The sequence below is a fragment of the Kribbella koreensis genome (genome assembly GCF_039525325.1).
GTDB classification, from domain to species: domain Bacteria; phylum Actinomycetota; class Actinomycetes; order Propionibacteriales; family Kribbellaceae; genus Kribbella; species Kribbella koreensis.
Map to the genome: position 1 here is coordinate 1 of NZ_BAAAHK010000025.1, position 43123 is coordinate 43123.

40 protein-coding genes and 1 pseudogene are annotated in these 43123 nt (G+C 67.6%); 16 read left to right on the top strand and 25 right to left on the bottom strand.

Features of this window, described 5'->3' with window-relative positions; all coding sequences use genetic code 11:
• Window positions 1–472: 472 nt before the first annotated feature.
• Both ABD116_RS40655 and ABD116_RS40660 read right to left on the bottom strand, forming a co-directional pair.
• Window positions 473–1789 (bottom strand): serine hydrolase domain-containing protein, encoded by a 1317-nt coding sequence (locus tag ABD116_RS40655; protein WP_343983952.1) that lies wholly within the window; start codon window positions 1787–1789, stop codon window positions 473–475.
• 104 nt (window positions 1790–1893) lie between these two features.
• A complete protein-coding gene (locus ABD116_RS40660) occupies window positions 1894–2121 on the bottom strand; it encodes a hypothetical protein (RefSeq protein WP_343983874.1) in 228 nt (75 codons plus the stop codon).
• Between the two features lie 178 nt (window positions 2122–2299).
• Between ABD116_RS40660 and ABD116_RS40665 the strand changes: the two genes are divergently transcribed.
• Complete coding sequence (locus ABD116_RS40665; protein ID WP_343983877.1) at window positions 2300–2623, top strand: YciI family protein; 324 nt, start codon at window positions 2300–2302, stop codon at window positions 2621–2623.
• A 6-nt stretch (window positions 2624–2629) separates the two neighbouring features.
• Here ABD116_RS40665 and ABD116_RS40670 read toward each other — a convergent pair whose 3' ends face one another.
• On the bottom strand, window positions 2630–2839 hold the full coding sequence (locus ABD116_RS40670) for a KTSC domain-containing protein (RefSeq protein WP_343983880.1): 210 nt from the start codon (window positions 2837–2839) through the stop codon (window positions 2630–2632).
• Window positions 2836–3186 (bottom strand): helix-turn-helix domain-containing protein, encoded by a 351-nt coding sequence (locus tag ABD116_RS40675; RefSeq protein WP_343983884.1) that lies wholly within the window; start codon window positions 3184–3186, stop codon window positions 2836–2838. The genes ABD116_RS40670 and ABD116_RS40675 overlap by 4 nt, the downstream gene beginning before the upstream one ends.
• Window positions 3187–3330: 144 nt before the next feature.
• Here ABD116_RS40675 and ABD116_RS40680 point away from each other — a divergent pair, with 144 nt between their 5' ends.
• On the top strand, window positions 3331–3627 hold the full coding sequence (locus ABD116_RS40680) for a hypothetical protein (RefSeq protein ID WP_343983887.1): 297 nt from the start codon (window positions 3331–3333) through the stop codon (window positions 3625–3627).
• Between the two features lie 65 nt (window positions 3628–3692).
• Here ABD116_RS40680 and ABD116_RS40685 read toward each other — a convergent pair whose 3' ends face one another.
• Together ABD116_RS40685 and ABD116_RS40690 are read right to left on the bottom strand one after the other, a co-directional pair.
• Window positions 3693–4577: a hypothetical protein gene (locus ABD116_RS40685; RefSeq protein ID WP_343983890.1), complete on the bottom strand. Its 885-nt coding sequence runs from the start codon at window positions 4575–4577 to the stop codon at window positions 3693–3695.
• A 190-nt stretch (window positions 4578–4767) separates the two neighbouring features.
• Window positions 4768–5397 carry a hypothetical protein gene (locus ABD116_RS40690; RefSeq protein WP_328326117.1) on the bottom strand — a complete coding sequence of 210 codons (630 nt, stop codon included), beginning with the start codon at window positions 5395–5397 and terminating at the stop codon, window positions 4768–4770.
• A gap of 189 nt (window positions 5398–5586) precedes the next feature.
• On the opposite strand from ABD116_RS40690, the gene ABD116_RS40695 reads away from it, so the two are divergent.
• Window positions 5587–6417 carry an aldo/keto reductase gene (locus ABD116_RS40695; RefSeq protein ID WP_343983894.1) on the top strand — a complete coding sequence of 277 codons (831 nt, stop codon included), beginning with the start codon at window positions 5587–5589 and terminating at the stop codon, window positions 6415–6417.
• Between the two features lie 36 nt (window positions 6418–6453).
• On the opposite strand, the gene ABD116_RS40700 is transcribed toward ABD116_RS40695, so the two are convergent.
• The 4 genes from ABD116_RS40700 to nrdR form a co-directional block, all read right to left on the bottom strand.
• Window positions 6454–6879 carry a hypothetical protein gene (locus ABD116_RS40700; protein ID WP_343983896.1) on the bottom strand — a complete coding sequence of 142 codons (426 nt, stop codon included), beginning with the start codon at window positions 6877–6879 and terminating at the stop codon, window positions 6454–6456.
• A gap of 204 nt (window positions 6880–7083) precedes the next feature.
• The gene (locus ABD116_RS40705; RefSeq protein ID WP_343983898.1) at window positions 7084–7464 is read right to left on the bottom strand and encodes a DUF2188 domain-containing protein; all 381 of its coding nucleotides are present in this window, start codon (window positions 7462–7464) and stop codon (window positions 7084–7086) included.
• A 3-nt stretch (window positions 7465–7467) separates the two neighbouring features.
• Window positions 7468–10374, bottom strand: a complete 2907-nt coding sequence (locus ABD116_RS40710; RefSeq protein ID WP_343983900.1) for a vitamin B12-dependent ribonucleotide reductase — start codon at window positions 10372–10374, stop codon at window positions 7468–7470.
• A gap of 122 nt (window positions 10375–10496) precedes the next feature.
• Window positions 10497–10976 carry a transcriptional regulator NrdR gene (nrdR, locus tag ABD116_RS40715; protein WP_328326125.1) on the bottom strand — a complete coding sequence of 160 codons (480 nt, stop codon included), beginning with the start codon at window positions 10974–10976 and terminating at the stop codon, window positions 10497–10499.
• A gap of 326 nt (window positions 10977–11302) precedes the next feature.
• Between nrdR and ABD116_RS40720 the strand changes: the two genes are divergently transcribed.
• The 3 genes from ABD116_RS40720 (at window position 11303) to ABD116_RS40730 (ending at window position 14937) form a co-directional block, all read left to right on the top strand.
• Window positions 11303–12253 carry a nucleoside hydrolase gene (locus ABD116_RS40720; RefSeq protein WP_343983902.1) on the top strand — a complete coding sequence of 317 codons (951 nt, stop codon included), beginning with the start codon at window positions 11303–11305 and terminating at the stop codon, window positions 12251–12253.
• 91 nt (window positions 12254–12344) lie between these two features.
• A complete protein-coding gene (locus ABD116_RS40725) occupies window positions 12345–13670 on the top strand; it encodes a Gfo/Idh/MocA family protein (protein ID WP_343983904.1) in 1326 nt (441 codons plus the stop codon).
• 109 nt (window positions 13671–13779) lie between these two features.
• On the top strand, window positions 13780–14937 hold the full coding sequence (locus tag ABD116_RS40730; RefSeq protein ID WP_343983906.1) for a serine hydrolase domain-containing protein: 1158 nt from the start codon (window positions 13780–13782) through the stop codon (window positions 14935–14937).
• Between the two features lie 12 nt (window positions 14938–14949).
• On the opposite strand, the gene ABD116_RS40735 is transcribed toward ABD116_RS40730, so the two are convergent.
• On the bottom strand, window positions 14950–15468 hold the full coding sequence (locus ABD116_RS40735; protein WP_343983908.1) for a LysM peptidoglycan-binding domain-containing protein: 519 nt from the start codon (window positions 15466–15468) through the stop codon (window positions 14950–14952).
• Between the two features lie 368 nt (window positions 15469–15836).
• Here ABD116_RS40735 and lexA point away from each other — a divergent pair, with 368 nt between their 5' ends.
• From lexA to ABD116_RS40750, 3 genes are all read left to right on the top strand, one after another.
• Window positions 15837–16610, top strand: a complete 774-nt coding sequence (gene lexA, locus ABD116_RS40740; RefSeq protein WP_343983910.1) for a transcriptional repressor LexA — start codon at window positions 15837–15839, stop codon at window positions 16608–16610.
• A 48-nt stretch (window positions 16611–16658) separates the two neighbouring features.
• Window positions 16659–17171, top strand: coding sequence for a glutathione peroxidase (locus ABD116_RS40745; protein ID WP_343983912.1), 513 nt, complete (start codon window positions 16659–16661; stop codon window positions 17169–17171).
• Between the two features lie 234 nt (window positions 17172–17405).
• On the top strand, window positions 17406–19694 hold the full coding sequence (locus tag ABD116_RS40750; protein WP_343983914.1) for a hypothetical protein: 2289 nt from the start codon (window positions 17406–17408) through the stop codon (window positions 19692–19694).
• Here the strand turns inward: ABD116_RS40750 and ligD are convergent.
• The 3 genes from ligD to secD form a co-directional block, all read right to left on the bottom strand.
• Entirely contained in the window at window positions 19691–20629 is a 939-nt protein-coding gene (ligD, locus tag ABD116_RS40755) for a non-homologous end-joining DNA ligase (RefSeq protein WP_343983954.1), read from the bottom strand. The two genes, ABD116_RS40750 and ligD, sit on opposite strands and share 4 nt — an antisense overlap.
• 36 nt (window positions 20630–20665) lie before the next feature.
• On the bottom strand, window positions 20666–22642 hold the full coding sequence (locus ABD116_RS40760) for an ATP-dependent DNA helicase (protein WP_343983956.1): 1977 nt from the start codon (window positions 22640–22642) through the stop codon (window positions 20666–20668).
• A 77-nt stretch (window positions 22643–22719) separates the two neighbouring features.
• Entirely contained in the window at window positions 22720–25017 is a 2298-nt protein-coding gene (gene secD, locus ABD116_RS40765; RefSeq protein WP_343983916.1) for a protein translocase subunit SecD, read from the bottom strand.
• A gap of 262 nt (window positions 25018–25279) precedes the next feature.
• On the opposite strand from secD, the gene ABD116_RS40770 reads away from it, so the two are divergent.
• On the top strand, window positions 25280–26467 hold the full coding sequence (locus ABD116_RS40770) for a S8 family peptidase (RefSeq protein WP_343983918.1): 1188 nt from the start codon (window positions 25280–25282) through the stop codon (window positions 26465–26467).
• A gap of 49 nt (window positions 26468–26516) precedes the next feature.
• Here the strand turns inward: ABD116_RS40770 and ABD116_RS40775 are convergent, their stop codons facing one another.
• Both ABD116_RS40775 and macS read right to left on the bottom strand, forming a co-directional pair.
• Window positions 26517–27152, bottom strand: coding sequence for a response regulator (locus ABD116_RS40775; protein WP_343983920.1), 636 nt, complete (start codon window positions 27150–27152; stop codon window positions 26517–26519).
• The gene (macS, locus tag ABD116_RS40780) at window positions 27149–28306 is read right to left on the bottom strand and encodes a MacS family sensor histidine kinase (protein WP_343983922.1); all 1158 of its coding nucleotides are present in this window, start codon (window positions 28304–28306) and stop codon (window positions 27149–27151) included. Before macS ends, ABD116_RS40775 begins: the two co-directional genes overlap by 4 nt.
• 237 nt (window positions 28307–28543) lie before the next feature.
• Here macS and ABD116_RS40785 point away from each other — a divergent pair, with 237 nt between their 5' ends.
• Window positions 28544–30937, top strand: coding sequence for an immune inhibitor A domain-containing protein (locus tag ABD116_RS40785; RefSeq protein WP_343983924.1), 2394 nt, complete (start codon window positions 28544–28546; stop codon window positions 30935–30937).
• An 86-nt stretch (window positions 30938–31023) separates the two neighbouring features.
• Here the strand turns inward: ABD116_RS40785 and hflX are convergent, their stop codons facing one another.
• From hflX to ABD116_RS40805, 4 genes are all read right to left on the bottom strand, one after another.
• Window positions 31024–32529 carry a GTPase HflX gene (gene hflX / locus ABD116_RS40790; protein WP_343983926.1) on the bottom strand — a complete coding sequence of 502 codons (1506 nt, stop codon included), beginning with the start codon at window positions 32527–32529 and terminating at the stop codon, window positions 31024–31026.
• An 82-nt stretch (window positions 32530–32611) separates the two neighbouring features.
• Entirely contained in the window at window positions 32612–33454 is an 843-nt protein-coding gene (gene dapF / locus ABD116_RS40795) for a diaminopimelate epimerase (protein ID WP_343983928.1), read from the bottom strand.
• A gap of 19 nt (window positions 33455–33473) precedes the next feature.
• Complete coding sequence (locus ABD116_RS40800) at window positions 33474–34250, bottom strand: hypothetical protein (RefSeq protein WP_343983930.1); 777 nt, start codon at window positions 34248–34250, stop codon at window positions 33474–33476.
• Window positions 34247–34762: a SigE family RNA polymerase sigma factor gene (locus ABD116_RS40805; protein WP_343983932.1), complete on the bottom strand. Its 516-nt coding sequence runs from the start codon at window positions 34760–34762 to the stop codon at window positions 34247–34249. The genes ABD116_RS40800 and ABD116_RS40805 overlap by 4 nt, the downstream gene beginning before the upstream one ends.
• Before the next feature lie 87 nt (window positions 34763–34849).
• Between ABD116_RS40805 and ABD116_RS40810 the strand changes: the two genes are divergently transcribed.
• Window positions 34850–35128, top strand: a complete 279-nt coding sequence (locus ABD116_RS40810; RefSeq protein ID WP_343983934.1) for a hypothetical protein — start codon at window positions 34850–34852, stop codon at window positions 35126–35128.
• Here ABD116_RS40810 and ggt read toward each other — a convergent pair.
• From ggt to miaA, 4 genes are all read right to left on the bottom strand, one after another.
• Window positions 35125–37002, bottom strand: coding sequence for a gamma-glutamyltransferase (gene ggt / locus ABD116_RS40815; protein WP_343983936.1), 1878 nt, complete (start codon window positions 37000–37002; stop codon window positions 35125–35127). The genes ABD116_RS40810 and ggt overlap by 4 nt on opposite strands.
• Window positions 37003–37253: 251 nt before the next feature.
• Window positions 37254–37961: a hypothetical protein gene (locus ABD116_RS40820; RefSeq protein WP_343983938.1), complete on the bottom strand. Its 708-nt coding sequence runs from the start codon at window positions 37959–37961 to the stop codon at window positions 37254–37256.
• Window positions 37949–38485, bottom strand: a complete 537-nt coding sequence (locus ABD116_RS40825) for a SigE family RNA polymerase sigma factor (RefSeq protein ID WP_343983940.1) — start codon at window positions 38483–38485, stop codon at window positions 37949–37951. The genes ABD116_RS40820 and ABD116_RS40825 overlap by 13 nt, the downstream gene beginning before the upstream one ends.
• Window positions 38472–39476, bottom strand: a complete 1005-nt coding sequence (gene miaA / locus ABD116_RS40830; protein ID WP_343983942.1) for a tRNA (adenosine(37)-N6)-dimethylallyltransferase MiaA — start codon at window positions 39474–39476, stop codon at window positions 38472–38474. Before miaA ends, ABD116_RS40825 begins: the two co-directional genes overlap by 14 nt.
• A 189-nt stretch (window positions 39477–39665) precedes the next feature.
• Between miaA and ABD116_RS40835 the strand changes: the two genes are divergently transcribed.
• The 4 genes from ABD116_RS40835 to ABD116_RS40850 all read left to right on the top strand — a co-directional run bounded on the left by ABD116_RS40835 (window position 39666) and on the right by ABD116_RS40850 (window position 42690).
• Entirely contained in the window at window positions 39666–39890 is a 225-nt protein-coding gene (locus tag ABD116_RS40835) for a hypothetical protein (protein WP_343983944.1), read from the top strand.
• A 76-nt stretch (window positions 39891–39966) separates the two neighbouring features.
• Window positions 39967–40215 (top strand): antitoxin, encoded by a 249-nt coding sequence (locus ABD116_RS40840; protein WP_343983946.1) that lies wholly within the window; start codon window positions 39967–39969, stop codon window positions 40213–40215.
• A 74-nt stretch (window positions 40216–40289) separates the two neighbouring features.
• Entirely contained in the window at window positions 40290–40742 is a 453-nt protein-coding gene (locus ABD116_RS40845; protein WP_343983948.1) for an NUDIX hydrolase, read from the top strand.
• A 97-nt stretch (window positions 40743–40839) separates the two neighbouring features.
• Window positions 40840–42690 (top strand): LamG-like jellyroll fold domain-containing protein, encoded by a 1851-nt coding sequence (locus ABD116_RS40850; protein ID WP_343983950.1) that lies wholly within the window; start codon window positions 40840–40842, stop codon window positions 42688–42690.
• A 282-nt stretch (window positions 42691–42972) separates the two neighbouring features.
• On the opposite strand, the pseudogene ABD116_RS40855 reads toward ABD116_RS40850, so the two are convergent.
• Window positions 42973–43123: pseudogene (locus ABD116_RS40855) on the bottom strand (IS256 family transposase); the annotation flags it as partial.

The following is a 43123-nucleotide window of genomic DNA, read 5'->3' on the forward strand; positions in this document are numbered from 1 at the left end:
GCTTCACTCTTCCAAGTTCAGCTCCGGGGCAACCCGCCAAACATTACTGTTTCGTCCGCGGCCGGTCAAATCGGCCTCTTTCGTCCCAGTCTCTCCGTGACTCAGCGACTGAAGACCCGCCAGAGGCGTGCTTCAGCTGCTAGGAAGTTCCGGGGAGTTCGGAGCGACCGGCCGCTTTCGCGTCCCGCACTCGCTCCAACAAGAAGAACATTACTGAGATTCACGGTGAAGATGCAAATCGGGGGCCGGTCCTTGGCCGAACCCTTGCAAACCATGATGCCGCACCCGTTCAAGGCGGTGACAGCGAACGGTTGGGAGCCGGCGTACCGGCTCCCAACCGTCGAGTACTGCATCGTCCAGTAGACGCCTCTCGGCGAGTGGCCGCTCGAAGCGGCGAAGTGTGAGGCCCGGGGGTCTTGCACTGAACGACATCAGGTGTAACCCACTCCCCCACGAACCTATTCCCGGGTCTTCACCCAACCCGCGAGCACTCGATCTCCGCGCCCTCCTGGACGAAGATCAGCCGGCCGTCAGTCAGCCGCAACTCGCTCGCGACCCAGCGTGCGGCGTACCGGCCGTCTCCCCTCGCGGCGAATCTCAGTGCCGGCTGTCGCCCGAACACGGCCTCGAGTCCACCGTCCGCCGCGGTCACCTCCAACGACAGGCCGTCCCCCAAGCGATACGTACCCGCGACTGATTGGAGCTCCTCGTCGCTGACCTCACTCCGGTCACTGACCTCGAGCGGATAGTCCTCCCATCCGTACGACTCCGCGATCCGTGCGATCGCCCGGTCCACCAGGTAGCTCCCGTTGTCCCCATTGGTCATGACGGCAGCGCCTTGACCTGTATCGCGGTACGCGACCAGGTAGCACTTGAAGCCCTTGTTCGATCCCCCGTGCCCGAAGCGCCTGCCGCCATCGCCCAGGAACGCTCCGAGCCCCAGCGCCTCCATCGCGTCCCATGGGTCGGCGATGGTGATCTGCGGGGTGAGCATGTCCCGCGCCCGCTCCTGCGAGATGAGAGCGCCTGGTGCACCCAGATACGCGTCGCGTACCCCGTGCGCGAAGGCGGCGAGATCGTTCGAAGTGGTCCAGAGACCGGCGGCGGCCAGCTCGGGATACGAGTGCCATCGGCCAGGTACCGGACGTCCGAGCTCGTCATGCGCCGTCGCCGCGCGGTGGTGGAGCTCCTCGGGCAGTGGTTGCGCGTAGTCGCTACTCGACATGCCCAGCGGTTCCAGGACGAGTTCGCGCAGGAGCTGGCGGAACGGCGTGCCGGTGACGTCTTCGATGAGCTGCTGCAAGACGACGGTTCCGCCACCGGAGTACCGGAACTGGGTGCCGGGGACGAGGTCCACGTGGACGCCGAAGGTGTTCGACGGGCGTACGCCGTCCAGGATCTGTACCGGCGTCGGCAGCTCGGCGCCTTGGCGGTACCCCGGGAAACCGGGCACCGTCAGGCCGGCGCTGTGACTCGCCAGCTGCCGCAAGGTGACGATCGGCCGCCACTCGCCCGTCGACGGAATCTGCCAGGACGTGAGTCGCTGATTGACGTCCTCGTCGAGGTCGAGCAGACCTTGATCGACCAGCCGCAGCAGCGCGAAGACGGCGACGGGCTTGCTGATCGAGCACGCCTGGAACAACGTGTCGCCGGTGACAGGATCGTCACCGCCGGCCTCGATGACGCCCGCGCTGCCCTGGTCGACGATCTCGCCGTCGTCGATCACCGCCCAGCTGACGCCTGGAACCTTGAACTCCTCCAGGTCCTTCTCGATCTCGGCCCTCAGCACGTCCGCCAACGCCGTCGCCTCCCCAGTCGGTTGCTTCGGAGCCTAGCGGGGAGGCGTACACAGCGCGGCCGCGGATGCCGGAGCATCCGCAGCCGCGGCGTGGGTCAGCGGGACGGCTGTGGTGCGTCGCAATCGATCTTCGGATTGGCACCGATGTAGTTCAGCGGGCCGGCGAGGATCGTGACGACGATCGTGCCGACCTTCGCACAGCTGGCGTTGTCGTTCTTGAAGTAACTTCGCTGGCCGGCCGCGGCCAGACCGATCAACAACCACACGATCACAACGATCGTGATGACGCGAGAACCAGTCGTAGAGGCTCTACGAGTGCGCATGTCCACCTCCTGGCAAGAGCACACCCCCGTGGATCCACCCTCTGGTGCCCTCCGGTGACACAGCGAAAACGTCGGCCGGCGCTGTCGATTCCGGCGCGGGCCGCTCGTCAGTCAGATACACGCTCACCACGGGCGTTCCGCCGGCACGGCAGTACCGGCGGGAGAGAAGGGAAGCACCATGAGCAAGTACCTGTACCTGTACCGCGGCCCGGCCACCCCGATGGAGGACTTCACCGCGGAGCAGGGCGAGGAGCAGATGAAGTTGTGGACCGAGTGGATGGGCAAGGCCGCTGGGGCGATCGTCGACCAGGGCAATCCACTGGCTCCCCGGGCTTCCGTGCGAGACGACGGCTCGGCCGCCGAACCGAGTGACCAGAACGGCTACACGATCGTCGAGGCCGACAGCTTGGAGGCCGCCCGGTCGTTGCTCGACGGGCACCCGTTCCTGACCGAGGGCAAGGGGCGGTTCGCGGTCGAGATCTTCGAGATCCTGCCGATGTAGCCGGGGTCAGACCTCGGCGAACTCGAAGTACGGCTTGATCTGGGTGTTGACGTAGTTGCCGATGCTGGGGGCGGCGAGCAGGCCGGCGTACGTCGGCTGCGGCACTTCGTAGTACTGGTAGATGCTGCCGTTCACATACTCCAGCTCGAGCGTGCCGCTGGACAGGTCGTACCCCACCGACTTCACGCTCGCCGAGGTCACCGCCCGACGCCTCATCCACTCTGCCCTTTCTCCGCTGTCTGCAGCGTCGCGAGGATCCGCGACAGCTCCCCCGCGACGGCGTGCAACTGGTCGACCATCGAGTCGTCCAGCGCAGCTTGCTCAGTCTGCGGTACGCCGACGCTCGCGGCGAATCTCGTCTGGGCCTCCGGTGAGGCGAGGCGCAGCGACGTGTCCAGCGCCTCCTGGAGTTGAGCGCTCGGGACGATGTCCGGACGCCTTCGCCATTTGGCCACTGTGCGTGGCGAGATGCCGAGGTGTTCGGCGAATGCCTCGCTGGTCAATCGCATCGCCGCCTGCAGGGCGCGTGCGTGCCGACCGGTCCACTGGTCGATGACTGTCATCGGCCCGCTCCTCCCAGCTTGTGTTCGATCACTCTGTGCAACCAGATTACGTCGATCGAGTGAGCTCGTGGGTGCACGTTCGGTGGCCTGTGGATACAGGTTCGGTTCATGGTGGGGCGCTGCCCGGAAGCGTTGACTGTCGCCATGGACGAGATCAGCGGCAGACCCGCGACGATGCTCCGGCCACCGCCGCCACGAAGGCACTTGAAGGTCGCGGCGGCGGGTGGGCCGCGACGATTCCACCTCTTCCGGCACCGCGATGTCTCAGGTGTGAGTGGCACCGGCGTCGTCGCCGAGGGCGTGGAGTGGTCCGACGGCACCGTCACCCTGCACTGGGGTGGTCGCTATCCGACCACCACTGTCTGGCAGGACGGAATCGACGCCCTGCTGACCATCCACGGGCACGACGGAGCAACGGAGATCCGATGGATGGACGACTGATGAGCTCGGTAGGGCCGGCGTCTCCCCTGTACTGGCGCCGGTCCTACCGACCAGACGGATCAGCCTCAGCCTTGGCCGGACGGCTGATCGCCTTGATCCTCAGCCTGCTCGGACGCCTTGTCGCTGAGCCCGGGCAGTTCCGGTACTACGAGCGCCAGCGGGCCGTGCTCGCTGTCCCAGCGGCGCTCGAGGGTCTCGATCGGGACGTCGTTGGCTGCCGCGGACAACCGGGTGAGTGTGCCCAGCAGGTCCACGCACTGGGCGACCTCGCCGGGATTGTTCGCCAGCCACCAGACGACGGCCGAGCCCGGCGTAGCCAGCACGTCGTCGCGCAGATAGGCGCGTTTGTCCTGCTCCAGTTGACGTTCCAGGAGCAGGGTCTGCGCTCGGCGCTGAAGGGCGGTGATGTTCTGGAGGTGCTTGAAGTCGGCGTCCGGCAGCTTGAGCCGGATCTCGGTGGCCCAGGTGCGGACCTGGCCTTTCTCGTCGATATCCGGTTCGCCGAGCAGCGATGCGAGACGGTGCTGGTTCAACGTCTCCTCGGACGGTTGCTGGGTTGCCGTCAACGCCTTCGCCCTACTGAGCAAGGCATCGACGGCGACACTGCCGAGATCCGCGTGCCGCAGTCCGGTGATCACCGGCGACCACTGGACGATCGCGGAGAACTGGAACTGGTAGTCAGGCGACGCCGACGGAAGCCGCACTCCGGCGATGGTGCGAGTGGGCGGCGAGGTGAACACAGGTTCGCGATCCACCGGTTTCGGGGCGGGTGGAGCAGGAGCCGCCACCGGCGTCGGCTTCTTCTCTTTCCACACGACCGCCAGGCCGACCAGCACCACCGTAGAAACTGGCGCGTCCACCCAGGCCGGCAGATCCAGAATCATCGCAAGGAGGAAGGAAACAGCAACCACAGCAGCCGCTGTCAGCAGAGCACGCTGAGTAGACGTCATCGAGGATCGCCTTGTTTGAGCGGATTACCTTGACCGAACTGCCGCAGGTGCCCGATTCTCGCCACGGCTACGCGCCTTTCACCCCCGCGCTGATCACCTCACATCACCAGAGCCACAAAGAGTCTGCCACGCATCACACACCGTAGCCACGCAAAGCGTGTCGCCACCAAGGGCGGTATCGGTGGGTGGGTCAGCCGGCCAGGGAGCGGAGGGCTCGGCGGCTGGGGGTCAGGAGGACCGGTTTGTAGGGGCAGCGGGCGTCGGTGAGGGTTTCGTAGGCGCTGATGGCTCGGTTGGCGGCGTCCCAGCCTTGCTCGGCGGGGCTTTTGCCGAGGCCTCGGTTGCGGATCAGGGCGCCGTAGAAGGCGGAGCAGAAGACGGTGGCTTCGTACCAGCCGATGACCGTGCTGGTGCCGATGTAGGTGATGTCGTCCTGGAGGCAGTCGCGGATGGCGCGTTGCCACTTGCCGATACCGGTTTTGCAGCCGTCGGCGATGACGACGCCGCTGGCGATGCCCCAGGAGCGGTCCAGGAACCAGTCGGCCAGCGCGGTCAGGGAGACCTGGGTCTGGCCGTCGGTGGACAGGAACGACGGTTCGTCACTGTGGTCACCGTGTGCCATCACGTGCAGCACCGTCGACGGAGTGGTGAGCGCCGAGAAGGCGGTCTCGTGATCGCGGGTACGGACGAAGTTCACGTCGATCACCGGACTGTTCCAGCCGGCGTTGATGTTGCTGGTGATGCCCTGGACGAACGTCATCGAGGCGTCGAAGGAGCTGTCCAGGCCGAGGTCCACCAGCGTGATCAGTCTGTTCTTCATCGCCCACCCCTCACATGCTTTCCGGTCCCGCCGAACCCCATGATGACCCAGCCCACCGACAATCCGCTGCCCGCGTCTCGGCTCTCAGTCGCGGCCGCCCGAACTGCCCGGATCCGGACCTGGGAAAGGGGTTGCTGATGGCCTTGGATACGGTGTTCACGAGATAGCCGCGGCTTGTCAGGAGGATCGATGATCAGCGTTCCAACCGTCACTCTGAGCAACGGAGCGGTGCTGCCGCGGGTCGGGCTGGGGACCTCCCCGATGAACGACGCCGACGCGGAACGCGCCGTAGTACAGGCGCTCGAGGTCGGGTACCGGCTGATCGACACCGCGGAGAACTACCGCAACGAGGTCGGCGTCGGACGCGCGCTGAAGTCGTCCGGGGTGGCGCGGGAGGAACTCTTCGTCACCTCCAAGTTCAACAAGCGCTGGCACAGCGTGGAGGGTGCCCGGACCGCGTTCGAGGCGAGTGCGGACAAGCTCGGACTCGAGTACCTCGACCTGCTCCTGATCCACTGGCCGAACCCGGACCAGGACCAGTACGTCGACGCCTGGCGCGGCCTGATCGAGCTGCGTGAAGCCGGGCTGGTACGAGCCATCGGTACGTCGAACTTCAAGCCGGCCCACCTGCAGCGACTGATCGACGAGACCGACGTTGCCCCCGAGGTAAACCAGATCCAGCTGAGCCCGATGTGGGCCAAGCAGGCTGAGCGGGAGTTCCACGCGACGCACAACATCGTCACCGAAGCCTGGAGCCCACTCGGCAAGGGCACCGACCTCCTGGACCACCCCGCCGTCACGGCAGCCGCCAAGGCCCACGACAAGACGCCCGGCCAGGTCGTACTCCGGTGGGAAACGCAGCAGAACGTAGTACCGATCCCTAAGTCGGCCAACCGCGAACGCCTCGAGCAAAACCTCGCCGTCTTCGACTTCGAACTCACCGACGCCGAACTGGCCGCCTTGGCAGCCCTGGACGGTACCGGAAGCACCGCGGCCGACAGCGACCGATTCGGCCACTGATCGGCTACGGCCTGCGCTACAGCCGGAAGAGCCGGCTCAGGTGGTGAAGGAGCCGGTGACGACCGGGTACGACTCGACGCCGTTCTTCGAAGACCAGAGCCGGATGCGGACCAGGGTGCCGTCGGGGACGGAGAAGTTGCAGAAGGACCAGCCCTGGTAGTCGGCGACCGAGGTGTCGTCGAAGCATTCGTGCGCGTCGTACCAGAAGCCGACCTGGCTCTGGTACAGCTGAATCGCCGCGCGGGCGCTGTAACCGTCGGCCTGATCGTCGTGCACGCCGAGCCACTCGCCGTCGGTGCAGTAGATCGCGCCGCTGAGCCGCGAGTTCACCAGCTCCTTGGACGGATGGGCGTAGCAGTTGGCCATGGTGTTGGCGTACGCCGGCGCAGCGGTGAGCGCTGCTGCGACCAGCACCCCAGCGGCGGCGAGCGCGGCCGACGTACGTCGAAGAGTTGTGGACATCGAGGCGGCTCCTGAGGACGACGGTCTGGATCGACCGCGATCCTAGGCACCAAACAGCCCCGAACAACCAGAATCCACTGGCCAGAACCGGAACCTGCCCACTACCTGCCACCGGACGCGCTGCGGCCCCCGGGGGAAGTGGGAAGTTCCCGGGGGCCGTGGCGCTCTCAACTGGGGGCAGCCCGCAGCGGCTGCAGCACCAAATCAGCCTTTGCTGCTCCTAGGGTCGTTACCTGGGTCGATCGTGTCTTGACGACGGATCTGACCGTTCCGTCCGCGAACCTGCATTTCGCCACCACCGTCGCCGGACAGAATCTCGCGAGCCCGATCGATCCCCTGCCCTTGAGTACTGGTCACCGCGCTAGCGCGGTCAGCGCCAGGCTTCCTAACCTCCCACTGCCCGTCAGGCCGTGGCTGCACAATCCGCTTGTTTGGCTTCGTCATTACCACTCCTTGTGCCAACCGGTCGCCCGGCACACCAACTCTGTATCCAGCTTCCGAGCCGTCCATCGAATGTTTCAGGCGTTCTTTTCGGTCTTCGATGGACGGCTGGCAAGCCTCAGAGCCGCCGACGAGGCGGCACATTGGTCAGCTGCAACCCGAGGTGGAGCCGCAGCCTTCGCAGACGTAGCAGGAGCCGGAGGGGCGCATCTTGGTGCCGCAGGTGAAGCACAGGGGTGCGTCCACCGAGGTGCCGGTGATCAGTTCGAACATCTCGGCGGTGGTGCGGACCTCGGCCGAGGCCGGCTTGGCTGCCGCGGCGTCGATCGAGGCGTCGTGGAGCTCGACCTTCTCGGTGGCGGCCTCGACCTCCGCGACCGGCTCGACGGACTTCAGCGACTCGGGCTCCGACACCTCGACCGGGGTCGGCTCGTAGGAGCCGGTGTCAAGCTGACGGGAGCGCTCCTCGGCGGAGTAGATGCCGAGGGCCGAGCGCTCGTCGAAGGACAGGTGGTCCAGCGCCAGCCGGCGGAAGATGTAGTCCATGATCGACTGCGCCATCCGGACGTCCGGGTCGTCGGTCAGACCGGCCGGCTCGAACTTCAGGTTGGTGAACTTCTGGACGTACGTCTCCAGCGGCACCCCGTGCTGCAGGGCGATCGAGATCGCGATCGAGAAGGCGTCCATCACACCGGCAAGCGTCGAGCCCTGCTTGCCCATCTTCAGGAACACCTCGCCCAGACCGTCGTCGGGGTACGAGCCGGCCGTCATGTAGCCCTCGGCGCCACCGACGCTGAAGGAGGTGGTGCGGGACGGACGCGACTTCGGCAGACGCTTGCGGATCGGCCGGTACTCGACGATCTTCTCGACGACCGGCTCGGCCGCGGCGGCGTCGGCGGTGGCCTTGGCGGACTTGGAGTCCGACAGCGGCTGGCCGACCTTGCAGTTGTCGCGGTAGACGGCCAGCGCCTTCAGGCCGAGCTTCCAGCCCTGGAAGTAGACGTCGGCGATCTCCTCGACCGTCGCGGTCTCCGGCAGGTTGACCGTCTTCGAGATCGCGCCGGACAGGAACGGCTGGGCCGCCGCCATCATCCGCACGTGCCCCATCGGCTTGATCGCGCGCTCGCCCATCGCGGTGTCGAAGATCGAGTAGTGCTCGGTCTTCAGGCCCGGCGCGTCGACGACGTGACCGTGCTCCGAGATGTACTCGACGATCGCCTCGATCGTCTCCTCGGTGTAGCCGTGCAGCCGCAGCGCCCGCGGCACCGTCTGGTTGACGATCTGCATCGAGCCGCCGCCGACCAGCTTCTTGAACTTGACCAGCGAGAAGTCCGGCTCGATGCCGGTCGTGTCGCAGTCCATCATGAAGCCGATCGTGCCGGTCGGCGCGAGCACCGAGGCCTGCGCGTTGCGCCAGCCGTTGCGGGTGCCGACCTTCAGCACGCCCTCCCAGGCGGCCGTCGCGTGCTTGTGCACGTCGGCGTCGATCTCGTGCACGGTCCGGATCGCGTCGTTGGCCGCGGCGTGCTTGCGCATCACCCGGGTGTGCGCGTCCTTGTTCCGCTCGAAGCCGTCGTACGGGCCGACGATGCCGGCCAGCTCGGCGGAGCGCTTGTACGACGTACCGGTCATCAGCGAGGTGATAGCGCCCGCCAGTGCGCGACCACCGTCGGAGTCGTAGGCGTGCCCGGTCGCCATCAGCAGCGCGCCGAGGTTGGCGTAGCCGATGCCGAGCTGGCGGTAGGCGCGGGTGGTGTCGCCGATCGCCTCGGTCGGGAAGTCGGCGAAGCAGATCGAGATGTCCATCGCGGTGATGATCAGCTCGACGGCCTTGACGAAGTTGGCCGAGTCGAAGGTGTCGTCGTCCTTGAGGAACTTCATCAGGTTCAGCGACGCCAGGTTGCAGGACGAGTTGTCCAGGTGCATGTACTCCGAGCAGGGGTTGGACGCGGTGATCCGGCCCGTCTCGGGAGTGGTGTGCCAGTCGTTGATGGTGTCGTCGTACTGGATGCCCGGGTCGGCGCAGGCCCACGCGGCGTGGCTGATCTTGTCGAACAGCTCACGCGCGTCGACGGTCTCGATGATCGAGTTGTCGATCCGCGCCCGCAGCCCGAACTCGCCCTTCTCCTCGACCGCGCGCATGAACTCGTCCGTCACCCGGACCGAGTTGTTCGCGTTCTGGTACTGCACCGAGGTGATGTCGCGGCCGCCGAGGTCCATGTCGTAGCCGGCGTCGCGGAGGACGCGGATCTTGTCCTCCTCGCGCATCTTGGTCTCGACGAACTCCTCGATGTCGGGGTGGTCGACGTCCAGCACGACCATCTTGGCCGCGCGGCGGGTGGCGCCACCGGACTTGATCGTGCCTGCCGACGCGTCCGCGCCGCGCATGAAGCTGACCGGGCCGGAGGCGGTCCCGCCGGAGGACTGCAGCAGCTCCTTCGACGAGCGGATCCGGGACAGGTTCAGGCCGGCGCCGGAGCCGCCCTTGAAGATCAGGCCCTCTTCCTTGTACCAGTTCAGGATCGAGTCCATCGAGTCGTCGACGGCGAGGATGAAGCAGGCCGACACCTGCTGCGGGGAGGTGGTCCCGACGTTGAACCAGACCGGCGAGTTGAAGCTGAAGTACTGGTGCAGCAGCATCCAGGTGAGCTCGTGCTCGAACACCTCGGCGTCGGCCGGGGTGGCGAAGTAGCCGTGGTCCTCACCGGCCTTGCGGTAGGTCTTCACGACCCGGTCGAGCAGCTGCTTGAGGCTCCACTCCCGGTTGTCGTGGCCGACGGCGCCACGGAAGTACTTGGTGGTGACGATGGTGGAGGCGTTCACGCTCCAGTAGTCGGGGAACTCGACCCCGCGCTGCTCGAAGACGGTCTCGCCGGTCTTCCAGTTCTGCTGTACGACGTCGCGGCGCTCCCACGTCACGTCGTCGTACGGGTGCACACCCTCGGTGGTGAAGATGCGATCGATGGTGAGTCCCGCGGGCGCGTTCTTGGCCCTGCGGAACCCGGCCGTCGACCTCTTGGTCGACCCCGAATGGCCGGTCACCGTCTCTGTCATGTTGGCTCCTCGCCTGTCAATGTCGCGGTCTGTCGGGACCGCCCCGTTGATACCGCTTCGTGCTGCTGTGTACTTCGGTGTCGCTGTACTGCGGGTGCCGCTGGTACTGCTGATTCCCCGATTTATGTCTGTATCGACGGCTCGGTGCCCTCGGGCTCCTTCTCGGCCCTCAGCAACGCGATCTCCGTCTCGAAGTCGTCGGCGGACTCGAACTGCCGGTAGACGCTGGCGAAGCGCAGGTACGCGACCTCGTCCAGCTCTCGCAGCGGCCCGAGGATGGCCAGCCCGACCTCGTTGGCCGGCACCTCCGGCGAGCCACTGCCCTTCAACGTGTCCTCGACCTGCTGGCCCAGCCGGGCCAGGGCGTCCACGGTGACGGGCCGGCCCTTGCAGGCCTTGCCGACTCCTCTGATCACTTTCTCCCGGCTGAACGGTTCGGTGGCGCCGGAGCGCTTCACGACCGTGAGCTGCATCTGCTCGACGGTGGTGAACCGCTTCTCGCAGACCGGGCACTGCCGCCGGCGGCGGATCGCTCCGCCGTCCTCGGCGACCCGGCTGTCGACCACCCGGGAGTCCACGTGCCGGCAGTAGGGACAATGCATGGCGAACCACTCCTCCCGTGAGCGTTCACCCCCTGCCTGGGGATGAAACTGTGGATCAGCTGGGGACAACTTGTGTACGACCTGTGGGTAACCAACCACTACCTGTGGATGACTTACAGGGGTGTAACTACTACATCTAGGGATGCTACGTCCGGCCTCCGACAGTTTGCAAGAACGTCCGGATCTCGCGCGCGTCTCCTTGTTCCAACACCCGCACGGGCCCGTGTACTCCCGCGTGGCGCCGCCGCGAAGACCCTTTCGAGGAGCAAAATGCGCCGCCCGGACCGGCTGCGATCCGGCCGGCGGGATGGGTGAGGATGGAGCGCATGAGACCCGTCATCCTCGATGTCGACACCGGGCTGGACGACGCCTGCGCGCTCCTCCTCGCCGCCCGCCACCCGGAGCTCGACCTCAAGGCGGTGACCTGCGTCGGCGGCAACGTCGGGCTCGACCAGGTCGTCGTCAACACGCTGACGGTGCTCGACGCAGCGGGCCGCCCGGACGTACCGGTCGGTCGTGGCGCCGCGCTCCCCCTGCTGCAACCGGTCCGGACCGCACCGCATGTCCATGGCGCCGACGGGCTCGGCGACCTCGACTGGCCTCGATCGGTCCGTACTCCGGACGCGCGGCACGCTGTGGAGCTTCTTCGCGACGCGCTGCTGGAGGCTGCCCGGACGGGCGAGTTGGTGACTTTGATTCCGCTGGCGCCGATGACGAACATCGCCTTGCTGCTGCGGACCTATCCGGAAGCGGCCGCGGGATTGCGCGAGATCGTGTTCATGGGTGGCGCGGCGGGGATCGGTAATGCGACCGCGTCGGCGGAGTTCAACATCTGGACCGACCCCGAGGCCGCGGCGATCACACTGGCCGCGGCCGGCGAGCTGGGTATTCCGCTGACCATGTACGGGCTGGACGTCTTTTACGACGTGGTGATCGCGTTGGACGAGGCGAAAGCGCTGGGTGGGTCGCAATCAGCCGAGTTGGCGCGGCGGCTGATCGAGAAGCGGAGTGAGTTGTACAAGTCGGACGGCGCGAGCATTGGCGACGGCGGTGCGGTTTGTGCGGTGATCGATCCTGAGGGGCTCACGACTCAGGCATTTCCGGTGCGGGTCGAGCTATCCGGTAGTTGGTCCCGGGGGCGCACGGTCGTCGATACGCGGGATTGGTCGGGTGATTTGACCATCGACCCGTTCGGGGCGGCGCCACCGGTGGTACAGGTTGCCACTGCGGTGGATGGCCGGCGGTATGCCGACCTGTGGCTGGCGACGGTGCGTTAGCCGTCCGGTTTCGGACAGCAGGTTGTACTGACAAAGCGGCCGTGATTGCATGGCAAGCGTTTGCCAGCGCCGATCTCACGAGGAGTCTTTCGTGTCCGCAGCCGCTCAGGAACGTCGCCGGTACGCCGTGGTCGGATTGGGGGCCCGGGCGCAGACCTTCGTGAACGCGCTGGCCGGGCCGTACGCCGACCGCGCTCAATTGGTCGGATTCTGTGACGTGAACCAGACCCGGATGGCGGTGCACAACCGGTGGCTGGCAGAGAAGTTCGGGGCGGCGGCGGTTCCGCAGTACGAGGCCGGTGATTTCGCGCGGATGCTGACCGAGCAGCGGGTCGGCACCGTTGTGGTGACGTCGATGGATCGGACTCACGACGACTACATCGTGACCGCCCTCGAGGCGGGGTTGGATGTGATCACCGAGAAGCCGATGACGATGGATCCGGAGCGTTGCCGGCGGATTCTCGCGGCCGCGGAGATTGCGCCGGGATCCGTCCGGGTGGCGTTCAACTATCGCTACAACCCGGTGCACGAGAAGGTCCGCGAGGTGCTCGCGTCGGGGGCGATCGGCGAGATCGGGTCGGTCCATTTCGAATGGTTGCTGGATGTGCGGCACGGGGCCGACTACTTCCGGCGCTGGCATCGCGACAAGGCGAACGCCGGTGGATTGATGGTGCACAAGGCGACGCATCACTTCGACCTGGTGAACTGGTGGATCGGCGCGGAACCGGTGACGGTGTTCGCGGACGGGAAGCTGTTCTTCTACGGGGACGTGAACGGGAAGAAGCGTGGGCTGGCGCGGGATTACGAGCGGGCCGCTGGGGCGACGGCTGCGGCGGACGATCCGTTTGCGATCAAGCTGGCTGATTCGGCGCAGTTGCGGGAGCTTTATCTGGAGGCCGAGCATGAGGACGGCTATCACCGGGATCAGAACGTTTTCGCGCCTGGGATCACGATCGAGGACGACATGGCGGTGCTGGTCAGGTACTCGACCGGTGCTTCTTTGAGCTATCACCTGACGGCTTATTCGCCGTGGGAGGGTTACCGGATCGGGTTCAACGGGAGCGCCGGGCGGTTGGAGTTGCTGGTCCGGGAGAACACGTTTGCGACTCCGCCGGAGGGGCAGCAGTACGCGACTGCCGTACAGCACGGTGACGCGAAGCCTGGCGAGACCGAGGCGCTGTTGACACTCCATCCTTTGTGGGAGCCGCCGCAGACCTTGCTGCACGGCGAGCTCGGTCAAGGGCACGGCGGTGGCGACGCCCGACTCCTCGAATCCCTCTTCGGCGACCCGGTTGAGGATCCGCTCGGCCGCGGCGCGGACCACCACGACGGCGCCCGGTCGCTGCTCGTCGGCCTGGCCGCCAACCGATCTTTTGAAACCGGCCAGGTAGTACAGGTGTCGTCGCTGCTGGGCTGATTGGTACAGCCTGCTCTACCTGTGAACGTGCAGGCTGCGGGATCGTTCGGGCCGGTCACACTGACCAAGCTGTTGGGGCACGCAACTCGGCCCAACAGAAAGTGACGCTATGTCTTTCTCACGCACTACGCTCGCCGCCACGGTCACGGTCAGCCTGCTGGCGGCCGCCGTCGTCACCGCCTCGCCGCCAGCCGTTGCCGATAGCAACCTTGCCGCGTCGGGGTCCGGTGATGTCGTGCAGCAGGGGCTGAACCGGTTGGTCGAGGACGACAAGTTCCCGGGTGTGCTGGCCGCCGTACGGGATCGCGATGGCCGGAGCCGCAATTACACGGCGGGTGTCGCGGATCTGAAGACCCAGGCGAAGATGCCTGTCGATGGTCAGGTCAGGATTGCCAGCAACACCAAGACCTTCGTCGCCACCGTTGTGCTGCAGCTGGTCGGCGAAGGCGAGGTCGAGCTCGATCAGCCGATCGAGAAGTACCTGCCCGGCCTGGTTCGCGGCAAGGGGATCGATGGTCACAACATCACCGTGCGCCAACTGCTGCAGCACACCAGCGGTCTGCCCGACTACGACCAGGATGTCGCCGCCGACTATCTGCCGGTCCAGCACACGTACTTCGAGCCGCGGCAACTCCTCGATCTGGCGCTGGCCCATGGAGCTGCCTCCGCACCCGGCACCGAGTGGAGTTACAGCAACACCAACTACATCATCTTGGGCCTGATGGTGCAGAAGGTCACCGGACGGCCGCTCGGCGAGGAGATCACCAAGCGGGTGATCGAGCGGATCGGTCTCGAGCACACGTACTGGCCGGCCACCGGCGATCAGACGATCCGCGAACGCCACCCCAAGGGCTACTGGCTGACCGAGCCCGGCAAGCCGCTGGTCGACGTCACCGAACAGGAGCCATCGATGGCGTGGGCCGCCGGCGCGCTGATCTCCACCCCGAGCGACCTGAATCGCTTCTTCGCCGCCCTCATCGGCGGCAAGCTCCTCCCGCCCGCACAACTCGACCAGATGCTCACCACGGTCGAGGCCCCCGACGCCGGCCCCCGCGGCGCTTCCCGCTACGGCCTGGGCATCCAGACCTTCACACTCTCCTGCGGCGGCTTCGCCTGGAGCCACGGCGGCGACGCCCCCGGCTACGAAACCCGCAACGCCATCACCCCCGACGGCCGCCAGGCAACCATCGCAGTAACCACCCTCCCCCCCACCCTGCAAACAGCCACCCACGTAGAAGACGCAGTAGACACCGCCCTCTGCCAGTAGGAAGGCGCAGGGCTAGCGGACCGGGACCTGCAGGGTTTGGCCGGGGGTTACGTCGGCGGCGTTGTGCAGGTTGTTGAGGTCGGCGATCTTTTCGACCATCAGGGCCGGGTCTTCGGCGGGGTTGGTTTCTTGGGCTATGGACCAGAGGGACTGGCCGGCGCCTACCTGGACCTGGATGGTGTGGTCGAAGGTGGGGTGGGGGTCCAGGACGCCGGCTACGCGGAGGCCCAGGACTGCTACTGCGGCGCCGAAGATCAGGACCGAGAGCGTGGTCAGGAGGAGTTTGCCTCGGCGGGTCAGTTGCAGAGCCGAGGGCTCGATGTCTTCTGACCAGGTGGTGCGGCGCGTGGTGCGGGCGGCCGGGCGGGGCTCGCGGAGGAGGTCGGGGCCGGAGCAGGCTCGGACGGGCAGGGGCTCGGTGGTGGTGCCGGGGATCCGGCGGCGCCTGCGGGGTTCGCCGGGCGCCTGGGTCACCTCAGGCGTCGTCACCTCTGTTGTCAGGGCTCCTGACGCCAGTGCCGCAGTGCTCATCGGATCCTCCAGACCCTCGTTCAGACCTCGTGTCCTGCTGTCGATCTCTGTCTACCGGCCACCGCCGACAGTTTTCGCCGGGCGGTCCGCCGGACCGCCCCGTTCGATCAACCCGAACACCTGTTCGATCGAACGCCTGTACGAATGATTAACCGAACCACCCGGGGTTCGCAACTATTTCCAACCAGGACACGCCGGAGAAATTCCCGCCCCGGCAGGCCCTATAACCTGACACGCGAACAAACGTGCGAACCGACACGCCTTCGAACAGATGTTTGAAGAATCTCAGGATTCGGTCTACGGTCTTCTCAATCGACAAAGCCTGGCCGGTGCCCGACCGCCGGCCCGACCCGAGGAGAAGCCTGACCATGGCCAGGACGCCGAGCGGTTCCAGCAAGGACGATCGACCTGTCGCGGGAGCAGCCGCCAAGACGGTCTCCGAGCTGCCCGACGGCCCCGCCGACTCCACCGGCCTGACCCCGCGCCAACGCCGGGTGCTGGACGTGATCCGCGATTCGGTCGACAGCCGTGGTTACCCGCCGTCGATGCGCGAGATCGGCGAGAAGGTCGGCCTGACCAGCTCGTCGTCGGTCTCCCACCAGCTGAAGGTGCTCGAGCAGAAGGGCCTGCTGCGCCGCGATCCGAACCGGCCGCGCGCGATCGAGGTCCGCTACCCCAACGAGGTCGCCGACGTGGCCCGCCGCGGCTCGGTCGGCGCCGTCCGGCAGACGTCGTACGACGAGACCGGGGCCGGCGACGCGCACCCGGACGCGGTCTACGTCCCGGTGGTCGGCCAGATCGCCGCCGGTAACCCGATCCTTGCCGAGCAGGACATCGAGGAGGTCTTCCCGTTGCCCAGGGCAATGGTTGGCGAGGGCACCTTGTTCATGCTTAAGGTCAAGGGTGAGTCGATGATCGACGCGGCCATCTGCGACGGCGACTGGGTCGTCGTCCGGCAGGAGCAGACCGCGGAGAACGGTGACATCGTCGCCGCGATGATCGACGGTGAGGCGACCGTGAAGACGTTCAAGAAGACCGCGACCGAGATCCTGCTGCTGCCGCACAACCCGGCCTTCGAGCCGATCGACGGCAAGGACGCGGTCATCCTCGGAAAGGTCGTAACAGTTCTGCGGCGTGTCTGACATCTCAGACGGCGCGCGGAGTCGCGCGTGTCGTGTCAGGATTGAGTTATGACGACTGTCTATGACTTCAGCGCCACCCGGATCGAAGGCAATGAACAGTCTCTTTCCGACTTCCGCGACCAGGTGCTCCTGGTGGTGAACACGGCCTCGCAATGCAGTCAGACGCCGCAGTACACCGGTCTCCAGAAGCTCTACAAGACCTACCGCAGACAAGGGTTCTCGGTGCTGGGTTTCCCCTGTGACCAGTTCGGTCACCAAGAACCCGGTGACGAGAACGAGATCGCGAACTTCTGTTCGACGATCTACCACGTCACCTTCCCGATGTTCGCCAAGATCGACGTGAACGGTTCCAAGACGCTTGAGCTGTACAACTGGCTGAAGCGTGAGCAGGGCGGCCTGCTCGGGGGCCGGATCAAGTGGAACTTCACCAAGTTCCTGATCGGCCGCGACGGTGGAGTGATCGCGCGCTACGCGCCGACCGCCACGCCGGAGAAGCTGGCCGACAAGATCGAGGCCGCGCTCGCGGTGCCGGCTCCGAGCCGGCGCGAATCAGGCGACTGATTCACCGGCGGTAGCTGGCATCGATTCCGGACCACGTCTGGAATCGATGCCGTTCTTTTGTCTGCGACAGTGAGTCATTCCCCGTCGCACTGCAAACCATAAATGCGGTGAGAGCTCCACGAACTGACCCTACGGGCAGCCTTACGGTCATGTCCGAAATAGGTGTCCGCAGCCTGTAGACGTTCCGGTCAAGACCGCTTTATGGTCGATGGAACCGTCGCAGGGAGAACCGCCATGATTCCGCGCCGCCGCCCGCTTCAGCGCGCCCTCGAACTGTTCGCAACACTGACCATCCTCAGCACCGCCGCCGCCATCCCCCTCACCGCGCGGGCGGCGCCGGCCGATCCCGTCAAGGACCTCGGCGCCCCGCTCAGCTCGCTGACCGTGATGGAGGGCGCGTTCGGCCATGAACCCGACGGCCGCGACGTCGTGTACGCCGTACCGGCCGGTGAGAACGCGGCCCTCAACGTCGTCGACATCCACAGCCGCGAACTGCTCCGGGCCATCTCGCTACCTGGCGCGGCCGGCGCGTGGGCGATCACCGTCGCGACCGACGGCAGCGTGTACGTCGGCAGCTACACCAACGCGCACCTCTACCGGTACCGCCCCGACACGCACACCGTCACCGATCTCGGCCAGCCGATCCGCGGCGAGACGTTCATCTACGGCCTCACCTCGGGTCGCGACGGCGCGGTCTACGCCGGGACGTTCCCGAACGCCCACGCCTTCAAGTACGACCCGGCGACCAACCGGTTCACCGACTACGGCTCGCTCGACCCGGTGCAGCAGTACGTCCGGGCCGCCGTCTACGACCCGGACCACAACGCCCTGTACGCCGGCCTGATGACCCCGGTCGCCAAGCTGATCCGCATCGACCTCACCACCGGCGCCAAGCAGGACGTCACTCCCCCGGACCTGGTGGCGAAGGACTTCCAGGACCTCGACTACGTGGACGGCAAGGTCTTCGGCAACGCCAGCAATCGCTTGATCGTCATCGACGCGGCGACCCAGCAGCGGATCACCTTCACCGACGCCGCGACCGGCAGCCAAGTCACCGACTACCCGCTCAGCGCTCGCGGCGTCTCCAACGTCGGCCCGGGTGGCGTCTACTTCACCAACAACATGGCGCTCATCCGCTACGACACGGCGACCAACACGGTCGGGCCTGTCCCGTCCGGTGTCCGGCTGGCTCGCGGTGCCGCGATCGGCTACGGCTGGTTCACCGACAACGGCAAGCCGATGCTCTACGGCTTGGGCGGCAACTACTCCGGCGGGACCTGGCGGTACGACCCGCAGACCGGAGTACTGGATCAGTGGACGTCGCCGTTCCAGTACGTCGGCGCGCCGCTGATGCACACGATCGCGGACCCGGTCACCGGCAAGATCCTGGTCAACGCGTTCCTCAACGGCTCCACGACCAGCTACGACCCGAAGACCGGGCGGGCGACGCTGACCGCACGGCAGGGACAGGTCGAGGGGTGGAACTGGCATTCGACCAAGAATCTGTACGTCGGTGTCTATCCCTACGGCCAATTGTCGGTCTGGAATCCGAACGCCCCGGAGAGCCCGACCAATCCACGCGTCCTCTTCCAGCTGGTCGACAGTGATCTGCAGAACCGTCCCGTAGCAGTCGTTCCGCAAGGCGATCGCGTCTACCTCGGCACCACTCCCGGGTACGGCGAGTACGGCGGCGCGCTGTCCGTCTACACCATCTCGACCGGCCACCTGTCCGTGTTCCGCAACGTCGTCCACGACGAGACGATCGCTTCGGTACTGCCGCTCGGCTCAACCGTCTGGGCCGGCTCAAGCATCGACAGCGGGCAAGGCACGGACCCGCGAACCACCGAGGCGCACCTGGTCAAGGTCGACCCGACGAGCGGTGCGGTGAGCGTGGACGTCGTACCGGTCGCGGGCGCGGCCAGCATCACCGAGCTGAGCATCGGGCCTGACGGCAACATCTGGGGTCTGGCCGATGGCACGGTCTTCGTCGCAGATCCGACGACAGGTGTGGTCATCCGCCGGATCCCCGTCTTCAACGGCAGCACCGGATCCGCGGATGGCGCGATGTCCTGGCGGGACGGCTACCTGTACGCCGTAACGGGAAGCCGACTCTTCATGATCGACAGCCTGAGCGGCACCGCGACAGTCATCCGCGATCGTGGCCTGTACCGGCTGACCCAGGCGCCGACCGGCATCTACTACATGCTGCTCCGACCGGACGGCTACACGAACCAGACCAACCTGGCGTCCTACACGCCGCCGGCGGATCCCTGTCCCCATTCGGATCTGAGGCCGACCGTGTGGACCGGCAACGTCGACAGCGGAGTCGTCAACCGCAACCTGCGCTACGGCTGCACACTCGTCGACGACCTACCCGATGCCGAGGCCGACTGGCCGACCCACAAGGCGTATGTCACCGCAGTCGGCAGCAAGGCAAGCCAACTGGTGGAAGCAGGCTCAATCACCTACGGCGAGGGCTACGACATACTCACAGCCGCCAACCGCTCGGACGTCGGACGCTAACGAACGACGGAGTCCGGGTCGATGTCGAGGCGGAGGCCTCGCCAGACCGGGTGGCGGAGGCGGCCGTCGGCGGCCCAGCCGGAGTAGGTGACCTCGGCGACCAGGAGCGGGTCGAGCCAGTGCGCGGCCCGCCGGTCGCCGGCCGGGATGGTGGAGGTGTCAAAAGGCGGGGTGTCGATCTCGAGGGCGGCGAGTTCGGCACCCAGCACCTCCAGCATCGCGAAGTCGAGGCCGGAGCCGACCTTGCCGATCAGCACGAGCTCCCCACCCGGCGCGTCGTAGGCGCCGCAGTACAGGGAGCCGATCTTGCCCTCGCGGTTGCCTTCGCCGGGATGCCAACCGCAGAGAATGACGTCGCGGGTGTGCACGGGCTTGATCTTGATCCAGTCGGAGCTGCGTTTGCCGGGCAGGTACCGCGACTTGCGCCGCTTGGCCACGACCCCCTCGAGCCCTTGCGAGGCCGACAGGTCCAGCGCCTGCTCCGGATCGTCGTACGCCGGCGGGATCTCCCAGAACGGGTCGCCGAGGTCGAGCGAGTCGAGCAGCCCGCGCCGCTCGTCATACGTTGCCTCCAGCAACGACTCGCCCGCATAGCGCAGCACGTCGAAGACCCGGACCGACACCGGCACCTGATTGATCAGCTGAGCCAGCTGACGCGGATCGCGCACATGCATCCGCCGCTGCAGCAACCCGAACGACGGCGCCCCCGACTCGTCGAGGGTGACGATCTCACCGTCCAGTACCGCGGGCAGCTCCAACCCCGGCGCCTGCGCCAGCCCGAGCAGTTCCGGGTACCCCGCCGACACGTCGCGGCTGTTGCGCGACCACAACCGGCAGCCGGTCTCGTCGACCTCGGCGATCACCCGGATGCCGTCCCACTTCATCTCGTACGACCAGCCCGCCCCGGACGGCATCGTCCCCAGCGCCGCCATCATCGGCAGCACAGGGGGAACCGTCCCGGCCATACGGCCTCAGTCCTGGAGTCTCTTCAAGGCGCCGAGCACCTTCTCACGATCGGCGGTCGGCCACATCGGGGGCAAGGAGGCGCGCAGATAGCCACCGTATCGAGCGGTAACGATGCGCGGATCGAGAATCGCGACCACTCCTCGATCGGAGGTACGCCGGATCAGTCGACCCGTCCCCTGCGCGAGCAACAAGGCGGCATGCGTCGCCGCGACTGCCATGAAGCCGTTGCCACCCGCCTCGTCGACAGCGCGTTGCCGCGCCGCCATCAGCGGCTCGTCGGGTCGCGGGAAGGGCACCCGGTCGATGATCACCAGGTTGCAGGTCGATCCCGGCACATCGATCCCCTGCCACAGCGACAGGGTGCCGAACAGCGACGTCTCCGGGTCGTCCACGAACTCCCGCGACAACTCCCCCAGCTGCGCGTCGCCCTGGCAGAGCACCTTCAGATCGGTCGCCTCGCGCACCGCGGCCGTCGCCGCCTCGGCCGCGCGACGGGAGGAGAACAGCCCGAGCGTCCGTCCGCCCGCGGCGGTGATCAGGTCGATGATCTCCTCGAACTGCTTCTTGCCCAGCCCGTCGCGATGCGGCGGCGGCAAGTGCTTGGCGACGTACAGAATGCCTTGTTTCTCGTACTCGAAAGGCGAGCCGACGTCGAGCCCGCGCCACGGCAGCGGCCCCGTCTCCGAGTCCGTGTCCACCGACGGCATCTCGTCATCGTCGGCGAGCTTGTCCGAAGGCCGCAGCCCCACCTGCCGGGCGATCGCGTCGAAGTCGCCGCCGAGGGTGAGCGTCGCCGACGTCAGCACGACGGTCCGGTCCTTCAGCACCAGCTCACGCAACAGACCCGCCACGGTGAGCGGGGCGATCTGCAGCTGGCGGCCGAATCGTTCCCGATCGACCATCCAGACGACGTCCATGTCGCTCAACGCCGCGACCCGCTCGGCGACGTCGAAGATCTCCTTGACCGCGCCCTTGGACTGCCGCTTCGCGCCGTCGGGGTCGTCGTCCTTGTCGTCGGACTTCTTGTTCAGATCGGAGTACACCGACCGGGCGGCATCGCGGACCAGCGCGGCCGCCTCCAGTACTACGCCGTTGGCCGCCTCGATCCGGCCCTCGCGGGTCTCGTCGAGCGCCGCCCGCAGAGCATCGGAGGCGTCGATCAGGTCGTCGGCCTTGTCGTCGTCGATGAACCGGCGGGCGCGCTTGGCGGCCCGCTCGACCATCTGTGGCGAGAGCTCGTCCCCGGCCGCGCCGGTGACCCGGGCCGGCAGCTCGTGTGCCTCGTCGACGATCACCACGTCGTGCTCGGGCAGCACCGTGCGGTTCTCGAACGCGTCGATCGAGAGCAGTGCATGGTTGGTGATCACGATGTCGGCCTTGCGCGCCTGCTCCTTGGCCTTCTCGGCGAAGCACTCCTCGCCGTACGGGCACTTCTGCGCGCCGAGGCACTCGCGGGCGGCGATCGCGACCTGCTGCCAGGCCTGGTACTGATGCGAGGGCGCGTGGTCGCGGTCGCCGGCCTCGCCGTCGATCAGCTGCTGCTCGGCCCAGTCGCGCAGCTCGAGCACCTGCTGGCCGACCGGTCCCGCGGGCGGCAGATCGATCAGCATGCCGTCGTCGTCGGGGGCGCCTTCGCGGATCCGGTGCAGGCAGGCGTAGTTGTTGCGGCCCTTCTGGATCGCGTACGACGGCCTGCGCGGGAGCAGCTTCTCGGTGGCGTCGAGCAAAGCCGGCACGTCCCGGTCGACCAGCTGCGACTGCAGCGTCAGCGTCGCCGTCGAGACGACCACCCGCCGGTCCTCCACCGCGTGGATCAGGGCCGGCACCAGATAGCCGAGCGACTTGCCCGTCCCGGTCCCGGCCTGGACGAGCAGATGCGATCCGTCGTGCATCGATCCGTTCACCGCTTCGGCCATCTCGACCTGGCCCGGGCGCGTCTGCCCGCCGATCGCGGAGACCGCAGCCTCCAGTAGTTCCCGCACATCTACACCCACCGCATCACCCTAGCCGCACGCCCGGACAATCTCCGAAGTGCGACCAGGGCGGCTGTGGACAACTGTCAGACGACGGCGCCGCGGTCCGGTTCGGCGTCGCGGTCGCGTTGCTTGACCTTCGGGCGCGGCGGCGGCGCCGGGTAGCGCTTCTCCAGCTCGACCAGCAGCGGTGCCGCGGTCAGGTTGGAGGAGTACGTGCCGACCAGGATGCCGAGCAGCAGCGCGAGCGCGAAGTCGCCGAGCGAGTCGCCACCGAGGAAGAGCAACGCGGTGAGGATGAACAGCGTGCTGATCCCGGTGTTGATCGTTCGCGGCAGCACGTTGATGATCGCGGTGTCGACCACCGGGCCGAGATTCTCGGTCGAGCGCGCGTTGCGCGTCTCCCGGATCCGGTCGAAGACGACGACCGAGTCGTTGACGGTGTAGCCGATGATCGTCAGCATCGCCGCCAGGAAGATCCCGTCGACCGGTTTGCCGGTCCAGGCGAAGACGCCGACGACGACCGCCACGTTCTGCAGCAACGCCAGCACCGCGCCCGCGCCGTACGTCCAGCGGAAGCGGATGGCGAGGTACGCGAGCTGGGCCAGCAACGCGACCCCGAGCGCGATCAGCGCCTTGTCGCGCAGTTCGCTGCCCAGCGACGGGCCGATGCTCTCGTTGCGGATCAGGGTCGTGCCGCCGCCGATCTCGGAGATCGCGCCGCGGATCTTCTCGGCCTCGTCATCGCTGATCGTGCCCGTACGAACGGTGATGTCGTCCGTCCCCGAGGACTGGATGATCGCGTTCGGGTAACCCGCCTCGGCCACCGCGACCCGGGCCTGGTCCGGGCTGATCTGCTGGGCCGTGCTGACCTCGAGCAACCGGCCGCCGGTGAACTCGATCCCGAGGTTCAGCCCGCGGATGCCGACGCCGGCCACGCTGACGATGATCGCGATCGCGGTGATCACCAGCCAGCGCCTGCTGTGCTTCATCAGCGGCGGCTTCTTCTCCTCCAGCCAGGTCCGCACCCGGCCGTGTCCGGCGATGCCGCTGACGGCCGGCCGGTCCAGGATGAACTTGCGGGAGACGACGAACTCGGCCAGCACCCGGGTGATGACGAGCGCGGACAGCATGGACGCGATCACACCGATGCTCAACGTGACGCCGAAGCCGCGGACCGGGCCGGCGGCCAGGAAGAACAGCAGTCCGGCCGCGAGCAGGGTGGTGACGTTGGAATCGGCGATCGCGGACAGCGCGTTGTCGAAGCCGCTGCGCAGAGATCTCCTCAGGCCATCGGTCCGGCCTCCGATGTAGTCCTCGCGCGCTCGCTCGAAGACGAGCACGTTGGCGTCGACCGCCATGCCGATCGCGAGCACGAAGCCCGCGAGGCCGGGCAGGGTCAGAGTCGCGCCCATCAGCGTCAGCGCGGAGTACGAGAGGCCGGCGTACGCGATCAGGCCGAAGACGGCCATCAGGCCGACCAGCCGGTAGACGACGGTGATGAACAAAGCGGTCAGCGCGACCCCGATCAGGCCGGCCAGGGCGCTGGCCTGGATCGCGTCCTTGCCGAGCGACGGGCCGACGACGCGCTGGTCGATCACCTTGACCGGGACCGGCAGCGAGCCGCCCTCGATCAGCGCGGCCAGGTCCTTGGCCTCTTCCTCGGTGAAGCTGCCGGTGATCGTGCTGGTACCACCGCCGATGCCGATGTTGCAGAGCTGGCTGCCGCCGCTCGGGTCGACCTGCGGCGCGCTGATCACCTCGTTGTCGAGGACGATCGCGACCTGGCGCTTCGGGGTGTTGACCGGCTCGCAGGCCGCCTTGCCGGTGATGTTCGCCCAGATCTTGCCGCCGTCGTCCTTGAAGTTCATCTGGACGAACCAGCCCTGCGCCACCTGCTGCGGATCGAGCAGGCCGTCCGCGCCACTGATCTTCTCGCCGGTCATCGCGGGCTTGGCCAGCCGGAGGAACCCGGGACCGTTGTCGCTGGGCAGGTACACCTCCCCCGCGGCGGGCTTGGCCGGCTTGGTCTCGACGATGTCGAGCACCTCGTGGAAGGTCAGCTGGGCGGTCTTGCCGATCACCTTGGCCGCCTCGCGCGGGTCCTGCACGCCGGGCAACTCGACGATGATCCGCTTCTCGCCCTGCCGGCTCACGCTCGGCTCGCTGACGCCGAGCGCGTCGATCCGGCGCCGCAGCACCTCGAGCGACTTGTCGGTGGTCTCCTTGTTCGCCTTCACCGTCGGCGAGTCGCTCGCCTCCAGCACGATCTGCGTTCCGCCGCGCAGGTCGAGGCCCAGTTCGGGCTTGGCCGTCAGCACGACGTACGTCGACGCCGCGAGAACGAGGAACGCGAACAAAGCGCGCACCAGGGACGACTTCACTTTGGAGCCTCCGCAGAGTGTTGGCACCTCTGAGTGCAGGTGTCGTGACACAGAGCTAACCACTGGGGTGTGGAAGGCACAGTGTACGAACGCACACAAGGGCTGACACCGCAGTGCCGTGGCAGTAGTGCGCTGGTGAATTCATTGACGCGTCAGGTGAGGAAGCCCTAACTTCACTCGCACTCACTCCGTAGTCCCTCGTGGACCGAGTGTGATCACCCCTCCGCCCCGGTGGGTGATGTGAGTTCCCAAGGAGGAACCCGTGCGTCGAAGCATCCGTCTGACCCTGGCCGCCGCCATCGTGCCGGTCATCGCCGTGACCACCGCTCTGAGCAGCGCCAGCGCCGCTCCCGCGCCCGACCCCAGCGGCCGGATCATCCTGATCCAGCCGGCGTCCGCCGACCCCGGGGTGACCCCGGTCAAGGACACCTACATCGTCGAACTCAAGCAGGGCAGCACGCTCGGCAAGATGAAGCTCGGCTTCACCCCGCAGCGCCAGTTCAGCACCGCGGTGAACGGCTTCAGCGCCAAGCTGACCGCTGCCCAGCTGGCCGCTCTGCAGAAGAGCCCGGACGTCGTCGCCATCTCGCAGGACGTTTCCTACCAGGCGATCGACACCACCCAGACCAACCCGCCGTCGTGGGGGATCGACCGGATCGACCAGCGCAACCTGCCGCTGTCGAACTCGTTCACCTACACCCGCACCGGCAGCGGCGTGAACGCCTACATCATCGACTCCGGGATCGACGCGAGCCACCCGAACTTCGGCGGCCGCGCGACCTTCGACTTCAACGCGATCGACACCAACAACACCGACTGCCTCGGCCACGGCACGCACGTCGCCGGCACGATCGGCTCCACCTCGTACGGCGTCGCCAAGGCGGTCCGCCTGCACGGCGTGAAGTGGCTGAACTGCTCCGGCAGCGGTACGGCGTCCGGCGCCATCGCCGCCGTCGACTGGGTCACCGCCCACGCCGTGAAGCCGGCCGTGGCCAACACGTCGTGGAACTTCCCGGCCAACACGACGCTGGAGACCTCGCTGCGCAACATGATCCGGTCCGGCGTCTTCCTGGCCACCTCGGCCGGCAACACCGGCGCCAACTCCTGCAACCTGCTCCCCCGCAAGATCGAGACCGCACTGGTCACCGCGGCGTCGACCCGCACGGATGCCCGCGCGTCGTACTCCAGCACCGGCTCCTGCGTGGACGTCTACGCGCCCGGCTCGGACATCGTCTCCACCCTGCCCGGTAACACCACCGGCTCGTACAACGGCACCTCGATGGCCACGCCGCACGTCGCCGGCGTCGCCGCGCTCTACCTGCAGACCAGCCCGTCGGCCACTCCGGCCACGGTCAAGTCCTACATCGAGACCAACGCCACCCCGAACGTCGTCTCCGGCGGCACGACCGGTGGCACCGTGAACCGTCTGCTCTACAGCAACGGTCTCTAGACCCCTGCCGAGTACGCCGTACCGGTTCCGCCCCAACCGGTACGGCGTACTACTCGGCCTGGTCGATCCCATTCTCTATCGCGTAGCGGACGAGCTCCGCGCGGTTGTGGAGCTGCAGCTTCCGCAAGGTGTTCTGTACGTGGTTCTCGACCGTCCGGTGCGACAACACCAGGCGAGTAGCGATCTGCCGGGCGGTCAGCCCGCGCGCCACCAGCCGCAGTACCTCTGTCTCTCGGTCGGTCAGCTGCGGCACCTCCGGCCCGGCACCGAGCCGCCGGTACTCCCCCAGCAGCAACCCAGCCAGTCCCGCACTGAAGACAGCATCGCCGTCGGCAGTACGCCGTACCGCGTCGTCGAACTCGTCCAGCGACGCCGACTTGACCAGATACCCCGAGGCACCGTTCTTCACAGCGGCCAGTACGTCGGCCTGCTCCGCGCTGGCCGACAGGACGAGCACCCTGGTGTCCGGGAGCGCCGCAGTGATCTCCCGGGTCGAATCGACGCCAGAGCCGTCGCCCAGCTGCAGATCCATCACCACGACGTCGGGCCTCGTCGCCAGGGCGATCTTGACCGCCCCCGTCACGTCCGAAGCCGTCGCGCACACGTCGTACCCACGACTGCCCAGATCCCGCGCGACGCCTTCACGCCACATGGGGTGATCGTCGACGATCATCACCCGCGTCATGTCTTGCTCACCTTCATCTCCCACTCGGTGCCTTCGCCCGGGGCCGTCCGGACCGTGACCTTGCCGCCCAGATCGGCGATCCGGCCGCGGATCGACTGACTCACCCCGAGGTGCCCGCGGGCATCGAGCCGGTCCGGCGTCGTCCCGACCCCATCGTCGCGGATCGACAACAACACCTCGGTACCCAGGTCTTCGACCACCACCCATGCCGAAGCCCCCGGGCCGGCGTGTTTGCTGACGTTGCTCAACGCCTCCTTGACGACGGCCACCAGCTCGGTCGCCCGCGCGGTCGCCACCAGCACCTGACCAGCCGGTACGACGACGTCCACCCGCGGCGTCGCCAGCGGCAACAGCAGCATGCACAGATCGATCCGGCCGCGATCACCGGTGGCGGCCCGGGTCGCCATCAGAGTCCGTAGCGCGACCTCCTGCTCCGCGGCGAGAGCAGCCAGCTCGACCGCCTCGCCACCGATCGCATTGCCCCGGCGCTGCACCTGGGCGAGCACCTGGAGTACGCCGTCGTGGATCGACCGGCTGAGCCGGAGCCGCTCGGCGGTCGCGCTCTCGGTGGCGATCGCGTCGCGCAGTCTGGTGGTGGCCCGGCGCATCGTGCTGGCGGCGTACCCGACGACCAGGCCGGCGACGAGCAGCAGCTGGACGTTGCTGAGGACCCTGGACGCGTTGTCGACCCCGCGCAGCGAGAGCAGCGCCAGGCTGACCGTCGCGGCGCCGAGCAGCCCACCGTCGCGACCGCGGGAGATGGCCAGCGCGAGCACCGGACCGGCCACCCAGACCGAGGTGAGGACCGACGCGCCGCCGCGGATGTCGATCAGCGGCTGGGCCAGCAGGGTCAGGTACATACAGCCGACCGAGACGATCAGATCGGCGAATGCCAGTCGCGTATTGCGACGGCCCCAATGCCGACTGTAACCAATTGACGCAATCACCGTCCAAAGGCCCATCACGGCCAGTTGAATCACCGCGCCGGACGGCCGGGCAATTCCGTCCCAGCGGCTCCAGACGCCGAAACAGGCGAATCCCCAGGTGATCACCCGGAAGACCACCAGCGCCCGCCACAGCGGCAGCATCAGGTCGACCACCTCGCCGTCCGAGCGGGTGGCGTCGGCACGCAGGCCGCCCAGGGACACATCCATAGCGCACAGTGTGCCAATCAGGCCGGCCGCGACGCTGCGTTGCCCTACTCCAGTGTGTTGAGTGGTCTTACTCATTGCGTGCGTGCATGATTCCCCGCTGTTGCGTGGAAAATTCTGCGAAACCACTTCAGCAACGCCGATTTTCCCCGTACTGTCGCGCAGAAGTACACGCTCGGGGGAGCCATGAACACGTTGCGTCACAAGCGCGGCGTGCTTTTTCTGTACAGGGAGGGAATCGTGCGCAAAGTATCTGCCGGGCTGTTCAGCCTGGCTCTGGCGACGACGTTCGGCTTGAGTATGGCCTCAGCCGGCAACGCCGCCCAGCTGCCGGCCGGGCCTGCCGCCGCACCGGCGGTGAGCGAGCCCCAAGCCACCTCGGACGAGCTGCCGAACCCGGCCGAGGACAAGCGCCGGGAACTGCGTGAGGAAGCCCTCACGAAGGTCCTGAACGGGACCGCCAAGGCCGAGAAGCGCGGCGCCAGCACGGTCGTCAAGCTCGGCAAGAAGGACAAGGGCGTCAAGGGCAGCCTGACCGCCGGCAAGACCGCCTCGGCGGCCAAGGCCAAGGTCGACGAGTACGTCGAGCTGAGCCGCGAGAAGACCGACAAGATCTTCGTCGTCCTCGCCGAGTTCGGCAACGAGCGGCACCCGAACTACCCGGACAAGGACCAGGCGCCGGCCATCCCCGGTCCGGCCACCTTCGAGGGACCGCTGCACAACGCGATCCCGGCCCCCGACCGGTCGGTGGACAACTCCACCGTCTGGCAGGCCAACTATGACCAGGCGCACTACCAGCAGCTGTACTTCGGCGACGGCAACTCCGTCAAGAAGTACTACGAGAAGCAGTCGTCCGGCCGGTACAGCGTCGACGGCGAGGTCACCAACTGGGTCAAGGTCAAGTACAACGAGGCCCGCTACGGCCGGTCCAACGGCTTCCCGTGCGTCGGCAACGTCTGCAACAACACCTGGGCGCTGGTCGCCGACGCGGTGAACCAGTGGGTCGCCGACCAGAAGGCCGCCGGCCGCACCACGGCCGAGATCAAGGCCGACCTGGCGACGTTCGACCAGTGGGACCGTTACGACTACGACGGTGACGGCAACTTCAACGAGCCCGACGGTTACATCGACCACTTCCAGATCGTCCACTCCGGTGGCGACCAGGCCGATGGCGACCCGCAGCAGGGTGAGGACGCCATCTGGTCGCACCGCTGGTACGTCGGTGTCGCGGGCGGCCCGGCCAACAACCCGGCCGGCGGCGCGCAGATCGGTGACACCGGCCTGTGGGTCGGCGACTACACGATCCAGCCGGAGAACGGCGGGATCAGCGTCTTCGCGCACGAGTTCGGCCACGACCTCGGTCTGCCGGACCTCTACGACACCTCCGGTGCCGCGGTCGAGAACGGCGTCAACTGGTGGTCGATCATGGCGCAGAGCCGGGTCAGCAAGCCCACCGACGGCGGCATCGGCGAGCAGGCGGCCGACTTCGGCGCCTGGGAGAAGCTGCAGCTGGGCTGGCTGGACTACGAGATCGTCGCGGCCGGCCAGGAGCGCAAGCTCGAGCTCGGCCCGCACGAGTACAACTCGACCAACCCGCAGGCGGTCGTGGTCACGCTGCCGAAGAAGCTGGTGACGTCGCCGCTGCAGCCGCCGGCTGTCGGCGCGAAGTCGTGGTGGAGCGGTCGCGGTGACAACTTCACCCACACGATGAACCGTCAGGTCGCGATCCCGGCCGGCACCACGTCGCTGACGTTCCAGGCCAACTGGTCCATCGAGGACTGTGGCCCGGACACCGCCTGTGACTACGCCTACGTCGAGGTCAACGACGGGACCGGCTACAAGCCGATCGCCGGCAACATCACCCACCCGGGTGAAGGCAACGGCATCGACGGTGACAGCAACGGCTGGAAGCCGGCCACGTTCGACCTGTCCGCCTACGCGGGCAAGACGGTCGGCCTGCAGTTCCGCTACACCACCGACCCGAACACCGGTGGCTTCGGCATCCACGTCGACGACATCAAGGTGACCAACGGCGCCACCACCGTGCTGAGCTCGGGTGCGGAGGCGACGCCGGAGGGCTGGACGCTGAACGGCTTCAGCTCGGTCGGCGCGACGCTGACCACGCCGTACGACAACTACTACATCGCGTCGCACCGCAACTACGTCTCCTACGACGAGAACCTGAAGACCGGCCCGTACAACTTCGGTTGGGCCAACAGCCTGCCGGACAAGGTGGAGCACTTCCCGATGCAGGAGGGTCTGCTGATCTCCTACTGGGACACCTCGATGGGCGACAACAACGTCAACGTCCACCCCGGTTCGGGCGAAATCCTCCCGATCGACTCGCACCCGACCCCGATCAACCGTCTCGACGGTGGCATCTGGCGTCCGCGGGTCAGCGGCTACGACGCGCCGTTCGGACTGACGAAGGCCGACTCGTTCACGCTGCACCTGAACGGCCAGGCCAGCTACATCCGCGGCCAGGCAGCTCAGCCGCTGTTCAACGACAGCCTGTCCTACTGGGACGCCACGCAGCCGCAGAACAGCGTCAAGGTGCCGAACAACGGCGTCAACATCCGGGTCACCTCGCGCGACAACACCTCGCTCAAGGTTCGCATCTCCTCCCGGAACTGATCACCTGATCAGAGCACCACAAGCCAGCGGCCCCCGGGATCTCTCCCGGGGGCCGCTGGTCTTCGTAGTACCGAGTGGGCTGCAGGTCAGACGACGAACGCGTACTTCGCGAGGTCGCCGGCCAGGTCGGCGTGGACCCGGGCCGTCACCCGGGTGCCGTCGCCGGTGTGCTCGAGCTGGTCGACCGCACCCTCGGAGTGGATCCGCGAGACCAGGTCGCCGCGGTCGTACGGGAGCAGCAGGTCGACGGCCACGTCCGGGCTCGGCAGGGCCGCCTCGACCAGGGTGCGGAGCTTGTCGATGCCCTCGCCGGTGTGCGCGGACACGACGATCGCGCCGGTCTCCCGGTGCAGGATCGGCGCGAGCGCCATCGGGTCGGCCACGTCGCCCTTGTTGATGACGATGATCTCCTGCACGTCGCCGGCACCGATCTCGGCCAGCACCTCACGGACCGCGTTGATCTGGGCGATCGGGTCCGGGTGCGAGCCGTCCACCACGTGCAGCAGCAGGTCCGCGTCGGCGACCTCCTCCAGCGTCGAGCGGAACGCCTCGACGATGTCGTGCGGCAGGTGCCGGACGAACCCGACGGTGTCGGTGAAGGTGTAGACCCGGCCGTCGGACGTCGTCGTACGACGGGTCGTCGGGTCCAGGGTCGCGAACAGCGCGTTCTCGACCAGTACGCCGGCGTTCGTCATGCTGTTCAGCAGCGACGACTTGCCCGCGTTCGTGTACCCGGCGATCGCGACCGACGGGATCGAGTGCCGGCGACGCTCCTGGCGCATCGTCGAACGGGTGCTCTTCAGGTCCTTCAGCTCACGCCGCAGCTTGGCGATCTTGGTGTTGATCCGGCGCCGGTCGGTCTCGATCTTGGTTTCACCAGGACCACGACCACCGATACCGCCACCAGCCGCACCCACCCGGCCACCGGCCTGGCGGGACAGGTTTCCACCCCAACCACGCAGCCGCTGCTTCATGTACTGCAGCTGGGCCAGCTCGACCTGGGCCTTGCCTTCCTTGCTCTTCGCGTGCTGGGCGAAGATGTCGAGGATCAGCGCGGTCCGGTCGACCACCTTGACCTTCAGCTTGTCTTCCAGGTTGCGCAGCTGGGCGGGCGCCAGCTCGCCGTCCGCGATCACCGTGTCTGCGCCGAGCGCGGCAACCAGGTTGCGCAGGTCTGCCACCTTGCCGCTACCGATGTAGGTGGCCGGGTCGGGCTTCTTGCGCCGCTGGATCACGCCGTCGAGCACCTCGGAACCGGCCGTCTCGGCGAGCAGCTTCAGCTCGGCGAGCGAGTTCTCGGCGTCCTCGGCGCTGCCGTCGGTCCACACGCCGACCAGCAGCACGCGCTCCAGCAGCAGCTTGCGGTACTCGACCTCGCTGATGTCCGTCAGCTCGGTCGACATCCCCACCACGCGCCGCAGTGCCTGGCGTTCCTCCAGCTCTAGGCCTTCGGTGTTCTCCTCGGCGGAGTAGTCATGGTCTCGTTGGTAACCCGACGACGAGTCGCTGTCCTCGTCGTCGAGCACGTCGTCCTGGAGCAGGTCGAGGTCGGCGTCGGTGGTCTCGTCGTATGCGTTCGATTGGGTCGTCATATACCTTCCATCGTGGCACGGCTCACCCACACAGGCGACCCGATTTCACTTCCAACGACCCAGCGGCGCGCCGAATTCCCGTTCAGGCGGGCAGCCAGGAGCGGTCGAAGTCGCCGCGGGCGTGGATCACGGCCGGGCCGGTGAGCTCCAGGTGGTTGTCTTCGCGCCAGTTCACGGTCACAGAACCACCCGGTACTACGACGCTGTACATGACCGGTGGGGCCTGGTGGGCCGCCCGGGTGGCGGCGACTGCCACGGCACAGGTGCCCGTTCCGCAGGAGCGGGTCTCCCCCGAGCCTCGTTCGTGGACCCGCATGGCGACCTCGTTCGGGCCTTTGCGGACTACGAACTCGATGTTGACGCCGTGCGGGAACGCGTTTGCCGGGGACCAGCTGGGCTGGTCGCAGAGGTTGCCCGGCTCATCGAGCGAGTCGACGAAGGCCACGGCGTGCGGGTTGCCCATGTCGACGTGGAGGGCGGGCCATTGGTGGCCGTTCGCCTCCACGACGATGCCGGCCGGTCCGGGGAGGGCCGGTGCGCCCATGTCGACGGTGATGGTGCCGTCGTCGTTGAGCACGACCTCCTTCACCCCGGCGCGAGTCCCCACCCGGACGGGCTTGTCGCCCACCAGACCGGCCTCGGCCAGGTACCGGACGAAGACCCGGACGCCGTTGCCGCACATCTCCGCGATCGAGCCGTCGGCGTTGCGGTAGTCCATGAACCAGTCGCCGCCGTCCTCGACGTACGCCTGCTTCGACCCCTCGATCACCCGCAGCACGCCGTCGGCGCCAAGCCCCGCATGCCGGTCGCACAGGAACCGGACGACACTCGCGTCCAGCTCACCGTGCACGGAGCCGTCGGGATCGGGCAACAGCACGAAGTCGTTCTCCGTGCCGTGCCCTTTGAGCCAGGGGAAAGTACTCACGCGGTCAAGCCTACGGCCGCTACTTCGCGAAGCTGCAGGAGGCCGTGAACCGGAGCAGGGTCGGCAGGTCCCAGCCGAGGGCCCGGGGTCCTGTGGTCTGGAGCAGCTGGGTGGGACCCATCCGCATGTGCACGTCCCGCGAGGTGATCGCCTTCGGCAGGTCGGACAAGGTCGCGACGGCCTGCCGCGAGCCCGCCATCACGTGCGGGAGACTCTCCCAGGTCTGGCCGTACTTCTCGACGAGCATCTGCCCGTTCTCGTTCCAGATCTTGGCGTGCCGGACCGTGAGCCGGGTGCTGGACTCGTCGTATTTGGTGGGGTCCAGCTCCGGGTTCTGGAAGACCAGGCTCGAGGACGCGATCTTCGAGGACTTGTAGACGACCGGCTCCCAGCCCTCGGGCTTCAGGCCGCAGACGAGGTCGGTGCCCGGCCGGACGACACCGTCGGGGACGAGTTTGACGGGCGTGGCCGGTGCCGGGGCCTGGACCGGCGGGTGCGTGCGGTCCGGCGGCCCGGACTTGGCTGTCGTAGGCACCGACGACGGCAGGACAGCGTTGGCGGGTGGGGCGGGCTGTCCCGCCGGCCCGGAGCCAAGGCCGGTGTCGTGAGCTCCGGGGAGCACCGCCCAGGCCCCCACGGCCATCACGGCGAGCACGGTGGCGCCCCCGCCCACCCCCGCCAACTGCCGGCGGCGAGCCGAGCGCTTGCCCCGGCGAAGGTCGCCCAGCAGGTCGTCGTCGGTGAGGATCGGGTCGGGTCCGGCGGCTTGGTCGAGCAAGGTCTTCAGATCGGTCATGGCACGCGCTCCAAGGTTTCCAGGGGGTTGTCGATGAGATCGCGCAGCTTCTCCAGGCCGCGGGCCGTCTGACTCTTCACGGTGCCCTGGCTGCAGCCCATCAGTTCGGCCACGGTGGCGGTGTCGAGGTCGCGGAAGTACCGCAGGACCACCGCCACCCGCTGGCGTTTGGGCAACTGGGCCAGGGCGTCCAGGACGGTCAGCCGGTCGGCCTGGTCCGGCCCGGGGGTGGGCGCGGCGTCGAGCATCTCCGCCGTCGCCGTCTCGCGGTGGCGCCACAACCGGCGCCGCTCGTCGATGAAGGCGTTCACCAGGATCCGGTCCGCGTACGACGCGGCGCCCTCCTCGTGCCGGACCTTGCTCCAGTGCACGTACAGCTTGGTCAACGCGACCTGGACCAGGTCCTCGGCCCAGTGCGTGTCGCCCAGGGTGAGCAGCCTCGCGGTCCTGAGCATTCGCCCGCGATGCGCGGCGACGTACTCCAGATACTCCTTGTCCTGCGGCCCAGCCATCGGCCCTCCATTGCTCGGTGCGATCTCCACCCTGAACTACAGGTCGGGTCGTCGATCGGTTGCACGGATTCGTCGTACGGTTTGCGCATGGGTGAGCAGGTGGTCGCGTACTTCTGGGAGCGGGAGGACGCGGAGCAGGTGGCTGGTCAGCTCGACGCTGTCGTGCGGCGGGACCGGTTTCAGGGGGAAGACGACGACGAGGACCATCCGTGGATGGTCCTCGTGCCGGGTGGTGCTGATTTGGCTGTGGTCGAGCCGTTGGTCACGCAGTACGACGGCTGGCTCGACGCCGGTGATGCCGGAGCACCGCCGGCTGTCGAGCCGCCGCCGTTGCCTACTGCTCCTAAGAGGTTGAAGAAGGGTTAGTTCGGCCAGAGCTGGTCGACCGTGCCGGCCGCGCCGCCACCGCGACGCTTCGGTTCGGCCGCGGCGAGATAACCGCCGTGGGGCAGTACTTCGAGCGCGGCGACCGCACCGATCTCGGCAGCCGACGTGAGGGCGTCACCCGCCGGTACCAGCGTGTGGCCGTACGGCTTGAGCGCCGTCCCATAGGCGTCGATGAACGGCGGCTCGGCCGTGACGTTGGCCGTGTTGCGCTGGGACGCCCGCGGCGCGGCGATCGCGTCGGGCAGGGTCATCCCCCGGTCCAGCCGGTTGGTCAGCGTCTGCAGCACGGTGGTGATGATGGTCGAGCCACCCGGCGAACCGAGCGCGAGGAACGGCTTGCCGTTCTTCAGCACGATCGTCGGCGACATCGAGGACCGCGGCCGCTTGTTCGGCTGGATCCGGTTCGGGTCGGCCGGGTCGGGGATCGCGGTGAAGTCGGTCAGCTCGTTGTTCAGCAGGAAACCACGGCCGGGGACGAGGATGCCGGAGCCGCCGGTCTGCTCGATCGTCAGCGTGTACGAGACGATGTTGCCCCACTTGTCGGCGGCAACGAGGTGCGTCGTCGACAGGCCTTCGGTGTCGGCCTTGTCCTCGTGCGCGATACCGGCCGGGCAACCGGAGTACGAGCCGTCCGGCGAACCGGGCTGCAGCGGCTTGACCGCCGCCTTGGCCGGGTCGATCAGGCAGGACCGCTCGGCGCCGAATCCCTTGGACAGCAGCTCCTTCTGCGGTACGTCGACGAACGCCGGGTCGCCGACGTACTTGCCGCGATCGGCGAACGCGAGCGCCGACGCCTCGAGGTAGGAGTGCAACGCCTGCGGAGTCGACTGGGTCGACAGCTTCAACGGGGCAAGGATGTTGAGCGCCTCGCCGACCGTCGTCCCACCGGACGAAGACGGCGCCATCCCGTAGACGTCCAGACCGTCGTAGGAGACCTTCGTCGGCGCCTGCTTGATCACCTTGTACTTCGCCAGGTCGGCCGTGGTGAGGTGGCCGGGCATCACCGGCAGCGTCGCGCCCGGAGCCTTCGGCGGCGTCTGCACGACCGTCGCGATCTCCTGCGCCAACGGCCCGGTGTAGAAGGCGGACGGGCCCTTCTTGCCGAGCAGCTCGTACGTCTTGGCGAGGTCCTTGTTCTTGAACACCGACCCGACGACGGGCGCGTCCCCGTTCGGCAGGTAGAGCGCGGCCGTCGGCGTGATCGCCGAGAACCGGGCCTTGTTGTCGAGCGTCTGGTTGCGGAAGGTCTGGTCGATCACGAACCCGCGATCGGCCAGGTCCGCGGCCGGCTTGAGCGCCTTGCCCAGCGACAGCGAGCCCCACGAGTGCAAGGCGGCGTCCCAGGTCGCGAGCGTGCCGGGGATGCCGACCGAGACGCCGGACGTCACCAGGTCGGGGAAGAACGTGTACGGCTTGCCGGGCGTCGCCGGGTTGAGGAAGGCGTCCTCGGGCATCGTCGCGGGTGCGGTCTCGCGGCCGTCGATCGTGTAGACCTTGCGGTCCTTCGCGCTGTAGTAGACGAAGTAGCCACCCCCACCGACGCCTGCGGAGTACGGCTCGGTGACGCCGAGCGCTGCGGCGGTCGCGACGGCCGCGTCGACGGCGTTGCCGCCACGGCGCAGGACGGAGACGCCGATGTTGGTCGCGTCGGCGTCCACGGAGGCGACGGCGCCGCCGAAGCCGACCGCGGTGGCGTACTTCTTGGTGGGCTGCGCGGTGTGGTCGTCGGTCTGCGCGGCAAGCTGGCGAGGCGGCTCGGCGGTGCGCTGGGCAATGGCCGCGGTGCTCGCGGTCAGGCCGGCCAGGACGAGCGTTCCCGCTGTCAGGGTGGCGGCCAGGCGGGTGGGGGTCACGGGTCCTCCGCGGGTTCGGCGTACAGGGACAGGCCCTTGCCTACCCGCTCCGGAGCCAGTCCGCCACTCCTAGCGCGCCGTGTCGGAAGTTCCGTTAGCGGTAGCGGTGGTCAGGTGCGTGCCTCGCGGTGGCGGAGGGAAGACCTCGATGTTTTTCCATCGTGGCCTTCTCTCCGCTGCCGTGAGGTGCGTGCCTGGGCGCCGGTAGCGCAACGGAACTTCCGACACGGCGCGCTAGCGAGTCCGTATCGTCAGTTGACCGTGCAGGAGGCCATGAAGCGGCGGAGCAGATCGTCGTTCCAGTCCTTGTTGCCGGCCGGGAGCTGGACCAGCAGCCAGCGGTCGCCGAGCGGCACCTGGCCGGACTCGCGGCCTTCGCTGGTACCGAGGTGGAAGACCTTGCCCGCGGACTCGGACACCCGGATGCCCTGCAGGCTCCGGGCCGCGTCGATCGCCTGGACGTCGAGTCCACCGTCGGCGCCGAGATCAGCGGTCCGCATGGTCGGCGGAGCGAGCTGGATGTGGTTGGCGTCGAGCGGCGCTCTCAGCGCCCAGCCCTCCGGCGCCAGCGAGCAGCTGATGTTGTTCCAGGCTGTCCGGTTGGCGATCAGCGTGACGGCGGCGCCGAAGGTCGACATCGTGCTCTCGTCGGCCCCCGCGCTCGGCTCGGCCGACTTCGCCATCGGGCTGCCTGCCTCGGCGCCCGCGGCGGAAGCAGCATCTTGAGGGCCCCCCGCGACCTCCGACTGGCCCGCGCCCCACCACTTGACCTGGTTCCCGACGGCGAGCACCGCGGTCGTCGCCGCGGCGATGCACAGTACGCCCGTGACGCGGCGGCGCGCCCTGATCCGGCGCAGCGCACGGCGGCCACGCGCCACGTCCGCGTCCACGTCAGCTGCCGGCAGTCCGTCGACCGCATGGTCGGCGAACCCCTGGAGCAGCTTCTTCACGTCGTCCACTTGTCGGTACTCCCCGTCGCGGGATCCGTGGCCGGGTCGTCGGCCATCAGGTCCTTCAGTCGTTTCAAAGCTTTCGCGGTCTGGCTCTTCACGGTGCCTTCGGTGCATTCCAGGATCCGGGCGCAGCTGGAGACGTCGAGATCCTCGAAGTACCTGAGCACCAGGACCGCCCGTTGCCTGGGCGCCAGGTCCAGCAGCGCCTTGCGGACGGCCAGGGTGTCCACCGGATCCGTCTGCTCCGACAGCCTCGGCTCGAACGTCTCGGCGGTCACCACCTCGGGGTGGCGGCCGGCCCGGCGGCGCTCGTCCAGGAAGGCGTTGACCAGGATGCGGTGCGCATACGGCCCGGCGCCTTCGTGCCGGATCCGGTGCCAGTGCACATACACCCGCGTGCAGGCGGTCTGGACCAGATCCTCGGCGGTGTGCACATCCCCCGCGGTGAGCAACATCGCCGTTCTCATCAGTCTGCTGCGGTCCGCGACGACGTACTCGCGGAACTCGGCCTCACGGTCACCCCCTCGCATCGACAGCCCCCAGGCCCTCTTCCACCTCAACTACGCCGGTGGGGCTCAGATGGTTGCCTCGGATCACTCGCAATGCTTGGTCTACTAGGTCGGGCGCATCCCAAGGCAGCCAGGTGATCCGGGGGTCCTTGCGGAACCAGGAGTCCTGCCGGCGGGCGAAGCGCCGGGTCGCCTGGGCGGTCCGTTGCCGGGCCTCGGTCTCGGACAGTTCGCCGCGCAGCAACGCGATCACCTGCGAGTAGCCGAGCGCGCGGTTCGCGGTACGACCGTCCAGCAAGCCCTTGCCCAGCAGGTCTTCCACCTCGTCGACGAAACCGTTGTCGAACATCCGGTCCACCCGGCGATCGATCCGCTCGTCCAGGACCGGCCGCGGGACGTCGAGTCCGAGCTGGACGGCGCCCGGGTAGACATACGTGTGCTCGGGCAGCGTGGCGACGTACGGGCCGCCGGTGATCTCGATGACCTCGAGGGCGCGGACGATGCGGCGGCCGTTGCTCGGCAGGATCTGCGCGGCGGCCGCCGGGTCGACCTCGGCCAGTCGCTGGTGCAGAGCGCCGGAGCCGTGCTCCTCCAGCTCGGCCTCGAGGCGCTCGCGGAGTACAGGATCGGTACCGGGGAACTCGAAGTCGTCGAGGATCGCCCTGACGTAAAGCGCGGACCCACCGGCCAGCACCGGAACCACCTGACGCCGCAGGCAGTCGTCGATCGCGGCCCGGGCCAGCTGCTGGAACTCGGCCACCGTCGCGGTCTGGGTGACATCGAGGATGTCGAGCAGGTGATGCGGTACGCCGGACCGCTCGGCCACCGTGATCTTCGCCGTCCCGACGTCCATCCCGCGGTAGACCTGCATGGCGTCGGCGTTCACCACCTCGCCGGTGCCCGACTCGTCCGTGCCCGGCTCGTCCGGGAACTGCTTGCAGAGGGCAACCGACAGGTCGGATTTTCCGGCCGCCGTGGGGCCGACGACGGCGACGACGAGTGACTCGACCATCCTCTTAGTGTGACAGTGCCGGTCGCCGGGCCCGGTGACCGGCGTGAACTCTGGGACAAGGAACCGTCATCGGGGTTGTGGTGACCCCCTGAGTTCGATAGGAACGTGGCAAGGAGTTACGGTCCGGACCGCATCGGCGATTCGGGGGGCCGAAACACATCGCAGCACCTTGACTCGGGAGGAACATTCGTGACGAATCAGTTCGAAGAAGAAGCCGCGGCGGCCGGCGAAGAAGGCATCGACGAGGTCAGTGAGCTGAAGCAGAGCGGCGGCGACGTCGAGCTGAAGGCCAGTGGCGGCGATGTCGAGCTCAGCGGCGGCGACGTCGAGTTCGGCGACCTCGACGGTGACGGCGACGAGGAGGGCACGGACTCCGGCGGCGACGTCGAATCCGGACCCCGCGATCTCGCCTGACCCACCTCCCACACCTGGGGCCCTGTTGGTGGGAAGATCACCGCTAGCTGTCTGTAAGTAGTTCACTACGCTAGGAATGGGAGCCCCCGAGATGGGCATCTTCGACAAGTTCAAGGGCAAGGCCGAGGACCTCAAGGAAAAGGCCGGCGACCTGGTCGACCAGCACGGCGACAAGGTCGGCGAGGGTCTCGACAAGGCCGGCGACTTCGTTGACGAGAAGACCGGCGGCAAGTACGGCGACAAGATCGACCAGGGCGTCGACAAGGCCAAGGACGGCCTCGACGGGCTGGACGGCCAGAACGACGACATCGCCGACAAGGCCTGAGCTTCTCAGTCGAGGGCCGCAAGGGGATCCCCTTGCGGCCCTCGCTCATGTCCGGGGACCTAGGGTTGGGGCGCATGGATCGGTTTCGGGTGATTCCCGCGGCGTATGTGGCACTGCGGCGTGGCGACGAGGTGTTGTTGTTGCTGAGGGCCAACACCGGGTACATGGACGGCTTCTGGGCGATGGCGGCCGGGCATGTCGAGCAGGGCGAGTCCGTACTGGCGGCGGCGATCCGCGAAGTCCGCGAGGAGGTCGGGGTGGAGATCGATCCGGCCGACCTGGTGCCGGTCACGGCGATGCACCGGACCGGCGGCAACGGGCTGCCGATCGACGAGCGGGTCGACTTCTTCTTCACCGCCACCCGCTGGACCGGCGAGCCCCGGCTGATGGAGCCGGGCAAGGCGGCCGGCCTCGAGTGGTTCTCCCTCGACAAGCTGCCGGATCCGGTCGTACCGCACGAGGCGCGCGTTCTGGCCGGGCTGCGTTCGGGTGGTCTGCCTGCGGTGATCGCGCAGGGTTTCGAGTAGTTCTTTTGGCGTTCATGTTGGTTAGGACAAAGGCGTTCTAGAGTGCCAGGCGATGCGCCGGGGCGTGAGGCACCCGGCTTCTAGGCCGGAGGCACCGATGGGCGAGCAGGCTGCGGGACAGACAGAGGGCGGGACGAGTCGGCGGCGGCTCCTCCAGGCGGGAGCGCTGGGGGCGGGCGCGGCGGTCGTCGGAGGTGCGGTGAGCGGGGCACCGGCATCGGCGGCCGGGCTGTCGGCGAGCAGCGTTTCGTCGGGCCGGCCCGATGTGGAGGATCCGCGGTTCACGCTGGCGGTCGTACCGGACACGCAGTACATGTTCGACGAGGACCGGGGCGACTCGGCGCCGCTGACCGCGACCTTCGAGTACCTGATCGACCAGCGCGGCGTCGACAACATCGTCTTCACCGCGCATCTCGGCGACGTCACGCAGAACGCGCAGGCCCGTGAGTTCGCCCAGGCCGACCCGGTGTTCGCGGTGATGGACCGGGCGCGGATGCCGTACAGCGTGCTCGCGGGCAACCACGACATCGACGGCAGCAAGGACGACCAGCGCGGCGATTCGCCGTACCTGCACGTGTTCGGGCCGCAGCGGTTCAAGCGGATGAGCACCTACGGCGGCTCGACGCCGGACGGCTACAACTCGTACCACGTCTTCCGCGCGGGCGGCCGGCAATGGTTGCTGCTGGCAATGGACTGGCGGCCCTCCGATGCGGGCTTCGCCTGGGCCCGCAAGGTGATCGCCGAGCACCCGACGCTGCCGGTGATCCTGACGACGCACGAGCTCGTGTACGCCAACGACGACGGTGGCGTCGCGTACCTCTCCGACCACGGCAACCGGGTCTGGGAGCAGCTGGTCGACGGCAATGATCAGATCTTCCTGACCCTGAACGGCCACTACTGGCCGCCCGGCCGGACGGTCCGCAAGAACGCCGCCGGGCACGACGTCCACCTGCACATCACCAACTACCAGGACCGGTACTACGGCGGCGGCGCGATGATCCGCCTCTACCACTTCGACCTGGTCCGGAACACGATCGATGTCGAGACGATCAACCCGTGGATCCTCGCGCAGAAACCGGGTCGCCGGTCGCTGCTGGCCGAGCAGGAGGTCGAGCTGACCAGCGACGTCAACCGCTTCAGCCTGCCGATCGACTTCGCTGCTCGCTTTGCCGGGTTCGCTCCTGAGCCGGTACGGCCTGCGCGGCCGGCTGCTGAGCTGGTGATCCCGGGGACGGTTGCGTACTGGCGGCTCGATGGGCCGGTCGGGTCGCGGGTGGTGGATCACTCGGGGCGGGGCAACGATCTGACGCCGGTGTTGTTGCCGGGCAGCCCTGCGGACAGCTTGAAGACGTCCGCCGAGTTCCACCCGGATCAGCCGGGGCATGCGAGCTGGGTGTTCGGTGGCGGTAAGAACCCGGGACGAGGTGGGTATTTGCGGACGGCCGACAACGCGCCGCTGAACCGGATGACGTTCAAGGGCGGGTACACCATCGAGGCGTTCGTGAAGCTCTCCGATGATGGCGCCGATCATTCGTGGGAAGGGCTGCTGAGCCGGCTTGGTACCGGCACTGACGCTGGCAAGACCGGTAGTGACCCGTCGGAGCCGGTGGTCAACCTCGCCTTCTCGGGTGGGCGGGAGCTGCAATGGGCGGTCTACCCGCTGGACAAGAACGACACCTTCACGAACTGGGGACACGAGACGCCGGCCGGCCGCTGGTTCCACCTCGCGGTGGTCAACGACGGACGGCACACCACGCTGTACATCGACTCCTCAGAGCTGCTGCGCAATCCGTCCACCCGCTCCAACGGGCTGGCGACCGCAGGCAAGGCATGGCTGCTGGGAGCGAACCACTACGCGAACAACATCGAGCAAGCCTTCGCAGGCCACATCGGCGAACTACGGATCGTGGACCGCGCGCTGACGCTGAAGGAATTCCTCAACGCCTAAGCACCCCGCCCTGCCGCCAGCCCGGCGTTGCTACGCGGCACCCACGGCGAAGGACCGCGATTCGCGGCTCCCGGGGCCGCATGGATCCCCGGGGTCGCGCGGCTCCCGGCGTCGCACGGGCCCCGGTTCGCGCGGGTCCCGGGGTTGCGCGGGTCGCGGGGTCGCGGGGGTCCGGGGGGCACGGGGGTCGCGGGGTCGCGGGGGTCTTGGGGGTCCCGGGGTCTTGGGGGGGTCAAGTCCCATGGAGTGGTGTACGACGGTTGGTCCTTCGTCGTTGTGTGGTTAGGCGCTGATGGCGCCGGTGGTGGTGTTGTCCTCGGTGGTGGTGATGAGGGTGAGTCGGCTGCGGTGGAGGACTTCGAGGCCGAGGTAGCGGCGTCCGTCGGCCCATTCATCGTGTTGTTCGGCCAGGACGGCGCCGACGAGGCGGATG

Coding starts and splice junctions, on each gene's coding strand:
- miaA (WP_343983942.1), bottom strand. CDS start 39,476: ATGGTCGAGTCACTCGTCGTCGCCGTCGTCGGCCCCACGGCGGCCGGA.
- lexA (WP_343983910.1), top strand. CDS start 15,837: ATGGCCAGGACGCCGAGCGGTTCCAGCAAGGACGATCGACCTGTCGCG.
- ABD116_RS40685 (WP_343983890.1), bottom strand. CDS start 4,577: ATGACGTCTACTCAGCGTGCTCTGCTGACAGCGGCTGCTGTGGTTGCT.
- ABD116_RS40735 (WP_343983908.1), bottom strand. CDS start 15,468: ATGAGCACTGCGGCACTGGCGTCAGGAGCCCTGACAACAGAGGTGACG.
- macS (WP_343983922.1), bottom strand. CDS start 28,306: ATGGATGTGTCCCTGGGCGGCCTGCGTGCCGACGCCACCCGCTCGGAC.
- ABD116_RS40850 (WP_343983950.1), top strand. CDS start 40,840: ATGGGCGAGCAGGCTGCGGGACAGACAGAGGGCGGGACGAGTCGGCGG.
- hflX (WP_343983926.1), bottom strand. CDS start 32,529: ATGACGACCCAATCGAACGCATACGACGAGACCACCGACGCCGACCTC.
- ABD116_RS40670 (WP_343983880.1), bottom strand. CDS start 2,839: ATGAGGCGTCGGGCGGTGACCTCGGCGAGCGTGAAGTCGGTGGGGTAC.
- ABD116_RS40745 (WP_343983912.1), top strand. CDS start 16,659: ATGACGACTGTCTATGACTTCAGCGCCACCCGGATCGAAGGCAATGAA.
- ABD116_RS40805 (WP_343983932.1), bottom strand. CDS start 34,762: ATGGCTGGGCCGCAGGACAAGGAGTATCTGGAGTACGTCGCCGCGCAT.
- ABD116_RS40680 (WP_343983887.1), top strand. CDS start 3,331: ATGGACGAGATCAGCGGCAGACCCGCGACGATGCTCCGGCCACCGCCG.
- ABD116_RS40700 (WP_343983896.1), bottom strand. CDS start 6,879: ATGTCCACAACTCTTCGACGTACGTCGGCCGCGCTCGCCGCCGCTGGG.
- ABD116_RS40695 (WP_343983894.1), top strand. CDS start 5,587: ATGATCAGCGTTCCAACCGTCACTCTGAGCAACGGAGCGGTGCTGCCG.
- ABD116_RS40845 (WP_343983948.1), top strand. CDS start 40,290: ATGGATCGGTTTCGGGTGATTCCCGCGGCGTATGTGGCACTGCGGCGT.
- ABD116_RS40730 (WP_343983906.1), top strand. CDS start 13,780: ATGTCTTTCTCACGCACTACGCTCGCCGCCACGGTCACGGTCAGCCTG.
- ABD116_RS40775 (WP_343983920.1), bottom strand. CDS start 27,152: ATGACGCGGGTGATGATCGTCGACGATCACCCCATGTGGCGTGAAGGC.
- ABD116_RS40705 (WP_343983898.1), bottom strand. CDS start 7,464: ATGTGCCGCCTCGTCGGCGGCTCTGAGGCTTGCCAGCCGTCCATCGAA.
- nrdR (WP_328326125.1), bottom strand. CDS start 10,976: ATGCATTGTCCCTACTGCCGGCACGTGGACTCCCGGGTGGTCGACAGC.
- ABD116_RS40810 (WP_343983934.1), top strand. CDS start 34,850: ATGGGTGAGCAGGTGGTCGCGTACTTCTGGGAGCGGGAGGACGCGGAG.
- ABD116_RS40840 (WP_343983946.1), top strand. CDS start 39,967: ATGGGAGCCCCCGAGATGGGCATCTTCGACAAGTTCAAGGGCAAGGCC.
- ABD116_RS40710 (WP_343983900.1), bottom strand. CDS start 10,374: ATGACAGAGACGGTGACCGGCCATTCGGGGTCGACCAAGAGGTCGACG.
- ABD116_RS40660 (WP_343983874.1), bottom strand. CDS start 2,121: ATGCGCACTCGTAGAGCCTCTACGACTGGTTCTCGCGTCATCACGATC.
- ABD116_RS40800 (WP_343983930.1), bottom strand. CDS start 34,250: ATGACCGATCTGAAGACCTTGCTCGACCAAGCCGCCGGACCCGACCCG.
- ABD116_RS40665 (WP_343983877.1), top strand. CDS start 2,300: ATGAGCAAGTACCTGTACCTGTACCGCGGCCCGGCCACCCCGATGGAG.
- ligD (WP_343983954.1), bottom strand. CDS start 20,629: ATGATGGCGGCGCTGGGGACGATGCCGTCCGGGGCGGGCTGGTCGTAC.
- ABD116_RS40720 (WP_343983902.1), top strand. CDS start 11,303: ATGAGACCCGTCATCCTCGATGTCGACACCGGGCTGGACGACGCCTGC.
- ABD116_RS40750 (WP_343983914.1), top strand. CDS start 17,406: ATGATTCCGCGCCGCCGCCCGCTTCAGCGCGCCCTCGAACTGTTCGCA.
- ABD116_RS40690 (WP_328326117.1), bottom strand. CDS start 5,397: ATGAAGAACAGACTGATCACGCTGGTGGACCTCGGCCTGGACAGCTCC.
- ABD116_RS40675 (WP_343983884.1), bottom strand. CDS start 3,186: ATGACAGTCATCGACCAGTGGACCGGTCGGCACGCACGCGCCCTGCAG.
- ABD116_RS40825 (WP_343983940.1), bottom strand. CDS start 38,485: ATGCGAGGGGGTGACCGTGAGGCCGAGTTCCGCGAGTACGTCGTCGCG.